At 70.5% G+C, this 57,671-nt stretch carries 49 protein-coding genes and 3 pseudogenes (2 of these 52 cut by a window edge); 30 read left to right on the top strand and 22 right to left on the bottom strand.

The features are described from left to right. Positions 1-739: the 3' portion of a hypothetical protein gene (locus ABZS58_RS25750; RefSeq protein WP_354785596.1), read on the top strand. It extends 140 nt beyond the left edge of the window; only the last 739 of its 879 coding nucleotides appear in the window; its start codon lies beyond the left edge, outside the window; it ends in the stop codon at positions 737-739. On the opposite strand, the gene ABZS58_RS25745 is transcribed toward ABZS58_RS25750, so the two are convergent. Continuing rightward, positions 736-1,584, bottom strand: a complete 849-nt coding sequence (locus ABZS58_RS25745; RefSeq protein ID WP_354785594.1) for a menaquinone biosynthesis protein — start codon at positions 1,582-1,584, stop codon at positions 736-738. The two genes, ABZS58_RS25750 and ABZS58_RS25745, sit on opposite strands and share 4 nt — an antisense overlap. A gap of 74 nt (positions 1,585-1,658) precedes the next feature. Here ABZS58_RS25745 and ABZS58_RS25740 point away from each other — a divergent pair, with 74 nt between their 5' ends. Continuing rightward, positions 1,659-2,519 (top strand): hypothetical protein, encoded by an 861-nt coding sequence (locus ABZS58_RS25740; protein WP_354785592.1) that lies wholly within the window; start codon positions 1,659-1,661, stop codon positions 2,517-2,519. Here ABZS58_RS25740 and ABZS58_RS25735 read toward each other — a convergent pair. Together ABZS58_RS25735 and ABZS58_RS25730 are read right to left on the bottom strand one after the other, a co-directional pair. Then, positions 2,425-3,672: an MFS transporter gene (locus ABZS58_RS25735; protein ID WP_354785590.1), complete on the bottom strand. Its 1,248-nt coding sequence runs from the start codon at positions 3,670-3,672 to the stop codon at positions 2,425-2,427. The genes ABZS58_RS25740 and ABZS58_RS25735 overlap by 95 nt on opposite strands. A gap of 45 nt (positions 3,673-3,717) precedes the next feature. Further along, on the bottom strand, positions 3,718-4,308 hold the full coding sequence (locus ABZS58_RS25730; RefSeq protein ID WP_354785588.1) for a metalloregulator ArsR/SmtB family transcription factor: 591 nt from the start codon (positions 4,306-4,308) through the stop codon (positions 3,718-3,720). A gap of 93 nt (positions 4,309-4,401) precedes the next feature. Between ABZS58_RS25730 and ABZS58_RS25725 the strand changes: the two genes are divergently transcribed. After that, the gene (locus ABZS58_RS25725; protein WP_354785586.1) at positions 4,402-5,172 is read left to right on the top strand and encodes a VOC family protein; all 771 of its coding nucleotides are present in this window, start codon (positions 4,402-4,404) and stop codon (positions 5,170-5,172) included. On the opposite strand, the gene ABZS58_RS25720 is transcribed toward ABZS58_RS25725, so the two are convergent. Further along, the gene (locus ABZS58_RS25720; RefSeq protein WP_354785585.1) at positions 5,104-5,616 is read right to left on the bottom strand and encodes a MarR family transcriptional regulator; all 513 of its coding nucleotides are present in this window, start codon (positions 5,614-5,616) and stop codon (positions 5,104-5,106) included. The genes ABZS58_RS25725 and ABZS58_RS25720 overlap by 69 nt on opposite strands. A gap of 74 nt (positions 5,617-5,690) precedes the next feature. Here ABZS58_RS25720 and ABZS58_RS25715 point away from each other — a divergent pair, with 74 nt between their 5' ends. From ABZS58_RS25715 to ABZS58_RS25675, 9 genes are all read left to right on the top strand, one after another. Further along, entirely contained in the window at positions 5,691-6,719 is a 1,029-nt protein-coding gene (locus ABZS58_RS25715) for an LLM class flavin-dependent oxidoreductase (protein ID WP_354785583.1), read from the top strand. Continuing rightward, positions 6,716-7,339, top strand: coding sequence for an NAD(P)-binding domain-containing protein (locus ABZS58_RS25710; protein ID WP_354785581.1), 624 nt, complete (start codon positions 6,716-6,718; stop codon positions 7,337-7,339). The genes ABZS58_RS25715 and ABZS58_RS25710 overlap by 4 nt, the downstream gene beginning before the upstream one ends. A gap of 125 nt (positions 7,340-7,464) precedes the next feature. After that, positions 7,465-9,603, top strand: a complete 2,139-nt coding sequence (locus tag ABZS58_RS25705; protein ID WP_354785579.1) for a carboxypeptidase regulatory-like domain-containing protein — start codon at positions 7,465-7,467, stop codon at positions 9,601-9,603. 105 nt (positions 9,604-9,708) lie between these two features. Continuing rightward, positions 9,709-11,106 (top strand): DUF234 domain-containing protein, encoded by a 1,398-nt coding sequence (locus ABZS58_RS25700; RefSeq protein ID WP_354785577.1) that lies wholly within the window; start codon positions 9,709-9,711, stop codon positions 11,104-11,106. A gap of 98 nt (positions 11,107-11,204) precedes the next feature. After that, positions 11,205-12,788: a TIGR02677 family protein gene (locus ABZS58_RS25695; protein ID WP_354785575.1), complete on the top strand. Its 1,584-nt coding sequence runs from the start codon at positions 11,205-11,207 to the stop codon at positions 12,786-12,788. Next, positions 12,785-14,119, top strand: coding sequence for a DUF2398 family protein (locus tag ABZS58_RS25690; protein ID WP_354785573.1), 1,335 nt, complete (start codon positions 12,785-12,787; stop codon positions 14,117-14,119). The genes ABZS58_RS25695 and ABZS58_RS25690 overlap by 4 nt, the downstream gene beginning before the upstream one ends. Positions 14,120-14,128: 9 nt before the next feature. Further along, entirely contained in the window at positions 14,129-18,175 is a 4,047-nt protein-coding gene (locus tag ABZS58_RS25685; protein ID WP_354785571.1) for a TIGR02680 family protein, read from the top strand. Next, positions 18,168-19,337 (top strand): TIGR02679 domain-containing protein, encoded by a 1,170-nt coding sequence (locus tag ABZS58_RS25680; protein WP_354785569.1) that lies wholly within the window; start codon positions 18,168-18,170, stop codon positions 19,335-19,337. Before ABZS58_RS25685 ends, ABZS58_RS25680 begins: the two co-directional genes overlap by 8 nt. Positions 19,338-19,404: 67 nt before the next feature. After that, positions 19,405-19,566: a hypothetical protein gene (locus tag ABZS58_RS25675; protein WP_354785667.1), complete on the top strand. Its 162-nt coding sequence runs from the start codon at positions 19,405-19,407 to the stop codon at positions 19,564-19,566. A 39-nt stretch (positions 19,567-19,605) separates the two neighbouring features. On the opposite strand, the pseudogene ABZS58_RS25670 reads toward ABZS58_RS25675, so the two are convergent. Further along, positions 19,606-19,936: pseudogene (locus tag ABZS58_RS25670) on the bottom strand (helix-turn-helix transcriptional regulator); the annotation flags it as partial. A 199-nt stretch (positions 19,937-20,135) separates the two neighbouring features. On the opposite strand from ABZS58_RS25670, the gene ABZS58_RS25665 reads away from it, so the two are divergent. The 4 genes and pseudogenes from ABZS58_RS25665 to ABZS58_RS25650 form a co-directional block, all read left to right on the top strand. Next, entirely contained in the window at positions 20,136-21,059 is a 924-nt protein-coding gene (locus tag ABZS58_RS25665; protein ID WP_354785567.1) for a hypothetical protein, read from the top strand. Positions 21,060-21,365: 306 nt separating this feature from the next. Further along, entirely contained in the window at positions 21,366-22,721 is a 1,356-nt protein-coding gene (locus tag ABZS58_RS25660) for a S8 family serine peptidase (RefSeq protein WP_354785565.1), read from the top strand. Positions 22,722-22,843: 122 nt separating this feature from the next. Then, entirely contained in the window at positions 22,844-24,163 is a 1,320-nt protein-coding gene (locus tag ABZS58_RS25655; protein ID WP_354785563.1) for a glycoside hydrolase family 18 protein, read from the top strand. A 291-nt stretch (positions 24,164-24,454) separates the two neighbouring features. Then, positions 24,455-25,045, top strand: a pseudogene (locus tag ABZS58_RS25650) (AAA family ATPase); the annotation flags it as partial. A 42-nt stretch (positions 25,046-25,087) separates the two neighbouring features. Here the strand turns inward: ABZS58_RS25650 and ABZS58_RS25645 are convergent. Together ABZS58_RS25645 and ABZS58_RS25640 are read right to left on the bottom strand one after the other, a co-directional pair. Beyond that, positions 25,088-25,408, bottom strand: coding sequence for a helix-turn-helix transcriptional regulator (locus ABZS58_RS25645; RefSeq protein WP_354785561.1), 321 nt, complete (start codon positions 25,406-25,408; stop codon positions 25,088-25,090). Further along, the gene (locus ABZS58_RS25640) at positions 25,395-25,760 is read right to left on the bottom strand and encodes a type II toxin-antitoxin system RelE/ParE family toxin (RefSeq protein WP_354785661.1); all 366 of its coding nucleotides are present in this window, start codon (positions 25,758-25,760) and stop codon (positions 25,395-25,397) included. The genes ABZS58_RS25645 and ABZS58_RS25640 overlap by 14 nt, the downstream gene beginning before the upstream one ends. A 224-nt stretch (positions 25,761-25,984) precedes the next feature. On the opposite strand from ABZS58_RS25640, the pseudogene ABZS58_RS25635 reads away from it, so the two are divergent. The 5 genes and pseudogenes from ABZS58_RS25635 to ABZS58_RS25615 all read left to right on the top strand — a co-directional run. After that, a pseudogene (locus tag ABZS58_RS25635) lies at positions 25,985-26,593 on the top strand (AAA family ATPase); the annotation flags it as partial. A 346-nt stretch (positions 26,594-26,939) separates the two neighbouring features. Then, a complete protein-coding gene (locus tag ABZS58_RS25630) occupies positions 26,940-27,212 on the top strand; it encodes a helix-turn-helix domain-containing protein (RefSeq protein WP_354785559.1) in 273 nt (90 codons plus the stop codon). After that, complete coding sequence (locus ABZS58_RS25625; RefSeq protein ID WP_354785557.1) at positions 27,205-28,515, top strand: type II toxin-antitoxin system HipA family toxin; 1,311 nt, start codon at positions 27,205-27,207, stop codon at positions 28,513-28,515. Before ABZS58_RS25630 ends, ABZS58_RS25625 begins: the two co-directional genes overlap by 8 nt. 190 nt (positions 28,516-28,705) lie before the next feature. Continuing rightward, positions 28,706-30,646 carry an AAA family ATPase gene (locus tag ABZS58_RS25620; protein ID WP_354785659.1) on the top strand — a complete coding sequence of 647 codons (1,941 nt, stop codon included), beginning with the start codon at positions 28,706-28,708 and terminating at the stop codon, positions 30,644-30,646. Between the two features lie 54 nt (positions 30,647-30,700). Beyond that, entirely contained in the window at positions 30,701-31,441 is a 741-nt protein-coding gene (locus tag ABZS58_RS25615) for a VOC family protein (RefSeq protein WP_354785555.1), read from the top strand. A 26-nt stretch (positions 31,442-31,467) separates the two neighbouring features. On the opposite strand, the gene ABZS58_RS25610 is transcribed toward ABZS58_RS25615, so the two are convergent. From ABZS58_RS25610 to mqnE, 3 genes are read right to left on the bottom strand one after another with little or no spacing between them, the layout of a single operon-like run. Continuing rightward, positions 31,468-33,255: a M14 family metallopeptidase gene (locus ABZS58_RS25610; protein ID WP_354785553.1), complete on the bottom strand. Its 1,788-nt coding sequence runs from the start codon at positions 33,253-33,255 to the stop codon at positions 31,468-31,470. Between the two features lie 46 nt (positions 33,256-33,301). Beyond that, positions 33,302-33,583 (bottom strand): DUF4229 domain-containing protein, encoded by a 282-nt coding sequence (locus tag ABZS58_RS25605; RefSeq protein WP_354785551.1) that lies wholly within the window; start codon positions 33,581-33,583, stop codon positions 33,302-33,304. 9 nt (positions 33,584-33,592) lie between these two features. Further along, a complete protein-coding gene (gene mqnE / locus ABZS58_RS25600) occupies positions 33,593-34,762 on the bottom strand; it encodes an aminofutalosine synthase MqnE (protein ID WP_354785549.1) in 1,170 nt (389 codons plus the stop codon). Positions 34,763-35,067: 305 nt separating this feature from the next. On the opposite strand from mqnE, the gene ABZS58_RS25595 reads away from it, so the two are divergent. Further along, on the top strand, positions 35,068-36,582 hold the full coding sequence (locus ABZS58_RS25595; protein ID WP_354785547.1) for a C40 family peptidase: 1,515 nt from the start codon (positions 35,068-35,070) through the stop codon (positions 36,580-36,582). Between the two features lie 675 nt (positions 36,583-37,257). Here ABZS58_RS25595 and ABZS58_RS25590 read toward each other — a convergent pair. Continuing rightward, complete coding sequence (locus ABZS58_RS25590) at positions 37,258-38,094, bottom strand: hypothetical protein (protein WP_354785545.1); 837 nt, start codon at positions 38,092-38,094, stop codon at positions 37,258-37,260. Positions 38,095-39,450: 1,356 nt separating this feature from the next. Here ABZS58_RS25590 and ABZS58_RS25585 point away from each other — a divergent pair. Then, positions 39,451-39,597 (top strand): hypothetical protein, encoded by a 147-nt coding sequence (locus ABZS58_RS25585; protein WP_354785543.1) that lies wholly within the window; start codon positions 39,451-39,453, stop codon positions 39,595-39,597. Between the two features lie 387 nt (positions 39,598-39,984). Here the strand turns inward: ABZS58_RS25585 and ABZS58_RS25580 are convergent, their stop codons facing one another. Next, complete coding sequence (locus tag ABZS58_RS25580) at positions 39,985-40,479, bottom strand: hypothetical protein (RefSeq protein WP_354785541.1); 495 nt, start codon at positions 40,477-40,479, stop codon at positions 39,985-39,987. A 607-nt stretch (positions 40,480-41,086) separates the two neighbouring features. Between ABZS58_RS25580 and ABZS58_RS25575 the strand changes: the two genes are divergently transcribed. From ABZS58_RS25575 to ABZS58_RS25565, 3 genes are all read left to right on the top strand, one after another. Continuing rightward, positions 41,087-41,335: a hypothetical protein gene (locus tag ABZS58_RS25575; RefSeq protein ID WP_354785539.1), complete on the top strand. Its 249-nt coding sequence runs from the start codon at positions 41,087-41,089 to the stop codon at positions 41,333-41,335. A 113-nt stretch (positions 41,336-41,448) separates the two neighbouring features. Then, positions 41,449-42,735, top strand: coding sequence for a DEAD/DEAH box helicase (locus tag ABZS58_RS25570; RefSeq protein WP_354785657.1), 1,287 nt, complete (start codon positions 41,449-41,451; stop codon positions 42,733-42,735). Between the two features lie 69 nt (positions 42,736-42,804). Further along, a complete protein-coding gene (locus tag ABZS58_RS25565; RefSeq protein ID WP_354785537.1) occupies positions 42,805-43,410 on the top strand; it encodes a putative glycolipid-binding domain-containing protein in 606 nt (201 codons plus the stop codon). On the opposite strand, the gene ABZS58_RS25560 is transcribed toward ABZS58_RS25565, so the two are convergent. After that, positions 43,407-43,853, bottom strand: coding sequence for an Lrp/AsnC family transcriptional regulator (locus ABZS58_RS25560; RefSeq protein WP_354785535.1), 447 nt, complete (start codon positions 43,851-43,853; stop codon positions 43,407-43,409). The genes ABZS58_RS25565 and ABZS58_RS25560 overlap by 4 nt on opposite strands. Positions 43,854-44,040: 187 nt before the next feature. On the opposite strand from ABZS58_RS25560, the gene ABZS58_RS25555 reads away from it, so the two are divergent. After that, entirely contained in the window at positions 44,041-44,268 is a 228-nt protein-coding gene (locus ABZS58_RS25555; RefSeq protein ID WP_033363294.1) for a BldC family transcriptional regulator, read from the top strand. Here the strand turns inward: ABZS58_RS25555 and ABZS58_RS25550 are convergent. Continuing rightward, complete coding sequence (locus tag ABZS58_RS25550; protein WP_354785655.1) at positions 44,231-44,863, bottom strand: UbiX family flavin prenyltransferase; 633 nt, start codon at positions 44,861-44,863, stop codon at positions 44,231-44,233. The genes ABZS58_RS25555 and ABZS58_RS25550 overlap by 38 nt on opposite strands. Before the next feature lie 91 nt (positions 44,864-44,954). On the opposite strand from ABZS58_RS25550, the gene ABZS58_RS25545 reads away from it, so the two are divergent. Beyond that, positions 44,955-46,415, top strand: a complete 1,461-nt coding sequence (locus tag ABZS58_RS25545; protein ID WP_354785533.1) for a menaquinone biosynthesis decarboxylase — start codon at positions 44,955-44,957, stop codon at positions 46,413-46,415. Next, complete coding sequence (gene mqnP / locus ABZS58_RS25540; protein ID WP_354785531.1) at positions 46,412-47,314, top strand: menaquinone biosynthesis prenyltransferase MqnP; 903 nt, start codon at positions 46,412-46,414, stop codon at positions 47,312-47,314. The genes ABZS58_RS25545 and mqnP overlap by 4 nt, the downstream gene beginning before the upstream one ends. A 920-nt stretch (positions 47,315-48,234) precedes the next feature. On the opposite strand, the gene ccsB is transcribed toward mqnP, so the two are convergent. From ccsB to hemL, 6 genes are read right to left on the bottom strand one after another with little or no spacing between them, the layout of a single operon-like run. After that, on the bottom strand, positions 48,235-49,164 hold the full coding sequence (gene ccsB, locus ABZS58_RS25535) for a c-type cytochrome biogenesis protein CcsB (RefSeq protein WP_354785529.1): 930 nt from the start codon (positions 49,162-49,164) through the stop codon (positions 48,235-48,237). Then, positions 49,164-50,714: a cytochrome c biogenesis protein ResB gene (locus tag ABZS58_RS25530; protein WP_354785527.1), complete on the bottom strand. Its 1,551-nt coding sequence runs from the start codon at positions 50,712-50,714 to the stop codon at positions 49,164-49,166. The genes ccsB and ABZS58_RS25530 overlap by 1 nt, the downstream gene beginning before the upstream one ends. Next, positions 50,714-51,466, bottom strand: a complete 753-nt coding sequence (locus ABZS58_RS25525; protein WP_354785525.1) for a cytochrome c biogenesis protein CcdA — start codon at positions 51,464-51,466, stop codon at positions 50,714-50,716. The genes ABZS58_RS25530 and ABZS58_RS25525 overlap by 1 nt, the downstream gene beginning before the upstream one ends. Before the next feature lie 3 nt (positions 51,467-51,469). After that, positions 51,470-52,006, bottom strand: coding sequence for a TlpA disulfide reductase family protein (locus tag ABZS58_RS25520; protein ID WP_354785523.1), 537 nt, complete (start codon positions 52,004-52,006; stop codon positions 51,470-51,472). Beyond that, entirely contained in the window at positions 52,006-52,656 is a 651-nt protein-coding gene (locus ABZS58_RS25515) for a histidine phosphatase family protein (RefSeq protein WP_354785521.1), read from the bottom strand. Before ABZS58_RS25515 ends, ABZS58_RS25520 begins: the two co-directional genes overlap by 1 nt. Before the next feature lie 60 nt (positions 52,657-52,716). After that, entirely contained in the window at positions 52,717-54,057 is a 1,341-nt protein-coding gene (gene hemL / locus ABZS58_RS25510) for a glutamate-1-semialdehyde 2,1-aminomutase (RefSeq protein ID WP_354785519.1), read from the bottom strand. A 101-nt stretch (positions 54,058-54,158) separates the two neighbouring features. Here hemL and ABZS58_RS25505 point away from each other — a divergent pair, with 101 nt between their 5' ends. After that, entirely contained in the window at positions 54,159-54,488 is a 330-nt protein-coding gene (locus tag ABZS58_RS25505) for an STAS domain-containing protein (RefSeq protein WP_354785517.1), read from the top strand. Here the strand turns inward: ABZS58_RS25505 and ABZS58_RS25500 are convergent. Together ABZS58_RS25500 and ABZS58_RS25495 are read right to left on the bottom strand one after the other, a co-directional pair. Further along, a complete protein-coding gene (locus ABZS58_RS25500; RefSeq protein WP_354785515.1) occupies positions 54,454-55,053 on the bottom strand; it encodes a response regulator in 600 nt (199 codons plus the stop codon). The two genes, ABZS58_RS25505 and ABZS58_RS25500, sit on opposite strands and share 35 nt — an antisense overlap. Positions 55,054-55,086: 33 nt before the next feature. Further along, on the bottom strand, positions 55,087-57,671 hold the 3' portion of the coding sequence (locus ABZS58_RS25495; RefSeq protein WP_354785513.1) for a HAMP domain-containing protein. The gene runs 1,795 nt beyond the window's last position; only the last 2,585 of its 4,380 coding nucleotides appear in the window; its start codon lies beyond the right edge, outside the window; the stop codon is at positions 55,087-55,089.

Raw genomic sequence — 57,671 nt, 5'->3', positions numbered from 1 at the left:
GTCGCCGCAGCCGGAGGCCACGCGCAAGGCCGCACCCGCGGCACCGGCCGCCCCCTCACTGCCGCCGGCGCTGCTGCACCCGGCCCCGGTCGCCGTCGACGCCACGGGCTTCTGGTCCTGGACGGTGCTGGACCGCCGCACCGGCGCGATGGCCGGATCCGGCAACGCCTCCACCACCCAGCGCACCGCGTCGATGATCAAGGCGTGGCTGGCCGCGGACTACCTGCGCCGCACGCCGAGCCCGAGCTCGTCGAACCTGCGCCAGCTCACGTCGATGATCCGGAACAGCGACAACACCGCGGCCTCGTACTTCTGGGGGCTCAACGGCCGCTCGGCCAGCATCACGCGCCTGGTGCAGATGTGCGGGCTGACGGACAGCAAGGCGTACATCGACTGGGCCAGCACCATGGTCTCGGCCCGGGACGCCGCGCGGATGGGCGCCTGCATCGGCGACGGGCGCGCGGCGGGTCCGAAGTGGACCGACTGGGTGCTCAACGAGATGCGCAACGTGGCCGGCAGCCAGGAGTTCGGCGTGGTGCCCGCGCTGCCGGCGGAGGAGAAGGCGGCGACCGCGGTCAAGAACGGGTGGATCGCCCGCAGCGACGGCAAGTGGCACGTCAACTGCATGGCGATCGGGACCGACTGGGTGCTCGGCGTCCTGACGGTGTACCCGACGTCGAAGGGCATGGACTACGGCGCCGAGATCTGCGCCTCGGTCACGCGGCAGCTGCAGGCCTAACCCTTGAAGAAGGCGGGACCGTCCGAGGGCAGCGGGGGGACGGCGCCGCGGGCGGCGGCGCGGCGGGCGAACTCGCGGATGCCCGCCACCTGACGATCGCCGAGCGAGAAGTCCAGCACGCGGAAGTAGTGCGCGAGGGTCTCCGCCGACAGCGTCTCCCAGCGGGCCGCGGCCTCGGCGATCTCGTCGAGCTCGGTGAGGCACAGGTCCTTGGACCGCAGGAACGCCTGGTGCACATCTTTGACCAGGCCGGGATGCGCCTCGGCGAACGCCCGGCGCACACCCCAGGCGGCGAAGACCATCGGCAGGCCGGTCCAGTCGCGCCAGGCCTGGCCGAGGTCGGTCACGGTCCAGCCGCGCTGCGGTGCCTCGTGCAGCGCACGCAGCGCCACGTCGCCGATGATCACCGCGGCGTCGGCCTCGTCGAGCATCCGGGCCAGGTCGGGCGGGCTCTGGAAATACGTGGGCGTGACGCCGACCTTCGACTCCAGGTACATCTGCGCGAGCATGACGCCGGTGCGGGACGTGGCGCCGAGGGCGACCCTCTGACCGGACAATGCCTCCAACGGCACCGTCGAGACGAGGTTGACCGACAGAACCGGCCCGTCGCTGCCGACCGCGATGTCCGGCAGGAGCAGCAGGTCGTCGGCGTTGCGCAGGTACTCGACAAGCGTGATCGGCCCCACGTCCAGGTCGCCGGCGACGAGCGCGGCGCTGAGCCGTTCGGGGGAATCCTTGTGCAGGTCGACGTCGATCAGCGCGCCCGAACGCATCAGGCCCCAGTAGAGCGGCAGGCAGTTCAGGAACTGGATGTGGCCGACGCGGGGCCGCTGCAATGCAGGCACACCGCTTATGGTGCCCCAGGAATCGCCGCTCAAGCGGGCGGGGCGGTCATTGTCACAGCGCGTACCCTCATGGGGTGCGACGCCCCCTCGCAGTGCTGGCCTGCGCCATCGTGTTGGCGGGATGCGGCACGCCCACTTCTCCGAAGCCGCAGAACACCCAGCAGCAGGCCGCCGCCGCCACCGCCAGCATCGCTTCCGGAAGCCCGGGCGCGGCGCCGAGCCCCAGCGCGAGCGGACCGCTGTTCACACCGACCCAGCCTGTGACGATGAACGTCAAGGGCTTCTGGTCGTGGGCGTTCTATGACCTGAAGGAAGACAAGATGTACGGGTCGACGCCGTACACGACGAGCGACACCGCGAGCATGGCCAAGGCGTGGGTCGCCGCGGACTGGCTGCGCCGGCAGGGCGAGCAGAACAAACAGCCCGCGGCCGCCGCGCTGCAGGAGCTGTCGCGCATGATCCGTGACTCCGAGACGGAGAACACGTTCAAGTATCACGTCCAGAACGGCAACCTGACCTCGATCAAGCGCATGACCACGACCTGCGGCCTGACGGAGACCAAGGGCACGCAGAACTCGTGGAGCCTCACGCAGATGTCGGCACGCGACGTGGCCCGCCTGGCGAAGTGCATCGGCGACGGCCGGGCGGCGGGACCGAAATGGACCGGCTGGCTGCTCAACGAGATGCGCAACGTGCGCGGGCCGGGGCGCTTCGGGCCGATCGAGGTGCTGCCCGCGGACGTCCAGAAGACGACCGCGGTCAAGAACGGCTGGCTGGCCAGGGAAGACGGTCAGTGGCACATCGCGTGCATGGCCGTCGGCGACGGGTGGACGATCGGGATCATGGCGCACTACCCGAGCACGCTGGGGAAGGACTACGGGACGAAGACGTGCCGGGAAGTGACGAAGCAGCTGCTGACCCAGCCGCCGCGCTGACCCGCCACATCCAGCCGCCGAAGATCGCGACCCCGACGATGCCCGCCGCGCCGCAGCCGATGACGATGTGCCTCGGCTCGAACGGGCCGACGAGGACGCCGCCGGCGGCGTAGCCGATCAGGTTCGCGGCGTTGATCACGGCGCCGAAGCGGGCGAAGAACGCCCCCCGCACCTCGGCCGGGACCCGCCTGGCGGCGATGACGCCGATGAAGTTGTTCTCCGCGCCGTTCACGGCACCGCCGAGCAGCCACAGCGGGTACATCACCAGCACCGCGGACGCGAAGCCTGAGACCAGCACGATCAGCGCGGTCGCGAGGTGCATCACGACCAGGATGCGCCCGAGCGTGCCGTCGTCGCGGGCGCGCGCCGCGGCGAGCCAGCCGCCGCCGAGCATGCCGGCCGTCCACGCCGCCTCGACCAGGCCGAACTCGACAGGACTGCCGCCCAGCGTCTCGCGGATGAAGAAGACGCCGACCACCATGTCGACGTTGATCGTGAGCACGATCGCCCCGACGAGGCAGATCAGCGCCAGGAGAAACCGGTCGTTCCGGATTTTCCATGGTGTACGACCAGCGCCGGCCGCTGCGATCGGCGCCTTCCGGCGGGTGTGCAGCAGCAGCCCGGCGGCCGCGACGGCCAGATAGGTGACGGCGTCGATCAGCAACGGGACGCGCAGCCCCAAGACCCCGACCAGCACCCCGGCGAGGGCCGGACCGGCCAGCGCGCCGACGGAGTTGGCGGTCTGCCCGATCGCCATCGCCCGGCCGACGCCGTCGGGCCCCGCCGCGTCCGGCAGCAGCGCGTTGAACGTCGGGGTCGTGACCGCCACCCCGGCGGCGAGCGCCGCGACCAGCGCGATCAACAGCCACGTGCTGGTGGTCAGGGCCATCGCGGCGCAGCAGGCGGCCTGGGCGAGGCCGACGGTGGTGAGCAGGATGCGGCTGTCGACCCGGTCGACGAGCCGGCCGACCAGCGGGGCGAGGGCGACGACCGGCACGACGGAGGCGATGAGGACGGCGGCGACGGCCGGTCCTCCCGCGCCACGGTCCTGCAGGGCGAGCAGGATCGCGGTCGCGGCCATGAAGTCCCCGAGGAACGAGACGCCTCGCGCGACCGCGAGCAGGTACACGTCACGAGGAGATGCGAAGGACATACTTCGAAAATAATCCTTCACATCTGGTGATCGCCAGAGGTTTTCCTAAGTACGCGGAAAGGTCCGGTACGTCACGTTCACCTGCCGGGCTCCCTCCGGCAGATCGGTGCGGCGGGACCGCGCGTAGCGCTGGAACAGTGCGAGGACCTCGTCGTTGAGCGCCTTGAGCTCGTCCGCGGTGACCTGGATCTGCACGTCGGCCGAGGTCGCGGCCGTGTACCACTCGTAGGGCTCCTCGTCGCGGCGGCTCAGCCAGGCCCGCGCCCGGGCGTCCTCGATCTCCAGGAACATCAGCGACAGCTCCTGGTCCGCCGCCCGCTCCGCGGCGCCGCCCTCCGGCCCGGCCTCGATGTTGAGCCCCTGCAACTGGCTGCGCCAGACGCGCTCCCGCCCGTCGCCGCGGCTCGGCGCCTGCTCGATCAGGTTGACCTTGGCCAGCTCGCGCAGGTGGTAGCTGGTCGCGCTGGGCGACAGCCCGCAGACCTCGGCGAGCTCGGTCGCCGTCGCCGGCTCGCCGCCGTCGAAGAGCCGGTCGAGGATGGCGATCCTCGCCGGGTGCGCCAGCGCCCGCATCGTCGAGGCGTCCCGGATCTGCGCGCGTCCCGGATCCAGCCGGACCGGAGTCTCATCAACCACGTACCCAGGGTATTCATGACCCTTCGGATGATCTGAGGTCAGACCTTTTTTTCTTATGGTGAGGCTCTTTGGATCTTCGACTTGGGAGACCTGGTGCGAGTACGTGGTTACGCCCCCGCGACGCCATGCTGGACGGTGCTCACCAGCGCCGACGCCGGCGTCTCGGCGAACTTCTACGGCGGGCTCTTCGGCTGGACCACGGCCGCGGCCGATGACGGCACGACCACGTTCCTGCTGCGCGACCTGGCCGTCGCCGGGCTGACCGCGGCACCGGGCCGCCCCTCGGCGTGGCTGAGCTACGTGTCCACCGAGGACATCTCGGCCACGGCGGGCCTCGTCACCGACGCGGGCGGCAGCGTGCTCGTTCCGCCGTTCGCCGCCGGTACGCGGGGGCACAGCGCCTTCTTCGCCGACGCGAGCGGTGCGGTCTTCGGCGCGTGGCAGCGCGGGACGTTCGCCGGCACCCAGGTCGTCAACGAGTCCGACACGATCTGCTGGAGCGAGGTCGTCACCCCCGACATCCCGGCCGCGGTCGGCTTCTACGGCAAGGTCTTCGGCTGGACCGAACGCGCCGGCTCCGCGGGCGCCCACCAGGAGTATCACGAGTGGGTCGCCACGAACCGGGTGGTCGGCGGCATGAGCCCGATGGGTGAGCTGTACCCGCCGGGAACGCCCGCCCACTGGCGCACGATCTTCCTGGTCGACGACTGCGCCGCCACCGCGGCCCGGGCCGTCGAACTCGGCGGCCGCCTGATGGCCGGCCCGGTCGACGCCGGCATCGGCCTGGGCGCGTTCCTAATGGACCCGACCGGTGCCGCGTTCCTCGCCTTCGAACTGCTCCCCGAGCTCCGCGACCACTTCTAGACGGTGCCGCAGCGCGGCGGCCAACTCCCCCGCGGCCGCGAGCTGCTCGGGCGTGAGCGCGGCGACGAACAGCTCCCGGACCGCGCGCAGGTGCGGCACCGTCGCGCCGTGGAACGCCGTCGCGCCGGCCTCGGCGAGGACGATCTCGGCGCCCCGGTTGTCGCTGGCGCACTCCTCACGGCGGATCAGCCCGCGCTTCTCCATCCTGCCGAGGTGGTGCGACAGCCGGCTGCGCTCCCAGCCGATCCCCGCGGCCAGCTCGGATGAGCGCATCCGCCGGTCGGGCGCCTCGCTGAGGGCGAGCAGGACCACGTAGTCCCCCGGCGACAGCGAGGTCTCGCTCTGCAAGCGCGACGCCAGCTCCGCCCGCAGCGCGTCCGCGGTCTCGATGAAGTCCCGCCAGATCCGCAGCTCGTCCGTGGTCGGCAGTGTGCGCTTCGTCATGGGCCCTCCAATTGACGTGTCAATCATACGGTGCACATAATTGACACGTCAATTACCACGGAAGGAGCCCGGCCGTGTCTGATCTGGAGTTCGGCCTCGACACGTTCGGCGACGTCCCCTCGGACGACGCCGGCGCACCTGTCTCCTACGCCGCCGCGATCCGGCAGGTCCTCGACGAGGCGGTGCTCGCCGACGAGCTCGGCGTGGACGTCATCGCCCTCGGCGAGCACCACCGGCCGGAGTATTCCGTGTCGACGCCCGAGACGGTGCTCGCCGGGATCGCCACGCGGACCTCGCGCATCCGGCTCGCGTCCGGCGTGACCGTGCTCAGCTCCGACGACCCGGTCCGGGTGTTCCAGCGCTTCGCCACCGTCGACGCGCTCTCGAACGGCCGGGCCGAGGTCATCCTCGGGCGCGGCTCGTTCACGGAGTCGTTCCCGTTGTTCGGCTACGACCTCGCCGACTACGACATCCTCTTCGAGGAGAAGATCGACCTCTTCGTGCAACTGCTCGACGAGCGGCCGGTCACCTGGAGCGGCACGACGCGCGCACCGCTGGTCGACGCGGACGTCTTCCCGAAGACCGAGTCCGGCCGCCTCGACACCTGGGTCGGCGTCGGCGGCTCGCCGCAGTCGGTCGTGCGCACCGCCCGCTACGGCCTGCCGCTCATGCTCGCGATCATCGGCGGGAAGCCGGCACGGTTCGGTCCGTATGTCGAGCTGTACCGTCGGGCCGCCGACCAGCTGGGCACCACCGCGCATCCGGTCGGCATGCACTCCCCCGGCTTCGTCGCCGACACCGACGAGGACGCCAAGGAGATCTTCTGGCCGCACTACCGGGTCATCCGCGACCGCATCGGGGCGCTGCGCGGCTGGCCGCCGATCCGCCGGGAGGAGTTCGACGCCGAGGTCGCGCACGGCTCCCTCTACGTCGGCTCACCCTCGACGGTCGCCCACAAGATCGCCGCCGCGGTCCGTGCCGTTGACGCCGGCCGCTTCGACCTGATCTACACCGCGGGCGCCCAGCCCGTCAGCGCAAGGCTTCGTGCCGTCGAGCTCTACGGCACGAAGGTGATCCCCATGGTCAAGGAACTGCTGGCATGATCCGTGCCGTCCTCGGCATCCTCGGCGCCGGCAAGGTGGGCACGGTGCTCGCCCGCCTTGCGGTGACCGCGGGCCACCGGGTGCTCATCGCGGGCTCCGGCGACCCGTCGGCGATCGCGCTCACCGTCGACGTGCTCGCGCCGGGCGCGGAGGCCACCACCGCCCGCGACGCCGCCGCCCGCGCGGACGTCGTCATCCTGGCGCTGCCGCTCGGCAAGCACCGCACCATCCCCGCGCTCGAGCTCCGCGGCAAGCTCGTCATCGACGCCATGAACTACTGGTGGGAGGTCGACGGCATCCGCGACGACCTCGCCTCCTCCAGCGAGGTCGTCCAGGCCTTCCTGCCCACGTCGCGGGTGGTGAAGGCCTTCAACCACATGGGCTACCACGACCTGGAGGACTCGTCCCGCCCCGCCGGCGCCCCGGACCGCAAGGCCATCGCGATCGCCGGCTCCTCGGACCTCGAGACGGTCGCCGCCCTGGTCGACGCCCTCGGTTTCGACCCGGTGATCGTCGGCCCGCTCGCCGAAGGCGCCCGGCTGGCACCGGGCACCGAACCCTTCGGCGCCAATGTCGACGCCCCCACCCTCCGAAGCATGCTGGGGCTTGAGGCGGGTTGACCGAGATGTAATACCAGCACCCATATCCGGATTGCCCACTGTGGAGGAAAAGGTCGCTCCGGTCCCACGGTCGCGGTCGCCCCGGCAAGGATCGATGCGTCATCCCTCAACCTCCGGGAGCGCAGTTGCACAACCATGCCCTGCGCCGTCCGCTGCTGTACGCGGCACTGACGGCCACCATCATCGCGACGTCGACGGCGATCACCGCCGCCCCCGCCATCGCGAGCGGCACCTCCTCCATCACCGGCCACCTCACCGACCCGGCCGGCGTGCCCACCGCCGGCGCCGGCGTGTGGGCCACTTCGCTCGATGCCCTCAACCAGCCCGTGTTCACGCAGACCGACGGCGCCGGGGCGTACAGCTTCGGCAGCCTCGATGCCGGCAGGTACATCCTGAGCTTCCGGGCCGCCGGCAGCTCATTCGAGCAGTACGCGCACCAGAAACTCAGGTTCAACGACGCAGACCCCGTCTCCGTGGCCGCGGGGGCCACGGCGGTCGTCGACGAGCAACTGCTGGCGACCGGCCGGGTCGCCGGTACGCTGCGCAACGCCGACGGCTCGGCGGCCCAGGCATACGTGCAGGCCTACACCGCCGAGGGGCAGAACTACGTCGGCAGCACGGGTGTCGCGCCCGACGGCACCTTCGGGCTGGACCTTCCGTCCGGCGCCTACAAGATCCAGTTCTACGTGCGAAGTTCGTTCTACCAGTGGAACGGCGGCAAGCTGACCTTCGACAGCGCCGCCCCGATCCAGGTCACCGCCGGGTCGACGATCCCGCTGACCGAAACGGTCGTGCAGACAGGGTCGATCGCCGGGCGGCTGACCAACGCCGACGGCACCCCGGCGAGCGGCGTCGGCGTCGCCGCCGAGCGGGCGGAGTACGACGGCATCCCCACGCGCAGCGCGACCACGGACATTGACGGGCGCTACCGCATGGACGACGCCGTGCCCGGCGACTGGCTCGTCAGCTTCAGCGGGCCGCGGTGGATTTCGCAGTACGCCCACGGCACGCTCGACCGTGACGCCGCCGCGCGCATCGCGGTGACCAGCGGCCAGGTGTCGACGGTGGACGAGCAGTTCCTGCCGCAGGGCACCGTGCGCATCGTCGCGCACGACGCCACCAGCGGCGCGCCGCTGTCGCACTTCTGTGCGTACGCCAACGCCAACACCAACCTCAGCGGCTGCACGGACGGCACGGAGATCATCCTGGCCGACGTCCCCGCCGTGGCGTGGAGCTTCGCCGTCAACATCAACGACCATCAGCACTTCGAAGAGCGCGACGCGACGGTCACCGTCACCGGCGGCCAGACCACGACGATCGACGTGGCCCTGCGCCGCGGCGCGACGCTCACCGTGCCGATGGTCAAGCGGGCCGACGGCACGACCGCCGAGGGCTGCGCGCAGGCGGCCAAGGTCGGCGTGCAGTATCCGTACTTCGGCGGGCACCCGGACTACATCACCTCCTACGCCTGCTCGGACTGGTTCGAGCCGCAGATCCCCGGCACGGTGGTCCTCGGCCCGCTCGACGCCGGCACCTACCAGCTCTTCGCCGACCCGCGCGACGACGCGCTCGGATCGCAGTGGGTCGGCGCGACCGGCGGCACCGGCGACCGTGGCGCCGCCGCGCAGGTCACGCTCGCGGAGGGGGACCAGGTCACGGTCCCGGTCGTGCGGCTCGACCGGGCCGGCACCATCAGGGGCAAGGTCACCGACCTCGCCACCGGCGCCCCCGTTGCGGGCGTCTGCGTGTCGGTGACCGCCAGGGCCCCGGGCTTCAGCGGCGACGGCTGCCCGGTCGCCACCGCCGGCGACGGGACCTACGTGATGCCCGGCGTCGGACCGTACGCGTGGCCGGTGCAGTTCTCGAGCCACGACTACCAGTGGCGCTGGTCCGGCAACGCGGTGAGCCGGCCCGAGGCCACCCCGGTGACCGTCCGCGCCGGCAAGAACGTCACCGCCAACGCCAAGATGCGCACCGGCGGCGGCACGATCACCGGCGCGTTCCGCGACCCCGCCGGGCACCTGCTCGACGGGGGTGTGTCCGCCTACAACGCCGTCACCGGCGAGGCGGTCTCGATCGGCGGTCAGTCGTACGCCGACACGCCCTACGTGCTGGCCAACCTCGCACCGCAGCAGCAGGTGAAGCTGCAGTGGTCGACCGTCGACGGCCACCGCGGCTGGGTCGGTGGCACGAGCTTCGCCTCCGCCACGCCGTTCCAGATCAAGAACAACAAAACGCTGACCGTGAACGTCACCGTCAGCTGACGACCGGCCGGGCGGTCAGGGCCCACAACCGGCCCTGACCGCCCATGCCGTCAGAAGGTAGTACGAACAGTTTGTAGTACAAAGAGTTTGTAGTACCGTTGGTTCGTGGACGTCATCGGGCGGGCGGTTGAGCTGGCGGAGCTGACTGCCGCGTGGGAGCGGGCGGCTGGTGGCGAGCCGGAGCTCGCGGTGGTCTGGGGGCGACGGCGGGTCGGCAAGACCTATCTGCTGACGCATTTCGCTGAGGGCAAGCGGTCCGTCTACTTCACCGCGGCACGCCAGGACACCGACGAGCGACAGCTTCAGCGGTTCGCCGGCGCGCTTCGCGAGCAGCTCGGCGATGAGATCGCGGACCTGGCGCCGGCGAGCTTCCCCACCTGGGAGGCCGCGCTGCGGTTCGTCGGGGGCATCGCCCGCGCCGAGCCCTTGCTGGTGGTGCTCGACGAGGCGCCCCGCCTGATGAGCGGGCACGCAGACTTCGCCGACACCGTTTCGGCCGTATGGGAAAACCACATCCGCGACCAGAAGCTGATGCTCGTCCTTTCCGGATCCGCCGTCGCGGTGATGGAGCAGATGCTGGGTCCGCAGGGCGGCCTGCACCGCCGCGCCGGCCTCGAGCGGAGGATGGATCCGTTCCCGCTGATCGATGCGCGTGCGTTCCAGCCCGATCTGCCGCCCGGCGACTTCATCCAGGCGTATGCGGCCTGCGGCGGCTATCCGTTGCACCTGCGTCGCTGGTCGGCGCAGCGGTCCACCGAGGAGAACCTCGACGAGCTGGCCTTCACTCCGGGCGGCCTGCTCCTGCGGGACGCGCCGGACATCCTCTCGGAGGATCTTGACTGGCGTGGCGGATACGAGCGGGTGCTCACGGCCATGGCCGGTGGCGCCCGACGACGTTCCAAGATCGCCGGGCGGGCGCAGCAGCGCATCGACTACACCCTCGACCGGCTCCGTCGCGCCGGCTACGTGCGGACGGTCCGTGCGCTGGGCACGGGCGGCTCCCCCGATCCGTATTACGAGATCGCCGACGACTACCTCGCGTACTGGTTCGCCGTGCTGCGCGACGACGCGGACCTGATCGACGGCGGCCAGGGACCGGCGGTCAGGCAACGCACCTCGGGACGGTGGCAGACCCACGTCGCCCGGGTCTTCGAGGGGGCGGCCCGCGAGCATGCACAGCGGCTGGTGGCGACCGGGGCACTTCCCGACGACACGATCATCGGCCGCTGGTGGAAGGACGAGACCGTCGAGATCGACGTGCTGGGGCTCACCGGCGACCGACCGATCCTCGTCGGCGAGTGCCGGTGGCAGGCCAGGCCGCTCACCCAACGTGACCTCGGTGACCTGCAGCGCCGAGCCGCCCACCTGCCGGAGCCGGGCCCGGCCGGGCTCACGTTCGTGTTCTGGTCCCGCGGCGGCGTCGACGAGACCCTGGCCGACCATCCCGATCTACGGACATTCACTCCTGCCGACATCATCGACGGTCGCGGCAAGTCGGTGTGAAGAGCGATACTGATGCAGTTCGGCCCACTCCTTCGGGTGGGAACTGGTCACCGTCGAATGTGTCGACTACGTTGGTCCGGTCGATTCGAGGGGGTCCGATGGCGCAGCCGAACCCACCGTCCTTTGGACTGGATGACTTCGGCCTCGACGACCGCATGCGACTGTTCAGTTACGTCACTGCTGACAACCGGGCGGCTTATCTGTGGGTCCTGCGGTCCCTCGATGCTGCCCGATCCAGCTATCAGGTGGTCCTGCACACGTCCGAGGTGGCAGCCGCGATGGCGGGGCTGGCAAAGATCCATCCCGACTGCCCCGAACCGGCCGGGTTGGAGCTGCCCCGGCTGCTCGACGCCCTGGTCGACTGGGGTGTGCTGGACCGCGGGCAGGACGGCGCCCGCGCGGCGACACTGGCGGAGTACCGGAACCGGCATTCGGTGTATCAGTTCACCGAGGCCGGGTATCGCGCGCACCGCGCGGTCGAGTCTGTGCTCGCGGCCGGCCTCGGCGACAGTTCGCTCTCCCGGCTGGTCTTCGCCGACCTGCTCGCCGACCTGAAGGCGCTCGCCGTGGCGAACGCGAGCGGCGACGCGGAAGAGGTCTACCGCAAGCTCAGCCGGCTCGACCGGGCGCTCGCGGACATCGCCGAGCGCGCGGCGCGGTTCTACCACATGCTGGGCGACCTCAGCCGCACGCCGGATGTGCGGCCCGAGGCGTTCCTGGCACACAAGGACGCGCTGCTGACGCACCTGCGTGATTTCCACGACGAGCTCCAGCGGTATACGCCCCGACTGCGCGAGGCGGTCCTCGAGGTCGAGACCACCGGCCTGGACCGCATGGTGGAGGCGGCCGCCGAGGCAGATGAACGGCTGTTCGCGACCCCCAGCGAGCGGCTGGAAGACTGGCGGAGCCGGTGGGCCGGTCTCCGCTCGTGGCTTGCGCCGCCAGGCGACGGCGTGCTCAGCGAGGCGGACCGCCTCTCCGGCGCGACGATGGCGGCGATCGGGAATGTGCTGGCCCTGCTGCGACGGGTCACGGAGGCACGCCGGGGCGGCGTGAGCCGCGAGTCGCAACTGCGGCATCTCGCCGCGTGGTTCACCGAGGCCGGCTCGGTCGAGGTCGCTCACGCCCTGTTCGACGTGGTCTTCGGTCTCGGCGCACCACGCCATGTCGGCGTCGCCCATGCCGATCCGGAGCTGGTCCCGACGCGCCTGTCCTGGTGGGAGGCGCCACCGGTCGAGCTGTCCCGCACGCTCGTGCAATTCGGCCGGGCCCCCGGGCAAGGCAACGGCCGGCCGGCCAGGCTGGAGCGGTCCCACGGACAGCGTGACCGGCTGCGGGAGCGGCAGCTCGCCACGGAACGCCGCAGCGCGGTGGCCGCGACGCGGCTGATCGAGCAGCACGGCGGCGGCGACCTCGACGCCGGTGTCGAGCTCGACGAGCCGCAGATGGTGGTGCTGCGGCGGCTGCTGGACGTGGCGCTCGCAGCTCGGGCGGCCGGACGTTCCGACGCACCCCTGGCGGCGGCGGCCTACGGGGTGCGGCTCACGCTCACGCCGACCCCGGACCGCTTCACCACCGTGGCGACGACCACAGGTCGCCTGCATCTGAACGGCTACGCGCTGAGCGTGACGCCGGCGGAGCACACGGCGGCCCACCGGACCGCGCTGGTGCCCGTGTCGTGAGGTTCGCCGCAGAGGTCTCCGATCTGGACCTGGCCGACTACCAACGGGCGGTGCGGCTCGTCCTGCGCCATCCGCTGATCACCGCGACCTACCCCGACGAGCGGGCGCTCATCCGCGTCCGACGGTTCGCCGCGGAGCTGCGCCGTGATCTTGCGGAGGCATTCGGGTACCGGCTGGAGCTGCACGGGTCGACGGCTCGGCTGGTGCGGACCGCTGACCGACTTGACCCTGACCGGCTGGCCACCACCCGCACCGGCCGCCCGTTCGACCGTCGGCGGTACGCGTATCTGGCGCTGTGCCTCGCGGCGCTGGGCCGGGCCGGCATCCAGACAACGGTCAGCGAGCTCGCCGACGTCGTGTCCGCCGACGCGAACCGGATCGGCGGACTCGGGCTCGACCCGGACTCCGGTGCCGACCGCCGCGCGTTCGTCGATGCGGTGACCTGGCTGGAGGAGCGCGGCGTGCTCCGGCTGGCGGACGGATCGAGCGCGTCCTGGGCCAGTGACCCCATGGCCGGCGAGGCCCTCTACGACATCGCCCGCGACGCGCTGGTCGCCATGTTCCACCCACCTCGGGTGCTGCAGCACGTCGACAGCGTGACCGCCCTCTTGGAACGCTCTGCGGCCACCAGCGACAATGCCGAGCGGCGCGCGGCGGCACAGGCCGCACGCCGGGCCGTCATCGAGGCGCCGGTCGTGTACTTCAGCGACGTTGAAGCCACCGTCGCGAACCATCTGCGCGGCACGGCGCTGCCCGCCGACCTGTACAGACTGACCGGCCTGCGAGTCGAGCGGCGGGCGGAGGGCGTGCTCCTCGCAGACACGCTCGGGTTCTCGGTGGAGCGGTTCCCGGGCACCGGCTCGGTGGCACAGGCCGCGGTGCTGCTCACGGTTGAGCTCGCCGAGCGGGCACTCGACCCGGACGGCCGACGGGTCAGACGGATGCCGGCACCGGATCCTCGCGCCCGGCAGGCCGCGCTCGTCGCGGCCACAGACACCGCGCTGCCGGCAGCGACCGGCGTCGTGCCGGACGACTTCAGCGACACCGCAGCGCCGGCACCGCGGACCGTCGAGTCAGACGCGGAGCCCGATCGGCTGCCGTTCGTGACGGACAGTTTCCTCCGCGAGTCGATCGCCGCGATCCTCCAGCGCTACGGAGCGGCCTTCGGCGCCGCGTGGCATGCCGACCCGGACCGCCTGCGGATCGAGGCGGTCGAGTTGCTGACCAGATTCGGTGCGGTGACGCCGGTGCCGGGTGGCGTGCTGGTGCGACCGCTGGTCGGCCGATACCGCGGAACGGTTGCCCAGGTGCGCCAACGGACCCTCTTCTAAGGAAGCCCTGTGACCCGCTTCACCCCGACCCGTGCCGGGATCATCAATCTGTGGGACTACCGCGACGAGGAGTTCATCTTCGTTGACGGCTGGCTCGTGCTGCGCGGGCCCAACGGGTCCGGCAAGACCAAGGCGCTGGAGGTGCTGTTTCCGTTCGTGCTCGACGGGCGGATCGAGCCGCGGCGGCTCAACCCGTTCGCCGGCGAGGACCGCACGATGAAATCCAACCTGTTGTACCGCGGGCAGGAGAACGCGCACGGATACGTCTGGATGGAGTTCGGCAACGGTGCCTCGTTCGTGACGATCGGCATCGGTCTGCGGGCGCACCGGCACAACGACCGGGTCACCCGGTGGCACTTCGTCGCCGACGGCCGTGTCGGCGTGAACTTCTCGCTGCTGGATGCCGAGGACCGTCCGTTGCCCCGTAAGGACCTCGTCGAGCAGCTCGGCGCCGACACGGTGCGGGACTCGACGGAGGAGTACCGGCAGCTGGTCGACGCGAAGCTGTTCGGTCTCGGGTCGGCCCGGTACGAGCAGCTGCTCGACCTGGTGCTGACGCTGCGGAAGCCGCAGCTGGCGAAGGACCTCAATCCGGCGGAGCTGTCGCGCACCCTGCAGCGTGGCCTGCGGCCGGTCGATGACCATCTGCTCACCGAGGCCGCCCGGTCGTTCGACGACATGGAGGCGGTGGCCCGCACCCTTGAAGGCCTGGTCGCGGCGGACACCGCCACGTCGGCGTTCCTCGGTGTGTACGCCACCTACTTGCGCACCCACGCCCGCGCCGCCGCCGACACACTGACCGCGCGGCGCGCCGACGCGGACCGGCGCACCGAGGAACTGGCCCGGGCCGAGAGGGAGGCCGCGGCGGCCGAGGACGTGGCGCGGACCGCGCACCGGACACTGCAGGCGGCCGAGGCCGAGCCCGGAAGGTTGCGTGCACACCTCGACCGGTTGAAGAGCTCCGCCGCGTACCGGTCCCACGAGCAGCTCGCCGACCTCGAACGACACGTCCGTGACCTGGTCGGCGCGGCCCGCGATGCCGATGCGGCCGTTGGCGTCGAGGAAACCGCCGAGCGGCGCCGCCGCGCCGACCGGGAACGGGCGGCGGTCGCGGCCCGCGACGGCCTGGCGCAGGTGGGCCGGCTCGCCGACGATGTCGCCGCCGACGCGCAACTCGCCGGAATCGACTGGGGCGACGGCGCCGCCGATGCCGACGGGATGCCGGCCCGGCTCGCGGCCCGGTCGACGGCCCGCCGCGACGACCTGCGCGCCGTGCGTGAGCGCGTGGCCAGTACCGTCCGGGCCGACGACGACCATGCGCGCGCCACCGAGGCCGATCGTGCCGCCCGCGCGGCGATGGACGATGCCGCGCTCGCCGAGTCGCGGGCCGCAGCCGCCGTGGAGACCGCGCACACCGCGGTGGTCGAGGACCTGCACGCGTGGGCCGCGCAGTGGGCCGCGCCGCTCGCGCGGCTGGGCGTGCCCGACCTGACGGACACGCTCACCGAGGCCATCGAAGGCGTGCCGCTCAAGGACGTGTTCGCCGAGGCGGTGGCGGCACCGCTCGCCATCCGCCGGGACACCTTGGCCGCGCTGGCCGCGGAGCGCGCCGCGGTCGAGGCGGAGCACGTCGGCGTCACCGACGAGCGCGAGCGGATCGCGGCCGAGCACGACGACGCCCCGACCCCGTCCGCGACCCGTCCTGCGCGGCGCGACCATCGTCCGGGCGCGCCGCTGTGGCGCCTGGTCCGTTTCGCTGATCACGTGCCCGAGGTCGATGCGGCCGGCGTCGAGGCGGCGCTGCACGCTGCGGGCTTGCTCGACGCCTGGTTGTATCCGTCCACCGACGACACCGCCGACGCGCTCAGCGGCGGTGTCGAGGACGCCTACCTCAGCGCCGGCCCGCCGATCGGCGGGCCGAGCCTGGCCGACGTGCTCATCGCGGAGACCCAGGACCTCGTCTCCGCCGCAAGGATCGACGCGGTACTGGCGTCGATCGCGCTCGGCGACCTGTCCACCCGCTCGGGCGTCGACACGGCCGGTCGGTGGGCGCAGGCGCACGGCACCGGCCTTCTGCGCAAGGACCGGTGTGAGTACATCGGGGTCACCGCCCGCGCCGCGCGCCGCGCCGACCGGCTCGCCGACTGCGACCGCCGGCTCCACGCGCTCGAGTCGGACCTGACGCGGCTCGACGAGGCGCGCGCCGCGCTGCTCGCCGTCATCGACGAGGTCGACCGGGCCGGGAAGGCGCTCCCGGCCCTCGACAGGCTGCGGGCGGCCTGGCGTGACCACGACAGGACGGCCGCCGCGCTCGCGGTCCGCCGGGAAGCGGCCGTAGAGGCGGCCGGGCGCCTCGACGCGGCCGTCGCCGTGCGGGCCGCAGCCGGCGCGGCGTTGCAACGGGCCGTTGCCGAGCGTTCCCTACCCGTCGCGCAGCTCGACGCCGTCGCCGACGCGGTCTCCCGGTTCGAACGCGCGGGCCTGCGCCTGGAGGCCGCATACCAGGCAGCGACCATCGCCGCCGACCGGTCCGGCGAGGCTGACGACCGGCATCAGGAGGCGGTCGAACGGCTGGAGGGCGCACGAGCCGCGGCCACCACCGCCGTCCGTCGGCACGTGGAGAAGGACGAGGAGCTACGCACCCTGCGCGGCGGCATCGGCGCGGAGGCGCAGCAGATCCTGGCCGACGTAGCCGCGGCCGGCGAGGACATCGCCGCCGCCGAGGCGGCCATGGCCGCGGCCCGCGAGGCTTATACCGAGGGGCTCCAGCAGCGCTCCGCCGCACATGCCAGGGTCGACCTCGGCCGGCAGGCCGTCGCCACCGCGCTGCATGAGTCCAGGCAGGACGCGCTGCGGCTGCGACCGTTCGCCCGGCCCGACCTCCTGGGCCTGATCCGCTGCCCCACCGACCTGCTGTGGCCCGCCATCGACACCGCTGGAGACCAGCTCGACCCGGCCGTCGTCGCACTGCACGAGGCGATGCTCGCCGCCACCCGTGAGCTGACCCCGACCGAGACCTCGCTCAAGCAGAGCGCCACCCGGCTCAGCACGGCGCTCGCCGACCTCCAGGCACAGCTGCCGGCCGCCGGCCTCGACCACCGGCCGGAGTGGGACACCGACGAGGGTGTCATCGTCGTCCGGGTCGCCGACGAGCAGGGCCTCACTCCGGTCGCCCGCTTCGCCGGGCGCATCGCGGCAGACCGCCGGGATCAGGAGCAGTTGCTCACCGACGCCGAGCAGCGGGTTTTCGAGGACGCGCTGCTCGGGCAGCTCGCCGGGCAGATCCACCGGCGCACGATCGAGGCGCGCGATCTGGTCGCCGCGATGGACACCCAGATGCGGGCCCGGCGGATGTCCTCCGGTCTCACCGTCGGTGTCGGCTGGCGGCTTTCCGATGACCTCGACACCGAGCAGCGTGAGATATGCAAACTGCTGGAGCGGGATCCGGCCCGGCTCGGCCCGGCGCAACTCACATCGATGCGGCGGCATTTCGCCGGCCGGATCAAGACCGCTCGGTCCGGCGCGCCGGAGAAGCCTTACCGGGAGTTGCTGGCCGAGGTCCTCGACTACCGACAATGGCGGCAGTTCGCGTTCACCCTGCACCGGCCCGGCGGCACCGCGGAACCGCTCACCCGTGCCCGGCACAGCCAGCTGTCCGGCGGCGAGCAGTCCGTCTCGCTCCACCTGCCGCTGTTCGCCGCCGCGAACGCCCTCTTCGGCTCGGCCCGGCCGGACGCGCCACGGCTGCTAGGCCTCGACGAGGCGTTCGCCGGGGTCGACGACAACGGCCGCGGCGAGCTGATGTCGCTGGCGAAGCAGTTCGACCTGGACCTGTTCATGACCGGCTACGACCTGTGGGCGACCCATCCGGCGGTGGGCGGCGCCGCACACTACGACCTGTCGCACTCCGCGGTCGACCACACGGTGTCGGCCGTGCTGCTGGTGTGGGACGGGGCGATGAACATCGCCGACTTCGACGGCACGCTGGCGCGCGCGCTCGGCTCGCCGGAGACCCGGCATGCACCCGCCCTCGCCGCTGACCCACTCCGTGACTGATCCGAGGACCGCGACCGGCTGGCGGCGGCTGCTCGACGCGGCCCGCCGCAGCCTGGAACGCACCGGCGGAAGCCTCGACGGCAGCGTGTCGATCACCGCACCGACCGACGACGAACGGCTGGTCATCATCGGTGTCACGGGGATGTACCGCCCGACCGGCGTGGCCAGGCTCACCGTGCGCCTTGCCGACCTCGACACGCACCTCAGGGACGTCCACGGCGCCGGGCTCACCGCGGTCCTCGGCCCGTTGCGGGACCGTCCCGGAGAGCGCAGGCGTGCCGCCGACGAGCGTGCTGCCCTGCTGACGCTGGCGGCCAACAGCCTCCACGCCGCGTCACCGTGGTTCCAGGAGTGGCTGCAAGGGATGCTCCGCGACGGGACTCTCACCCGGATCGCTCGCAGCGGCACCGATCTGCGAGCGGTCATCACCGTCCTGGACGCGCTACCCGCCGGCGAGGAGCCGATGCCGGCGTTCGCCGAGCGGCTGCTCGGTGACACCAAGGCGCTCGCCGACGGTCCCCTGCGCAGCCTGACGCTGCGCGCCCTTGCGGTATGGCACCAGGTGCCGGTGCCCACCGGCGCCGAGGAGGAGCGGGCCTTGTGGGACATGGTCGGCGTCGTGCCCGACGATCTCGCCAGCCAGGTCCTGGTGCTCAATGTCCCGGCCGTCGGCGGGCTGCTCGGCTCGTGGCTCACCGAGGCGGCCGCCGCCCGGGTGCCAGTGCGGGTGACCTTGCACCAACTGCGGCTCACGCCCCTGACCCTGACCTGCCGGGAGATCTTCGTCTGTGAGAACCCGGCGGTGCTACGTGCGGCCGCCGCTGGGACCTCACGCCCGTTGATCTGCACCGAGGGCGTCCCGTCGACAGCTGTGCACACGCTGCTGCGTGCCGCCGGCCGGGACATGCCGATCCGATGGCGCAACGACTTCGACTGGGCGGGTGTGCGACTCACCGGAGCCGCGCTGGCCCGCTACCCGAATGCCGTGCCGTGGCGCATGGACGCCGCCACCTACAGCGCCAACGCGGCCGGCGGCCTTGCACTGATCGGCACGCCGACCGCGACGACGTGGGAGCCAGCGCTCGCCGCCGCCATGGTCCACACCGGACGCGCGGTCATGGAGGAGCGGGTCCTCCCGCTACTGCTGCAGGACCTGTCCTGACAGTGCGCTACGCCGTCGTCCATGTCAGGCCACCTTCAGTTGTTCATCCCCGAAGTCGGCGATCAACTTGATCCTGCTGGAGGAGATCGAGCGGCCCCGCGTGGGGCCGATGCGGGACATCGTCGCGACGATCCAGCCGGAGCAGGACGAGCTGGTCCGGGCCGAGCTGGACGAGTCCATCTGCGTCCAGGGGGCGCCCGGCACCGGGAACCCCAACCCCGCAATTTGACACACTTCGAGCACGACCATCAGGCGATAGCAGCGATGTCCCGTCGTCGAAGTAGATCGCTTGGTGCAGACGCCCGCCGAGCGCGGCCGCATAGCGGGCCACGACATCCTGGCCGGAAATCTTTCCTGCTCGATCTGCGAGACACGTCCTTTGGTGACGCCCATCCGCTCGGCGACCTGCTGCTGCGTGAAGCCACGAGTCCGACGAACTTCGGCAAGACGATGCCCGACCACCTCAGCCAGCGACTCCCACTTGCCCGCCTCGAACGCCTCTTCACCCCGGCCCGCTCGACATGCTCGGCCCGGATGTCCTTCCACCGCACGTAGCCGCTGGCCTTCCTCCGCTGCTTCGAGCGTTCCGTGACGGACAAATTGCTGATGATCACCCTCTGCCGCACCACGTGTAACGCGGCAGGCACGTAGAGCGCCACTTCGGAAGTGGCACACCTCCGAAGTGGCATCGGCATCGGCGCGTGCAGCGCCGAATGGCGCTCGCGGCGACGCTGGGCGGACCCGATGGCATCTCGGTCACCCCTCGCCGTCCTGGACCCCCGCCGATGAGGTGCACCGATGCCTACCGCATTAAGCCTGGCCTGCGAAACCAAGCCCGATCTCGCGGCCACCATGAAACTGCAGATCCCGGCCCTGGCCTGGCACACGACCGGGGCCGGCGTATGGCAACGCACCTTCCACCCGCACGGGCAGGGCATCCCGGTACGGGTCGAGGCCGACCGTGGCGGGCTGCAGTTCACCTTCCGGACCAGCACGGAAGAAGAGCTGTTGCGTGACCTGCTGACCGCCACGTTCCGTAACGGTGAACAGGTCGGTGCCATGGCCCTTGCGGGTCACCCGGCATTGAGAACGCTGCGCCGCCACCACCAGGACATGATCCTGCTGGCCGGCTCGCCGTTCGAGACGCTCATACTGGCCATCCTGGCCCAGGGCCGACCCGCTGCGACCGTACGGAAGGTGTTCCCCCGACTCACCGCCGCATGCGGTGGCCTCACCCCTCGACGACTTTCCGCCCTGCCATTGCCCAGACTGGCCCAGTTGGTCAGACCGCTCGGCGAGGTCAAGGCCGCCCGCCTGCACGCCACTGCGGCGATCCTCACCAGGCGAGGCGCGACGGCATTCGACCGGCTGATCGCCGGCTCCGGCTCGCACGCACTGAAATACCTGCTGTCGTTGCCCGGCGTCGGCACACATACCGCCGCCATCGTGATGACGATCATCAACGACGCGCCGGGCATGGTGCCGATCGACCAGAATCTGGTGCGGGTCGCCTACCGGCTCGGTCTCACCGACCACGACGGCGGCCTCACCAAACCGGGTAGCCGCCAGGTCGCCGCGGACCTACTCGCCTACGGCCCGGACTTGGCGCGCGTTCACCCACTGCTCCAGCAGGTCGCCTACGACACATGCACCGCGGGCACCCCGGACTGCCGACGCTGCTTCCTCGCCGAGTCCTGCCGCTATGCGGCCCATACCGCGTGATGCCGGGACCCGTCCGGCGCGCTTCGCCGCTCGAACCGCCGCCAGTACCACTCGGCTGGAGGAGCGAATCCTCCCGCTGCTGCTTAGCGATCTGGTGTAACGCTGGCGTGCCCAACCGCGCTTGTTCATCGACGTGGCGTTACAGCGCGACGTCGATTGGACAGTCCGACGGAAAGGTTCACCGTGAGACCATCTCGTCGCAAGGCACTGGCAGCCGCGTCCGCCGCTGCGGTCGGTGCCGGCGTCCTGACCGCCGCAGCGTTACCGACGCAGGCTTTGGCGGCAGGACCGGAAAGCACGTACATCGTGATCGCGCCAAAAGGTCAGTCAACAGCTCGAGCGGCAGACCGGGTCGTCACCGCCGGTGGCGCGGTCGTCGCGAACTACCACCAAATCGGCGTGCTCGTGGCCCGCTCGACCAACCCGGCGTTCGCGACCGCGGTATCGGGCTCAGGCGTGGACGCCGTCGCGTCCACAGCGGGCCTCGGCACCGCGCTCGAGGACAGCGCCACCGAGGAGGTCGCCGACCTCACCGCGCAGCAGGCCACCGGCGACCCGACCGGCGAGCCGATGTTCAGCCGGCAGTGGGACATGACCCAGATCAATGTTCCACAGGCGCACAAGGTGACCACCGGCAGTCCGAACGTGGTCGTCGGGGTCCTCGACAGTGGTATCTCCAGCTCCCACCCCGACCTCGCCACGCAGATCGCGAAGGACAAGAGCGCGTCCTGCATCGGCGGCGTGGTCAACACGGCCGAGGCCGCCTGGAACCCGACCACCTCCGACCACGGCACGCATGTCGCGGGCACGATCGCCGCGGCCATCAACGGTGTCGGCGTCGCCGGGGTGGCCCCCGGCGTGAAGGTCGCCTCCGTGAAGGTGGTCAACGACGACGGCTTCATCTATCCCGAAGCGGCCGTCTGTGGCTTCCTCTGGGCCGCCGACCACGGCATGCAGATCACCAACAACAGCTACTTCATCGACCCGTGGGAGTTCAACTGCCGCAACGACGAGCGGCAGCGCCCGGTCTGGACGGCCGTCCAGCGCGCGATCCGGTACTCGCAGAACAAGGGCGTGCTCAACATCGCCTCAGCGGGCAACTCCAACGTCGACCTGCAGCACAAGTTCATCGACAGCGGCAGCCCGAACGACGGCAGCTTCCCGGTCGAGGACCGCACGATCACTGGCGCCTGCATTGACCTGCCGGCCGAGGCGCCCGGCGTGGTGACCGTCTCAGCGGTCGGCCCGACCCGGTTGAAGAGCTACTACTCGTCGTACGGCCAAGGGGTCGTCGACGTCACGGCGCCCGGCGGCGACACCCGCTTCCGGAACCTCGGCTCCCCGTCGACGCTGGCCGACGCCGTCCTGTCGACCACCTTCAACACGACGACGAAGACCAACGGTTGGGGCTACAAGCAAGGCACCTCGATGGCCGGTCCGCACGCGGTCGGCGTCGCCGCACTGGCGCTCTCCGCCCACCCGGGTATGCAGCCGGGGGCTCTGGCGTCCTTCCTGGAGCGCACCGCCGACGCGCTGCCCTGCCCCAGCGGCGTGTACAACCCCGTCCCTCTCCTGCAGGGATTCGAGGCGACGTGCTCGGGCGGAAACCGCAACGGCTTCTACGGTGCCGGTGAGGTCAACGCGTACAACGCCGTGCGATAGCACCGGCTGCACCACGGTGGGGTCGCTTGCCCACGAGGTCGGCGACCCCACCTGCATCCGCCCCAGCTCGGATGTCTGCGCACCACGCTCGATCGGTGCGCCCCACAACACAGGGAGGCCCAATGAACCCACGCGTCATGCGTGCTGCTGTCGCCGTCGCAATGCTGGCGGCCTGTATCGCCGTCGTCACGTCACCGGCAGCAGCCGCACCGGCAGCGGTCACCGCTGCGGCCAGCGGTCACATCAAGGTCGGCTACTTCACGCAGTGGGGCGTCTACCGACGCAACTTCCAGGTCAGGAACGTGCACACCTCCGGCATGGCGGGCAAGCTCACCCACATCAACTACGCATTCGGCAACGTCGGGGCGGACGGCAAGTGCTTCGAGGCCAATGCGGCCGGTGTCGGTGACGCCTGGGCCGACTACCAGAAGGGCTTCAAGGCCGGCGAGTCGGTCGATGGCGTGGGCGACGTCTACAACCAGCCGCTGGCAGGCAACTTCAACCAGCTCAAGAAGCTCAAGGCGATGTACCCCGGCCTCAAGGTGCAGATCTCCCTGGGCGGCTGGACCTGGTCGAAGTACTTCTCCGACGCGGCGCTGACCGCAGCCTCCCGGCAAGCCATGGTGGCTAGCTGCATCGACCTCTATCTCAAGGGCAACCTGCCGTTCATCGGCAACTCCACCCGAGGTGGCGTCGGGAGCGGCTACGGCGTCTTCGATGGCATCGACCTCGACTGGGAGTGGCCCGGCTCCGAAGGCAACGCTGGCAACGTGGTCCGCCCCGAGGACAAGCAGAACTTCACTCTGCTGGCGGCCGAATTCCGCCGTCAGCTCGACGCGTACGGAGTGCAGACCGGCAAGCACTACTCGCTGACCGCGTTCCTGCCCGCCGACCCGGCGAAGATCACCGCGGGCGTCGAGATCGCCCCGTTGCTGGCCAGCATGGACTTCGTCACCGTGCAGGGTTACGACTTTGTCGGGCCGTGGAACGCCACGACCGGGCACCAGTCCAACCTGTACTCCACCCCGCAGCATACTTTCAGCGTCGATCTGGCCGTGCAGACCTACCTGAGCGGCGGGGCGCCCGCGGCGAAGCTCGTCGTGGGCATCCCCTACTACGCCAAGGGCTGGGCTGGCGTGCCGACGACCAACAACGGTCTGCTCCAGACGTCGACGGGCCCGGCTCGGGGCACCTACGAGGACGGCACCGAGGACTACAAGAAGGTGATCACGAAGCAGGGCGCGGTCCTCTACGACTCGGTCGCGGTCGCGTCCTGGAAGTACGGCAGCAACACCTTCTGGTCCTACGACACCCCGCAGGTGATCGCTCAGAAGACGTCCTACATCAAGGCCAACGGCCTCGGCGGGACGATGGCCTGGTCGCTGGACGGGGACACCGCTGCCGGCGAACTCACCACGGCCATCCACAACGGGCTGATGTAATTCGAGGGTGACCACGAGATTCTCGGCGCACAGCTGAAGATCAACCAAGGTCGCAGGAGTCGGCCCGGGGCGCAATGCGTTCCGGGCCGGAACCTCTGGACGAAGAATCCTGCATCAGGCACCTCCGGTCCCTCGGCAACTGCGATATTCGGTGGAGTGGTGGACGCACCGCGCGTAATGTGAATGACCGCTTGACGGCCGCGGTGAGGTAGGCACCGCAGCGGACGTCCCTACGCGCCGGGGTGATCCCGGATACGTGAGCGAGCAGCAGCTGAGATTCCCCTGAAGGAAATCACCGTGCCCGCACTCGATCAGGAGCTCGCCGCAGAGCGAGCGCATCTCACGGCGTCGCGACAGGCGCTCAAACGCATGCGGGAGCATGCTGAGGACCTCTTCTCCACCGGGGATCAGGTGGCCGGGGATCCCTTCGCGGCGGAGACACTGGGGCGGCATCTGGCGCGGCGGATCGCCGAGTTGGCCGACAGTCCCGACACGCCGTTGTTCTTCGGCAAGCTGGAAATCGAAGAGGAGAAGTTTCACGTCGGGCGGCGGCACGTCACCGACGTGGCCGGGGAGCCGATGGTGCTGGACTGGCGGGCGCCGATCTCGCGGAAGTTCTATCAGGCCAGCGTCAAGGACCCGCAGAGCGTCACGACCCGGCGGCGGTTCGGGTTCGTCAAGGGGGCGCTGACCAGCTTCGAGGACGAGCACCTGCGCGCCGGCGAGGAGCTCGGCACCAGCCGGATCCTGCTGGAGGAGATCGAGCGACCCCGCGTCGGGCCGATGCGGGACATCGTCGCGACGATCCAGCCGGAGCAGGACGAGCTGGTCCGGGCCGAGCTCGACGAGTCCATCTGCGTCCAAGGGGCGCCCGGCACCGGGAACCCCAACCCCGGAATCTGACACACTGCCGGTCCGCAGGAGTCAGGCCACCTTGAGCTGTTCGTCGCCGAAGTCGGCGATCAGTTTGAGAGTGCCGCCGAGCGCTGCGATGTAACGGCCCAGCACATCCTGGGTGGAGACACTGCCCGCCTCGATCTGCGACACCCGCGCCACCGACACACCCATCCGGACCGCGACCTGCTCCTGGGTCATCTCACGCCGCTTCCGCAGCTCGGCCAGCCGCCAACCGCGTGCCTCGTCCAGCATGGCACCCACCGCCGCGTCGAATGCCACCTGACCACCGGCGGTGTCGACCGCACGCTCCAGGTGATCCGTGTCCCGCCAACGCTTAACGCTGCCCATCGCCGATCTCCCCTTCTCGCTCCTTCAAGTATGAGGCGTAGAACTGCTCCGCCTCAGGTATTGCCTCGCGATACCAACGACTCCACTGTCCGGACTTGTCTCCGGCGATCAGCAAGATTGCCGACCGCCACGGGTCGAAGACGAAGAGGATCCTGACCTCACTTCGACCGCCGGACGGTGGACGGAGTTCCTTCATGTTGGTGATCTTCGAGGCCGTTATCGTGTCGACGAGCGGCCTACCTTCCGCAGGACCGCTTTGCTCCAAGACGAGGATCGCCTGGTTCACCAGACGGTGCGTCTCGCGGTCGACCGCGTGGAGTTTGTCGAGGAACTCCTCCACCTGCGTGGTCATCAGGATCTCCCACTCCACCGGCCCACCTCCCGTAGTTAACAATATTCTTAACACGGGACGCCTACTCTGCAAGGGCCGTAATTCGGTGGAGTGGGTGCGGCATGGCGCGTAGGCTGGAGCACCGCTTGACGGCCGCGGTGAGGTAGGCACCGCAGCGGACGTCCCGACGCGCCGGGTTGCCCTGGATACGCGAGCGAGCAGCAGCTGAGATTCCCCTGAAGGAAATCAACGTGCCCGCACTGGAAGACGAGCTCGCCGCAGAGCGAGCGCACCTGGAAGCCTCACGCAAGGCCCTGCGCAGGATGCGGGAGCATGCCGAGGACCCCTTCTCCACCGGCGATCAGGTCGCCGGGGACCCGTTCGCCGCCGAGACGCTCGGCCGGCACCTGGCCCGGCGGATCGCCGAGCTCGCCGACAGTCCCGATACCCCACTGTTCTTCGGCAAGCTGGACATCGAGGCCGTAGAAGCTGACGAGGGCGGCAGGTTCCACGTCGGGCGGCGGCACGTCACCGACGTGGCCGGGGAGCCGATGGTGCTCGACTGGCGGGCGCCGATGAGCCGGAAGTTCTACCAGGCGAGCGTCAAGGACCCCCAGGACGTCAGCACCCGGCGCCGGTTCGGCTTCGTCAGGGGCGAGCTGACCAGCTTCGAGGACGAGCACCTGCAGGCCGGGGAGGAGCTCGGCACCAGCCGGATCCTGCTCGAGGAGATCGAACGGCCGCGCGTCGGGCCGATGCGGGACATCGTCGCCACCATCCAGCCCGAGCAGGACGAACTGGTCCGCGCCGAGCTGGACGAGTCGATCTGCGTCCAGGGGGCGCCCGGCACCGGGAACCCCAACCCCCGAAACTGACACACTTTTTCAGTCCGGAAGCCGGCAGCGGTGCCGGTTGCGGAAGTCTGCCGGGTAGGCGGCGAACCGCTTGTCCTGTCCGGCTACCGGGCACGCCGCCGCAAGGGCGAAGAGCGACTCGGGATCGATCCGTGTGACCATCCCGGCGGAGCCGGTCCATCAGTTTGGTCAGCTCATCTACAACCTGTTCATACAACGTCAACGGCAAGGAGCCGACTGCGCTGGATTGGCGGCGTGTGCGCGTTCATGCACAGCCGCGTCACGGTGCACGTACGCGCACATTAGAGTAGGGTGGGCACGTACGTGCACATGTGATGAGGTAGGGATGAGGATCGCCAGCGCACGAGACCTTGGCTTTTTCGTTCGGCAAAGCAGGCAGGATAGTGGCCGAACGCAGGCTGAGCTCGCCGCGGAGGCCGGCGTCAGTCGTCGTTGGCTTTCGGACCTTGAGGCGGGCAAGGCAACCGCCGAATTCGGATTGGTGCTGCGAACGCTTCATGCGCTGAGCATCGGGTTGGACGCATCGCCCATCGGACCGGACGCGGGCGACATCGATCTCGACACACTGCTCGACGACCTCGGGGGCGATCATGCCTGAGACCGTCGGCAAAAGCCTGATTGTCCTCATGGCGGGCAGACGAGTCGGCGTGCTGACCCAAGCCGACAACGGGCGTCTCGCGCTGGAGTACGACGAAGACTGGCGCTTTGCACGGAACGCTACTCCGTTATCACTGTCGATGCCGCTCGCTCGCCGAATACATGAGGATCCGGTTGTCCGTCCCGTGCTTTGGGGGTTGTTGCCCGACAACGAGCGAGTGCTCGAACGCTGGGCACGTGACTACCAGATATCGGCGGGTAACCCGTTCGCGCTCTTACAGCACGTCGGCGAGGACTGCGCGAGCGGTGCCCAATTTGTCGAGCCCGGCCGGGTTGAGTCGATCGTCAATGGCGAGGGTGGGGTGCAATGGCTGGACGAGGCGCACCTAGCCGAGCGGCTACGCGTCCTGCGTGCCGACCCAACTTCCTGGCATGTTCACAACAGCGGTCAGTTCAGCCTTGCCGGGGCACAGGCCAAGACTGCCTTGTATTTCGATCCGGTCGCCCGACGCTGGGGCGAGCCCTGGGGCTCGACGCCCACGACGCACATCCTGAAGCCGGCAGTGGCGGGGCTGGACGAGCACGATCTCAATGAGCACCTTTGCTTGTCGGCGGCGGGCCTGGCCGGCCTCCTCGTTGCACGTTCTTCGGTGGTGACGTTCGAAGATGAGCGAGCGATCGAGGTAGAACGGTATGACCGCCGGTATCAGTCCGAGACAGGACTGGTCCAGCGCCTGCATCAGGAAGACCTGTGTCAGGCGCTGGGAGTATCGCCGGCCAACAAGTACCAGAGCGATGGCGGGCCGTCGCCCGAACACATCATCGACCTGCTCCGACGCGAGGTTCATCCGAAGCGCGTCGCGGACGCACACATCGCCCGATTCGTTGACGCACTGGCTTTCAACTGGATCATCGCCGGTACTGATGCCCACGCGAAGAACTACTCGCTTCTACTCTCGGGAGGGCAGGTCCGTCTGGCTCCGCTGTATGACGTTGCGAGCGCTCTCGCATATAACGACATGTACCTGCCAAAACTGCAGATGGCCATGCGTATCGGTGGCGAGTACCGGATCGAGGGCATCAGCGACCGGCATTGGCGTCGATTCGCGGAAACGAATCGGCTCGATCCCGAAGAGACCATCACAAGGATCGACACGCTTGCCGCACGTACACCGGGCTGCTTTGAACAGGCCGCGCAAGACGGAACGGTCCTAGCGCTCGAGAGCAAGCTGTCGGCCCGTTTGGTGGAGCGCGTCAGGGCTCGCGCACTTTGGTGCCGTAGGGCGCTCAAGCAAGACCGGTGACAAGCCGGTGCGAATCACGGCCGACCCTCCGGGAGGCACGGCCGTAATTCGGTGGGACGGCACCCGAATCACGCGTACGCTAGAGCACCGCTTGACGGCCGCGGTGAGGTAGGCACCGCAGCGGACGTCCCGACGCGCCGGGTTGCCCTGGATACGCGAGCGAGCAGCAGCTGAGATTCCCCTGAAGGAAATCAACGTGCCCGCACTGGAAGACGAGCTCGCCGCAGAGCGAGCGCACCTGGAAGCCTCACGCAAGGCGCTGCGCCGGATGAGGGAGCACGCCGAGGATCTGTTCGCCACCGGGGATCAGGTGGCCGGGGACCCGTTCGCGGCGGAGACGCTCGGCCGGCACCTGGCCCGGCGGATCGCCGAACTGGCGGACAGCCCCGACACTCCTCTGTTCTTCGGCAAGCTGGACATCGACGAGGAGAAGTTCCACGTCGGGCGGCGGCACGTCACCGACGTGGCCGGGGAGCCGATGGTGCTCGACTGGCGGGCACCGATCTCCCGGAAGTTCTACCAGGCCAGCGTCAAAGACCCACAGGACGTCAGAGCCAGACGTCGGTTCGGGTTCGTCAAAGGCGAACTGACCAGCTTCGAGGACGAGCACCTGCGCGCCGGCGAGGAGCTCGGCACCAGCCGGATCCTGCTGGAGGAGATCGAGCGACCCCGCGTCGGGCCGATGCGGGACATCGTCGCCACCATCCAGCCCGAGCAGGACGAACTGGTCCGCGCCGAGCTGGACGAGTCGATCTGCGTCCAGGGGGCGCCCGGCACCGGGAAGACGGCCGTGGGGCTGCACCGGGCGGCGTACCTGCTGTATCTGCACCGCGAGCAGCTCAAGCGGTCCGGGGTGCTGATCGTGGGGCCGAACAGCGCGTTCCTGAGCTACATCGCCAGCGTGCTGCCCGCCCTCGGCGAGATCGAGGTGCGACAGTCGACGATCGACGGGCTGCTCGGTACACCCGTGAAAGCCGTCGACGAGGAAGCCGCCGCCGAGGTCAAGCACGACCCCCGGATGGCCGCGGTGCTCGCGAAGCGGCTCAACGGCAAGATCCGGAAGCCCGAGGAGCCGCTGACCGTTTCCGACGGGTCATACCGGTGGCGGGTGTCCACCGACGCCCTGCGGCGGGTGGTCGACGACGTGCGGCGGGAGGCGCCGCCGTACGGGATCGGCCGCGAGCGTGTGCGGGCGAGGATCGTGTCGCTGCTGATGCGGCAGTCGGAGGCGCGGCGCGGCGACTCGCCGAGCGAGGGCTGGCAGCGCCGGATGGGCAGGGCGCAGCCGGTGCTCGAGGTGCTGGATCACGCGTGGCCCGCGGTCACGCCTGAGCAGCTGGTGTTCGAGGTGCTCAGCGACCCGGCCGACGAGTTGCTCACCGAGGCCGAGCGGGCGGCGATCACCTGGTCCAAGCCGCCGAAGACGGCGAAGTCGGCCCGTTGGACCGCCGCGGATGCGGTACTGGTGGACGAGGCCGCGGGACTGATCGACCGGGTCCCGTCGTTCGGCCACGTGGTGCTGGACGAGGCGCAGGACCTGTCGCCGATGCAGGCGCGGGTGATCGCCCGGCGGTCGGAGCACGGGTCGATCACGCTGCTCGGCGACCTGGCGCAGGGCACGGCGCCGTGGGCGGCGCTGGAGTGGCGGACGCTGCTGGGGCACCTCGGCAAGCCCGGCGCGCGGGTGGTGCCGCTGACGACGGGGTTCCGCGTGCCGGCCGCCGTGGTCGCGCTGGCCAACCGGCTGCTGCCGGCACTGGGGGTCGACGTGCCGGAGGCGCGGTCGCTGCGGACCGACGGGGCGCTGACGATCGGCGCCACGCCGCTGCGGGAGGCGGTGCGCCGGGCGCTGGCGTTCGAGGGGTCGATCGGCGTGATCGCGGCGGACGCGACGATCCCGGCGATCACCGCCCAGCTCAGGGAGATCGAGCCCGAGCGGGTCACCGTGCTGCCCGCGAGCCTGGCCAAGGGTCTCGAGTACGACCATGTGATCGTCGTCGAGCCGGCCGACATCGTCGAGGCCGAGCCGCGCGGGCTCAACCGCTTGTTCGTGGTCCTGACGCGGGCCGTCTCGCGGTTGGACGTTCTGCACGAACGTCCGCTTCCTGCACCGTTGGATGGGGTGTCGTGATCACGTCCCGGATGTCACTATCTCGAAACAGTCTGACAACCGGGAGGACGCGGAATGCGAGTACGGGGTTACGCACCGGGCACGCCGTGCTGGGCCGAGGTCGGCAGTCCCGATCCGGTTGCCGCGCGGGCGTTCTACGGCGGCCTCTTCGGCTGGCAGTTCAATGACGACGGGCATTTCACGCACAACGGCCGCGCGGTGGCCGGCCTGCGCACCGCCGGCCGGCCCGCATGGCTGATCTCGATCTCCACCGACGACCCGGCCGGCGCTGCGGAGGCGGTCCAGCGGGCCGGCGGGTCGGTGAAGGTGCCCCCGACCACCGTGCGCGACCTGGGCACCATGGCCGTGTTCGCCGACGCCGGTGGGGCGGTGTTCGGGACCTGGCAGCGCAGCAGGTTCGGCGGGGCGCAGGTGTCCTTCGAGCCGGGTGCGATCTGCTGGTACGAGCTGGCGTCCCACGACCTGGCGCGGACCAACGCCTTCTACAGCGAGGTCTTCGGCTGGCACGCCGTCGAGACGGAGAACGCCGAGCCGTATTTCGAGCTGCACCACCACAACGACGCCGTCGGTGGGCTGCTGCCGATCGACGACAGGTTCCCGCCGGGGCTGCCGGAGCACTGGACGGTGTGCTTCATGGTCGACGACGCCGTCACGGCGTGTGAGCGGGTGGCGGAGCTGGGTGGCACGGTGGCCCGCAAGCCGATGGTGTCGTCGGCGGGTTGGTACGCCCGGGTCGCCGATCCCATGGGCGCTCATTTCGCACTGATCGAGATTTCCGACGAATACCGCTTTTAGCTCCGTCGGCTTCGCGAGCGGTTTCGTCAACCTCTCTTGATCACAACGTCGTCGACGGCGGCCTCGATGAGACTGGCGCCGGCGGCGTCCGTGGCCTCGATCAGCAGCTGGATCGTCTTGCCCGCATAGGGAGTCAGGTCGGCGCCCGCGGTGTCCCAGACGGCGTCGCGGTCGCTCGCGGCGCCGGCCTTGGTGAAGATCGCGGTTTTCGAGCCGTTCTGCAGCACGCTGACCTTGAAACTGTCGGCGGCGGACGCGTTCGCGGCGTGGGCGAAGTACCAGGACCAGCTCAGCTTCAGCGGGCCCTTGGCCGGCAGCGCGACGGACGGCGACCGTATCCCGGTGGTGCCGCCGTCGACGTCGTAGCTGCCCGCCGAGGTGCCCGCCCTGCGCCCGGTCACCAGGTCGTTGTCGCCGCTGACGGCGTCGCCGAGCTGTTTCGGGCCGTTCTGCGTGGTCGCCTCCGGGTCGCCGCGCTCCCACAGGCCGCTGGTCGCGGTGCCGCCGGCGGCGGTCCAGCCGCTCGCGCTCTCGAAGTCGTCGGACCAGACGGTGTCGGCGCCGCAGTACTGGGCCTGCTTGCCGATGATCCGGTAGACGCAGTCGGCGTACTCCGCGAGCTGCAGGCTGGCCTCCTTGTTGCGGGCCGTCTGCGCGGAGATCACGCTGGCCGGCGGGTAGAAGCCGGCGCTGGAGTTGGGCCCGGGGTACATCTCGAACGTGTAGGCGAAGATGCCCTGCGTCGCCCACAGCCAGTCGATGATCGAGCCGTCGGTGATGTACAGGTCGCTGGACTGCTCCGGCGTGTAGCCGTTGGACTTCGCCATCCCCGTGCCGAGGGCCCGGAACGCGGACTCCTGGTCGGCGTTGAGCCCGGCCGCCGTGTCGGTGCCGGTGTACCCGTACGGCCAGAGGATCAGCTCCGAGAACGTGTGGAAGTCGATGCTCGCCTTGATCTGCTGGACCCCGCCGACGCGCCGGCTGAGCACGAAGTCGCGCAGGTGCTGGGTCTCCGGCGCGGAGAAGGCCGCGTCGCCGTGGTAGGTCTCCGACGACGGGTTGCCCGACGAGCCGCCGCAGCAGGCGAACTTGAAGCTCCAGTTGCGGTTGAGGTCGGTGCCGATGCTGCTGGACCCGGCGTTGGGCTGGCGGTTCTTGCGCCAGCTGCGGTAGCTGCCGGTGGCGATGTCGTATTCGCCGCCGTCCGGGTTGAGGTCGGGCACGATCCACAGCTCGCGGCTGTCGACGAGTTTCGTGATGCGGGGATCCTTGCCGTATCCGTCGGTGTACAGCTTCACCAGGTACAACGCCATCTCGACGGTCAAATGCTCGCGGGCGTGCTGGTGGGCGCCATAGAGCACCTCCGGCTCGTCCTCGTCGACCGCGACGTTGTCGGAGATCTTGATCAATGGCATGTCGCGGCCCTGGTACGACTTGCCGATGCTGCTCTTGCTGGCGATCTTCGGATTGGCGGCGACGATCTTGTCCAGCTCGGCGACCATTTCCGTGTAGTTGTGGTAGCCGGCGTCGGCGGCCGGGAAGTCCTCGGTCAGCACCTCGGCGACCTTGTATCCCTGGCCGCGCAGCTTGCGGACCTCGGAGGGCAGGGCGGTGATCTCGGCCCGGCCGTGATCGATCGTGTCGATGGCGGCGCCGCTGCGGGCGACCCGGTTGCGGTCCTCCTGGGTCCGCACGCCGTCGACGACGTAGCTGCCGGACCGCTCGGCGGGCGCCGCGCCGGCGGGGTTGACCCCCACGAGCAGCAGCAGCCCCACACCGGCGAGCGTGAGCGAAACGGACAGCCTGCGGCCCATCGTGCGCCTCCCTGGGTGGTCTGCACCAACCAAGGTTTAAGCGCTATTAGTTCGCTTTGGTGGTGCTTTCACCCCTATCATCATCCCCGTTGAGCGCGGCGCGCAGTCGTTCGCGCTTTTCGGTGCGGCGCTGGGCGGCGCCGACCGCCTGCACGGAGGCCTCCTCGCGGAGCCCCTTCAGCAGGAAGAAGGCGAGCGCGGCGGAGACCGTCACGGCGATCATCAGCTTGAGGAGCACGCTGATGTCGAGCGGCACGGCGAACATCGCGCCGGCCACCAGGACGAAGAGCCCGAGCCGGGCGAGCGTGTACTTCAGCAGTGCGGACATGATGTCGTTCTACGCCCAAACCTGCTGCGGCTCCGCCCGGCGCGCGGCGAGGGGCGTCGGCTTCTCGTACTCCCGGACGACCTCATACCGGGTGTTGCGCTCGACGGGCTGGAAGCCGGCGTCCCAGATCAGGTGCAACAGGTCCTCACGGTGCATCGTGTTGGGCGTGCCGTAGCTGTCGGCGTCGTGGGTGATCTTGTACTCGACGACCGAGCCGTCGAGGTCGTCGGCACCGAAGTTGAGCGAGAGCTGGGCGACGGACAGGCCGTGCATGACCCAGAAGCACTTGACGTGCGGCACGTTGTCGAACATCAGCCGCGACACGGCGAAGGTCTTGAGCGACTCCGCGGGCGAGGCCATCTTCGTGCGGGCCTGCAGCTTGTTGCGGATCTTGCCGTCGGCCGAGTCGACGAAGTCGTGCTGGTAGCGCAGCGGGATGAAGACGGTGAAGCCGCCCGTCTCGTCCTGCAGCTCGCGCAGCCGCATGACGTGGTCGACGCGGTGCTTCGGCTCCTCGATGTGGCCGTACAGCATCGTGGAGGGCGTCCGCAGGCCCTTGCTGTGGGCGAGCCGGTGGATCCGCGACCAGTCCTCCCAGTGGCAGGCGTGGTCGACGATGTGCTGGCGGACCTCCCAGTCGAAGATCTCCGCGCCACCGCCGGTGAGCGACTCGAGGCCGGCGTCGATGAGCTCGTCGAAGATCTCGTCGGCGGGCAGGCCGCTGATCTTCTCGAACCACTGGATCTCGGTGGCGGTGAACGCCTTGAGCTTGACGTTGGGCAGTGCGCCCTTCAGCTCGCGCAGGACCTTCGGGTAGTACTTCCACGGCAGGGTCGGGTGCAGGCCGTTGACGATGTGCAGCTCGGTGAGCTGCTCGTCCTCCATCTCCTTGGCCTTGGCGACCGCCTCGTGGATGCGCATCGTGTACGCGTCCTTTTCGCCCGGCTTGCGCTGGAATGAGCAGTATGCGCAGCTTGCGGAACAGACATTGGTGAGATTCAGGTGCCGGTTGACGTTGAACATGACCCGGTCGCCGTTGAGCTCGGTGCGCTTGTGGTGGGCCAGCCGGCCCAGCCAGACAAGATCGTCGCTCTCGTACAGCGCGACGCCGTCTTCCCTGCTCAACCGCTCGCCGGCGATGACCTTGGCCTCGAGTTCACGCTTCACACCTGCATCCACGGGGCCAGCGTACGTCGGGCCGCCCCCCGCCGAAGAGGGCCCCGCGTTAGTGCGGGATTCATCTCGTCGGGATGAAGCTGACATTGATCAGGTCTCGACGCTGATTGCTTCGGTGAGGTAAACAAAAGTGGGCAGAAACACGGTCGGGCGGCAGACCGACTGATCGATCGATCCTGATCGACCATTGGCGGGGCGGACCGACTGGGGACGGTGGCATGGACGGACTGGTATTGAGGGCGGCGAGTTATCCCGGCGAAAGTTGGGTCCCGCCCGCCGAGGCTGAAGCATCCGCGCAGGTCGCGGCGATGATCCCCCGGCAGCGAGGGCGGCACCGGCGCGGGCGGATGTTCGTCGCCACGATCGTGTGCACCCTGCTGTGCTCCCTCGTCCCGCGCCCGGCGTATGCGGATCCGGGCGGCGCGATCCCGGACACCGGCTCCCGGCCGATCGCCTCCGGCACGCTCCTCATGCCCGGCGCAGGCGGCACGTCCGCGCCCACGACCGTCGGCGGGGCCAACACCTCGCTGCGCGGCCCGCTCGCCACCCAGCTCGCCAAACTCGAGATCGACGTCAGCACCCTGGGGCAGAAACGCCTGCAGGCGCAGCTCGACCTGGAGATGTCGCAGACCGCGGCCGCCGACGCCCAGGACAAGCTGCGCGTCGCCACCGCCCTGGTCGCGGAGCTGCGCAGCCGGGCCGACTCGGCCGCCGCCGAGGCGTACAAGCGCGCGACGGGTCTCGGCCCGCTCGACGGCTACGCGCACGACCTGCACCAGTTCGGCCTGCTCGCCCCCGGTATCGGTCAGCAGCCGGGCAGCCAGCAGGACGCCCGTGACCTGCTGCGCGCCGAGCAGGACGAGACGGCCGCCAAGCAGCAGTACGAGCTGGCGCAGTCCACCTACCTCAAAGCGCAGGGCGTGTTCTCGCCGCTCGACGCCGAGTTCCAGGTCAAGGACACCGAGTACCAGAAGGTCAAGAAGGACAACGAGGCCGCCGTCCTCGCCATCGCCGCCGCCGACGCCGCCGCCGAGCAGAGCCTCGGCACCGTCTCCAACGTCCCGGTCGAGGGGATGGTGGCAAACCCGAAGGCGCTCCAGGCGCTGAACTACGCCATGGGCAAGATCGGCAGCTGGTACGTGTGGGGCGACGAAGGCCCGAACACGTTCGACTGCTCGGGCCTGGCGTACTGGGCATACGGGCAGGTCGGGGTCCGCGTGCCGCGGGTGGCCAACGACATGTACCACGGCACGCCCGCGATCCAGGCCACCAAGGTCCGCCTCGGCGACCAACTGCTCCCCGGCGACCTGATCTTCTTCGCCAGCGACTCCGGCGACTGGCGCTCGATCTACCACATGGCCATCTACATCGGCGGTGGTCAGATGGTGCACGCGCCGACCACGGGCGAGAAGGTCAAGACCGCGCAGGTCAAGTGGTCGCGGTTCTTCGGCGCCACCCGGATCTTCCCCGCGGTGAAGGCCCCGAACTCGACCAGCACGGCGACGCCCAGCTCGCCGTCCTCCTCGACCACCACGTCGCCGTCCTCGTCGACCACGGCCTCACCTTCGTCCTCGGGCTCGGCGTCGCCGACACCGACCGAGACGACGCCGCCGCCTTCGACGCCGCCGGCCTCAACCCCGCCGGCCTCCACACCTCCGGTCTCGACGCCTCCGGCCAACCCGGAGCCTTCGGAGGAGCAGACGTCGAAGGCGCCGAGCGCACCGGCGACCACGGCCGCGGCGCCGTCGAAGTCGGCCGTCAAGCCGTCGACCGCCGGCGCCAGCACGACCGCGCAGAGCACAGCGTCAGCATCGGGTAACTGAATTCGCCGCTTCGGACCGGCTCACGGGTCACCCGTGGGCCGGTCCGTTCTTTTCCGGCGGATGGTTCTGCTGGTGATCGAAAACCCGACGCAGTCCGGTCCAGCGTTCCGTGACTCGATGTGGCACCGTGGAACTCGTGACTGGCGGAGGGGGCACGCCGGGAGCGCAATGACGCCCGGGCAGGGCACGGTCATGGAGGGCAGCAATGGACGAGCGGGAGACACGGGACGGCGCGCGCGACGAGGGGGTGCGGACCAACTCCCCATACGGGTTCCCGCCCGGCGCGCAGCCGCAGACGACCGGTGCGGCCTCCGAGCCGGACGTACTCGACAGCGACCTGCCGCCGCTGCCGCCACCGCCACCGGTCGGTGCCGAGCTGCCTCCGGACATTCAGGAGGAGGTCGTCCCCGACGCGGCGTACGAGCTCCCGCCCACCCCGGTCGACGGTGCCCTCTGGCCCGGCGGCGACCCCTTCGCGGACGCCGACGACGAGGAGGAGGACCCGGAGGTCGCGGCGATGGTCGCGGCGTTCAACTCCACCGACGCGGCCGGGTCCTCAGGGCTTTCCGAGGCACCCGACGAGCCTTCCGGGGTTGAGGCCGGGGTGACTCCCGCCTCGACCGGCACCGTCGGTCCTGGCTCCGGCGGCACGAGCGGGTTGAGCGAGGCGCCCGATCAGCCGGCCCCGGGTCCTGACGGGCCGCGGCGCCGGGCCGAGCCGGAGGCGGACGTGATCGCCGCCGCGCTCTCCGGTGGGCCGCCCGCGTTCCAGCTGCCGAGCGTCGACTCCGCCTCCGTCTCCGAGACGTATGGCCCTCCGCCTGGCGGGTCCACGCCGTACTCGGGAATCCACCCCTCGGAGCCGGTGTCCTCCGACGTGGCGGCGCCGCCGTTCGCTCCGGTGCCGGTCTCGGGGTTCGGCGCTCCTGCCGCGGCCATCGAGGACCCTGCCGAGGGTTCTTCCGCGGCTTCTCCTGGGGAGCTTTTTGCGGAGCCGGCGCCTGCTGCCGAGGAGCCGCTGCCGCCGCTGCCGAGCCGGTCGCGGGCGCCCAGGCAACTGCCGGAGTCCTCGTGGGACGCGTTCGCCCGGCCTTGGAGCGCACCTGCCGATCCGGCGGTCTCGTCGGATCCCGTGGAGCCGCAGGTGGTGCACCCGTTCTCGGTGCAGCGCCGGCCCGGCGAGGTCGCTTCTCCGGCTGTACCCGTCGCTGAGGCCGCGCCTGCCGCTGACCCCTTGCTGGCGCCGATCGACCGCCCGGTCGTCGACGTGCCGGCTGAGCCGCTGATGGCGCCCGCGTCCTCGGATCCGGCCTCCTCCGTGCCCGTCTCGTCGTCGCCGGTCTCTTCTTCGCCGGTCTCGTCTGGGCCGGCCTCGGAGCCGGTCGTGCTGCCGGTGGCCGGGACGTTCGCCGCCGCCGTGGTGGCCGCCCGGGCGAGCGCCTCGGTGCCCGGCATCCACTCGGTGAGCGCCGAGGAGGCCGAACAGGCCGCCCGCGCCACCGCGACACCCACCGTCTACCGCACCTCCATGGCCCTCCCGCACACCATGGCCGCCCCCGGCACGTCCGCCCCGGGCGGCGCCGAGGCAGGCCGCTCCGGCGCCGGCCTCTACGGCTCCGGTGCCGGTGTCCCCGGTGCCGGGGGCTCGGGCTTTGCCGGTGCGGATGCGTCGGGTGATGGCGAGCAGGAGCCCGCGCCGCCGGTCGAGCCGTTCCCGAGTCCGGAGCCGTCGCCGTTCCCGAGCCCGGAGCCGGTGCCCACGCCCGAGCCGACCCCGTTCCCGCCGGCGCCTGGGCCTGAGCCGATCCCGACGCCGTACCCACCGGCCCCAACACCGCCAGCGCCCGTGCCCGTGCCTGACCCGGAGCCGGCACCGCAGCCGGGTCCGGGGCCGGGTCCGCAGCCCGAGCCGGGCCCGTTCCCAGGTCCGCAGCCGTTCCCGGGTCCGGGTCCGGTTCCGCAGCCGTTCCCGGGTCCGGGTCCGGTTCCGCAGCCGTTCCCGGGTCCGGGGCCGCAGCCCGAGCCGGGTCCGTTCCCGGGGCCGCAGCCGGGTTCCCCGTTCCAGCCGCCGACGCCGTACACGACGCCGTCCTCCCAGCATCCGTGGGGCACCGCCGACCCCGGCCAGGCCGCCGCCGCCGGACCGTCGTGGGCGCCGCCGCCCACCGCGCCGCAGCAGCCTCACGCGGCGCCGCCGCAGTGGCAGGCTCCCCCGGCCCAGCAGAACCCGACGCCCGGCCTGTACGGCACCCCCGCCCAACAACCGCCCGCCCACCAGCCGCCTGCCTACCAGCCACCGGCCCAGTACGGCACCCCCCAGCCCGGCCAGTACGGCGCCCCGCCGCAGCACGGCCCGGCGGGTCAGCAGCACCCTGCTCCGGGCCATTACGGCGCCCCCGGCCAGCCGGGTCAATACGGCGCTCCGGGTCAGCCGGGCCAGTACGGTGCGCCGGGCCAGTACGGTGCGCCGGGCCAGCCCGCTGCCGGTCAGCCGGGCCCCGGCCAGTACGGCACGCCGCCGCAGCCCGGTGTGTACGGAGCGCCGAGCCAGCCAGGCCAGCACCCCGCGCCCGGTCAGCAGGGCTGGGCCGCACCGCCCGCACCGCCCGCGCAAGGTGCACCTGGTCAGCAGAACTGGGCCGCACCGCCCGCGCAGGGCGCACCTGGTCAGCCGGGCGCACCTGGTCAGCAGAGCTGGGCCGCACCGCCTGCGCAAGGTGCGCCGGGTCGGCAGGGCTGGGCCGCGCCGCCGACCTCCGCGCCGCCCGCGTCCGCGCCGCCCGCGTCCGCGCCGCCCGCGTCCGCGCCGCCCGCGTCCGCGCCGCCCGCGCAGGGCTGGACGGCTCCACCGGTGTCGACGCCACCCGGTTGGAACGCACCTCCGGCCTCGACGCCGCCCGCTCAGGGCTGGAACGCACCACCCACGTCGACGCCGCCGGCGCAGCAGGGCCGGGCCGCACCTCCGGCGCCGGCGCAGCCCAGCTGGCAGCAGCCGCCCGCCGCCCCTCAGGGTGAGCAGGGTTGGGCAGCCGCGCCCGGCCAGGGCTGGGCGCCCCCGCCCGCAGCTCCGCAATCACCCGCCGCCCCACAGGCGTGGCAGCAGGCGGGCCACACGGGTGACCAGTCCTCGACGCCGCCCGCACCGTCCTGGCCATCGGCGCCGGGCCAGCCGGCTTCGCCCCCACCCGCGTACGCCCCACCAGCCTCAACCGCACCCGCCTCCGGCCCCCCGGCACCCGCCTCCGCCCCTCCGGCATTCGCACCGCCACCCGCAGGTGGCTCAGCGTTCGCGCCGCCGGCCTCGGCACCACCCGCGTTCGCGCCGCCGACCTCCGGAGCGCCCACGTCCGGCGGCCCCGCGTTCGAACCGCCGATGTCGGCTCCCCCGGCCTCGGCGCCGCCTTACGCACCGCCGCCGTTCGCGCCGCCATCCGCGGGCGGCCCCGCGTTCGCGCCGCCGGCGTCGGCACCCCCGACGTCAGCGCCGCCTTTCGCACCGCCGCCGTTCGCACCGCCGTCAGCGGGTGGTCCTGCGTTCGCGCCGCCGGCATCTGCGCCGCCTGCGTTCGGGCCGCCGACGTCTGGAGCACCTGTGTCCGGTGCGTCCGCGTTCGCGGCGCCCCCGGCGTACACCATGCCGTCCGCGTCGCCGTCGGAGTCGACGCCACCGGTTTCGGGGCCGCCGGCTTCCGCGCCGCCTGCGTTCACCATGCCGTCCGCGTCGCCGTCGGACTCGATGCCACCCGTTTCAGGGGGGCCGGCTTTTGCGCCGCCGCCAGCTTCGGCGCCGCCTGCGTTCACCATGCCGTCCGCGTCGCCGTCGGACTCGATGCCACCCGTTTCAGGGGGGCCGGCTTTTGCGCCGCCGCCGGGGGGTGGGCACGGGTCGTACACCATGCCATCCTCGACACCGTCGGACGCATTGCCGCCCGTGTCGACGCCGCCCGCCTTCTCGATCCCGTCGGCGAGCCCTTCGGAGTCGACGCCGCCGGTCTCCTCGCCCCCGAGCTGGGCGCCGGGTGGGCAGGCCGCGCCGAGTTGGGCACCGCCCCCGCCGGCGGGTGATTCGGTCTCGGCTCCGTTCGCGCCGGGCTGGGCCGCACCTTCGGCGCCCGCCGAGGAGGCGTCTGCCGCCCCCGGCTGGACACCTCCACCCGGTGAGGGGCAGCAGCAGGCCTACTCCCTGCCGACCGACCGGCCCGAGCTGCCCCCGCTGCACCAGACCGGCTGGGGAGCCCAGGAGCCGTCGGGCGCGGGCCCGGAGCGCGATGACCGGCCGCAGAGCGACAGGACGCCCGGCACGGTCTACCCGTCGAGCGGAGCACCGGCCAACCCGGCGCCCCCGGCGCACCAGCAGCCGCCCGCGATCCCCCCGCCTGCGGCCGACGAGACCCAGGTGGTGAGTGACGCGGGCCCTTCGCCCGCGGCCGACAGCTACGGAACATGGGCACGGAACCATCGCGGCTCTGCGGGCACAGTCTATGGCGGGCAAGGTGTCACCCCGGTGACAACAGCCCCGGCCGACGGCGGCAGCAGCCCTCTGGAGAACTCCGGCTCACTGACCGGGCACATCTTGAGCCAAGGTACGCAGGAAGAGGACGAGGACGACGATGAGCCGGCCAAGTCCAGCAATCTGAAAGTCATGGTCATCATCGCGGTCATCGTGGTGGTGCTCGTGCTCGGCGGCTACCTGGCCGTCACGCTCTCCAAGTCGTTCATGGAGGACATGTTCAGCGGCGTACCACAGAAATAGTGAACCGCGACACCTCGACGCGGGGTTGGCGGGCGGGATCGGATAAGCTGAAGGGTCTCCAATCGGAAGGTCCCAGCTCCTTGCTGCTCGCTGACCCCAGTTCGTTTCCCTCCATTTTCGAAGCCACCGACGAGCCCGAAGCCGGGCCCGGTTTCGCTGGCCTAGGACTGCCCAACAAGTTGGTGCGTGTGCTTGCCAACCAGGGCATCATCGATCCATTCCCGATCCAGACCGCGACCGTCCCTGACGTGCTCGCGGGCCGTGACGTGCTGGGCAGGGGGCGCACCGGCTCGGGCAAGACGCTCGCCTTCGGCCTGCCGCTGCTCGCCCGGCTGGCGGTCAGCGGGCGGTCCCGTCCGCATTCGCCGAAGGCGCTGATCCTGGTGCCGACGCGCGAGCTCGCGATGCAGGTCAATGACGCGTTGACGCCGCTGGCGAAGACGCTCGGCCTGTTCTGCAAGACCGCCGTCGGCGGTGTGCCCTATGACCGGCAGATCTGGTCGCTCGAGCGGGGGGTCGACGTGCTCGTCGCGACGCCCGGCCGCCTCGGTGACCTGATCAAGCGCGGCGTCTGCCGGCTCGACTCGGTGGAGATCACCGTGCTCGACGAGGCCGACCAGATGGCCGACATGGGCTTCCTCCCAGAGGTCACGGAGATCCTGCAGCAGACCCCGGCCACCGGCCAGCGCCTGCTCTTCTCCGCGACCCTCGACAAGGACGTCGACTCGCTGGTCCGCCGCTTCCTGATCGACCCGGTCACGCACTCGATCGAGCCTGCGACGGCCTCGGTCGGCTCCATGGACCATCACGTGCTGCTGGTCCCGCCGAATGACAAGTTCGCCATCGCCGCGTCGATCGCCGCCCGCAAGGGGCGCACGATCCTGTTCGTGAAGACGCAGATGGCCGTCGACGAACTGGTCGACCAGTTCGCGGCCGTCGGCGTGCGGGCAGGCGCCCTGCACGGCGGCAAGACGCAGCGGGTGCGCACGCGCACGCTGGCCGAGTTCAAAGAGGGCACGTGTGACGTGCTCGTGGCGACCGACGTCGCCGCCCGTGGGATTCACATCGACGATGTGTCGCTGGTCGTACACGTCGATCTCCCGCGGGACCAGAAGGACTACCTGCACCGCGCCGGTCGCACCGCGCGGGCCGGGGCGGCGGGCACGGTCGTGACGCTGGTGCTGCCGCGGCAGCGTCGGCGGGCTGCGGCACTGCTCGCGAAGGCCGGGGTCACCCCGACCGAGCTGCGGGTGCGGGCCGGCGATCCGGCGTTGGCCGAGGTCACGGGCGCCCAGCAGCCGAGTGGTGTGCCGGTGCGGATCCAACGCAGCGCTCCTTCGCACGGTGGCCGTCCGGCGCGGCGGCCGAGTCACGAACATGATCGTCGTCCACGGCGTTAGGTGACGACAGGGCGGTCCGCGAACGGTGCGGACCGCCTTTTTGTCGTACCCGTCGGATAACTTCGATGCATGACGGTGCTTCCTCGGGCGTTTGCTTGGCAGCGGACCGACACGACCGGCGGTGAGTTCGTCACCCTCGACGACCGCCGGGGCCTCTATGCGAAGGGTGTGGCCTTCGCCGCCGACAACGCGTTGTATTCCTGCCGCTATGACCTGCACACCGACGAGAGCTGGGCCAGCACGCGGCTGGAGGTGACGGCCGAGGGAGCGGGCTGGCGTCGGACGCTGCGGATGGAGCGCGCCGCCGGGCGCTGGCGGGTCACCACCGGCGAGCAGGGCGACCTGGAGCGGGTGCTGCCGACGGCGCCGTTCTCCGGCATCGAGGATCCTGACCGGTTGCATCACGTCCTCGACGTCGACCTCTACAACTCCCCGCTGACCAACACGTTGCCGGTGCGCCGGCTGGGCCTGCACCGCGCCGAGCCCGGCACCACGTCGACGATCGAGGCGGCCTGGGTCCTCCTGCCCAGCTTGGCGGTGCTGCCCCTCCAGCAGGTGTATGAGGTGCTGCCCGGCCGACGGGTGCGCTATTCGTCGGAGGGTTTCACGGCGGAGCTGGAGCTGAACGCCGATGGCTACGTCGTGGAGTATGAGGGGCTGGCGACGCTGGCTTAGCTCGCGGCTTGAGGCCGGCCTTCCCATTTCGTGGAGAGGGCGATCGCGGTGCGGGTGCGGGCGACGCCTTTGACGCGGTTGAGGTCGATGATGAGCCGTTCCAGGTCGCCGATCGTCTTCACGCGCGCCTTGCACAGAAACGATTCCTCGCCCGCCATGAAGTAGCAGGACTCGATCTCCTGATGCTCGCGCAGCGCCTCGAGGATGTCGTCGGTGTCGCCGCTGCTGTCGTGCACGATGCCGATGACGGCGGTCAGCGGCAGCCCCACGGCCTCCGGGTGGACCTCGGCCCGGTAGCCCTGGATGACGCCCGAGGACTCGAGCTTGCCGACGCGTTCATGCACGGCCGGCGCCGACAGGCCGACCTTCCGGGCCAGCTCCGCATATGGAAGACGGGCGTTGTCTCGAAGCAGGTCGATGAGTTGTCGATCGATCGCATCCATCCCGTCCAGCCTAATGGTCAGCGTTTTAGCACAGCTAATTACCCAACACGTGCGATTTCCTCGTTTCCCGGACACGGCACGCTAGCGGTGCTGTAATGGGCGTACATCCCAGGATGACTCGTGCTTTCAGCTTGCCGCATGGGGGTGCGCGGGCCCGATCGAGCCACCCATGGGTTAAGGAGGGGCCGTGGAGACGGGAGATCGTCTGCTGACGCCCGGCGAGGTCGCTGCCTTGTTTCGTGTGGATCCTAAAACGGTGACACGCTGGGCGGCGGCCGGCCGGATCAGCAGCATCCGAACCCCGGGAGGACACCGGCGGTTCCGGGAATCCGAGGTGCGGGCGCTGCTCGAAGGAGACGACGCGCTCGACGACACCTCTAACGGGAATGGCCGAGTTCACCCGACCAACGAGTGAACAAGGTGTGAGACACGCCGGCAGCGTCGAGGACTTTGCCGGCGATGAAGTCGACGAGTTGGGCGGCCGTGGCCGCCGCCCCGGCCGAGTAGAAGCCGGGGCTGGCGGGGAGGACCACGGCGCCGGCGTCGAGCAGGGCGATGAGGTGCTCCAGGTGGCTGCGGGTCACCGGGGTCTCCCGCGGGACGACGACCACCGGCCGGCGCTCCTTGAGGTTGACTTCGGCCGCCCGCTGCAGCAGGTCCTTGGAGAGCCCGATCGCGATGCCCGCGCACGCCGCGGTGCTCGCCGGCACGATGAGCATGCCCTTGACCTGATACGAGCCGCTGCTCGGACCGGCGGCAAGGTCACCGGCGGGCCAGTAGGTCACGTCCGCTCCGCCGATTGGCGCTTCCAGCCACTCGGCAAGATCGTCTTTCCAGTGGGCATCCCGGAAGGCGACGCCGGTCTCGTCGAGGATCGTCAGCCGGGCGGCGCGTGACACGACCAGGTCGACGGCTTCGCCCGCATCGAACAGTGCTCGGATCACCGCGGCCGCATATGGCGTGCCCGACGCCCCGGAAACTCCGACGACCCAGGGCCTGCGCTGATCCACCACGCGGTCAACTCTGCCACGTTCTTTGAGCTGCGCCTCATCTGACCGGCCCGCGCGGGAAAGTGTCATACCGGGTTGGCAGGATGGGTACATGGCACGCGGCTTTCCATATGCAGACCTCAACGAGTTCCTCGCCGCCCTCCAGCGGGCGGGTGAGCTGCATCGCGTGACCGCGCCGGTCGACCCGCACCTGGAGATCAGCGAGGTCGTCACGCGGACCGTCCGGGCGGGCGGCCCCGCGCTGGTGTTCGACAAGCCGACGCGCGGCGACATGCCGGTCGCGATCAACCTGTTCGGCACCGAGCGGCGCATGGCGATGGCGCTCGGCGTCTCCCACCTCGACGAGGTCGGCGAGCGCATCGGGGCGTTGGTCAAGCCGGAGCTCCCGGTCGGCTGGGCGGGCATCCGCGACGGCATCGGCAAGCTGCTCCAGCTCAAGGCCGTGCCCCCGAAGCACGTGAAGACCGCCCCGTGTCAGGAGGTTGTCTACAAGGGCGACCAGGTCGACCTCAACCGGCTCCCGGGCCTGCAGATCTGGCCCGACGACGGCGGGATCTACCACAACTTCGGCCTCACCCACACCAAGCACCCTGAGACCGGCAAGCGCAATCTCGGGCTCTATCGCCTGCAGCAGCACAGCCACAACACGCTCGGCATGCACTGGCAGATCCACAAGGACTCGACCGCACACCACGCGGTGGCCGAGCGGCTCGGTCAGCGCCTGCCGGTGGCGATCGCCATCGGCGCCGACCCGGTCGTCTCCTATTCGGCGAGCGCCCCGCTGCCGTCCGACATCGACGAATACCTGTTCGCCGGGTTCCTGCGCGGCGAGCGGGTCGAGATGGTCGACTGCCTGACCGTGCCGCTGCAGGTGCCGGCCAATGCGCAGATCGTGCTCGAGGGCTATCTGGAGCCCGGCGAGCGCCTGCCCGAGGGCCCGTTCGGCGACCACACCGGGTTCTACACGCCCGTCGAGGACTTCCCGGTGCTGCACATCGAGTGCATGACGACCCGCAAGCAGCCGATCTACCACTCGATCATCACGTCGAAGCCGCCGCAGGAGGACCTCGGCCTCGGCAAGGCGACCGAGCGCATCTTCCTGCCCCTGCTGAAAATCATGATCCCCGACATCGTGGACTACGACCTGCCCGCCGCCGGCGTCTTCCACAACTGCGTGATCGTGTCGATCCGCAAGCGCTATCCGAAGCACGCGCAGAAGGTGATGAGCGCCATCTGGGGCGCCCACCTGCTGTCGCTGTCGAAGCTCATCGTGGTCGTCGACGAGGACTGCGACGTGCACGACTATGCGGAGGTCGCCTTCCGCGCCTTCGGCAACGTCGACTACAAGCACGACCTGCTGATCACCGAAGGCCCGGTCGACCATCTCGACCACTCGTCCTATCAGCAGTTCTGGGGCGGCAAGGCCGGCCTCGACGCGACCCGCAAGGGCCCGAGCGAGGGCTACCATCGCGGCTGGCCGGAAGAGATGATCATGTCCCCCGAGGTTGTGGCGCGGGTCGACAAGCGCTGGAGAGAGTATGGATTCAAGTGACGCTCGCTGAGGCACCCCCGAGCCGGGTCAAGGCATTCCTGCGGCTCGTCGCGATCGAGCACTCGGTGTTCGCGCTGCCGTTCGCCTACCTGTCGGCGCTGACCGCCATGACCATCCACGGTGGCCACGTCAACTGGACCGACCTGCTCCTGGTGACGATCGCCATGGTCGGCGCCCGCACGTTCGCCATGGCCGCCAACCGGATCATCGACCGCCACATCGACGCCCGCAACCCACGCACCTCCCAGCGCGAGCTCGTCACCGGCGCCGTCAGCGTCCGCACCGCCTGGACCGGCGCCGCCGTGGCCCTGGTCGTGTTCCTCGGCGCCGCCGCCCTGCTCAACTGGCTCTGCCTGGCCCTCGCCCCGCTCGCCGTCGTGCCGCTGGTCCTCTATCCGTATGGCAAGCGCTTCACCAACTGGCCCCACGCCCTGCTCGGCCTCGCCCAGATGGTCGGCCCGGTCGGCGCCTGGCTCGCCGTCACGGGCGACCTGCACGGCTCCGGCCCCGCCTGGGTCCTCGGCGCCGCGGTCGGCCTGTGGATCGGCGGCTTCGACCTCATCTACGCCTGCCAGGACGCCACCGTCGACCGCGAGATCGGCGTCCACTCCGTCCCCTCCCGCTACGGCATCCCCTTCGCCCTCCACCTCTCCACCGCCGCCCACGTCGTGACGTTCGCCCTGTTCGTCTGGTTCGGCCAGCTCGTCGGCCTCGGCTGGCTCTGGTGGATCGGCCTCGCCGCCACCGCCGCCGCCTTCATCTACGAACACGCCATCGTCCGCCCCACCGACCTGTCCCGCGTCAACCGAGCCTTCTTCACCGCAAACGGCTTCGTGGGCATCGCCCTGTTCGTTTTCGCCCTCCTCGACCTGACCATCCTGGGCGGCCTCCGCCCCTGACAAGCCCACCCACCTCAGACGGCCGGCCGGGCCAGGCTGGTCGGCCGTCGCCCTGACCATGCCTGCGCAGCCTCCGCCCCGACTGCCTGCCCGGGTGCTCAATGACGATGACGAGCCGCTCAACCCAACGGGCTGCCAGGCCGACAAGGCTCGCCGGGCCGACAGGCTGAAGGGACCGACAGGCTGAAGGGACCGACAGGCTGAAGGGACCAACAGGCTGAAAGGACCGACAGGCTGACGGGCCACCACGCCACGGCCGGATGCGGCGCGGCGCACCTCAGCACCGCCGTCAACCCCCTGGCGAACTCGGCGCGCACCTCGACGCTGCCAAGGCCGAATTCGCCGACGTCGCGCACCGGACCGTGTCGCGTCGACGCGCTTCTGACGACCGTGCCGCCCTGGCTGGCTCGGTCCCGCCCGGTGGGCCACTCTGCGCAACCTTCGCCACGACGGGCTTCGGGGCTTCCGACTCAACGCCTGCTGAGTCAACGAGCTGCGCATTCAGGCCGCCACGCCATGGCCGGATCTGGTGCTGCCCGGTCGTGTCCACGTTGGTGGCGTGCGAGTGGCGCCGGCCATTTTCCCATGATCCGGAAGACTCTGTGTCGCCAGAGCAGCACAAACTCTTCCGGATCATCGAGAACCCATCACCGGCCAGACCCGAGCCCCGCGCACCTGATCACTCGCTCACCACCGAGGCGGACGTGACCTGCGGCCCGCCTCAGCACCGCCGTCAACCCCCTGGCGAACTCGGCGCGCACCTCAGCGGCGGCGCGACCCACCTCGGCACCGCCGTAAAACGGGCGCCCGCTGCGACGATGTGGTTGTCGTCGAAGTCCGGCTCAGCGTTCCAAGGCGTCGGGGTGGATTTGGGGAACCCCGGCGGCCACGGGGAGTGGGCGCCGGGGTTCGAAGCGCGGTCAGACGCCGGCGTACGAGTGGAGGCCGCTGGCGACGAGGTTGACGCCGAAGAGGTTGACCAGCATGGTGACCCAGCCGAGGACGGCGATCCATGAGGTGATGCGGCGGCTGACGCTCGGGGTCGAGCGGGCGTGGAGGTAGCAGGCGTAGACGACCCAGGCGATGAACGACCAGACCTCTTTGGGGTCCCAGTTCCAGTATCGGCCCCAGGCGGCTTCGGCCCAGATGGCGCCGGCGATGACGCCGAAGGTCCAGATGGGGAAGGCGAAGGCATGGACGCGGAAGGTGACGCGTTCGAGGACGTCGGCCTGGGGGATGCGTTCGCCGAGGCTGTACGGGAAGTTGCGCTTGCCCTGGTCGTGGCCGAGGCGGATCAGATGCATGGCGGCGGCGACGAAGCCGACGAGGAAGATGCCCGAGGCGATCGAGGCGGCGCCGACGTGGATGACCAGCCAGTAGGACTGCAGGGCCGGGACGAGGGGGCCGACCGGCACGTACAGCGTCATGCCGGCGATCGCGAGCAGGATCGATGCGACGAGGGTGACGAAGAGGCCCAGGTGGCGCAGGTTGCGCCACTTCGCCAGCACGACCAGCCAGGCCGAGACGCCGACCAGGGTGGCGGTCATGACGAACTCGTACATGTTGCCCCAGGGCGCCCGCTCGGCGGCGATGCCGCGGGTGACGAGGGCGCCGAGGTGGGCCAGGTAACCGAGGACGGTCAGGCCGACAGCGGCGAGGCCCGCCCGTCGAGCGACAGGGAAGGCCGTGTCCGAAATCTCCGAGACCACGTCAGGGCCGCCGGCGCCGACCAGGACCCGCTGGCCGACCACGCTTCGCGCGCCGAAGGCGTATTCGACGGCGTACGCCAGCATGGCCAGGACGTAGCTGAAGATCGTGACGACCAGCAGCTGATTCGACAATCCACCCATCAAACGACCTCCTTGACGTCAGTCTGCGCCACCTGGTCGGGCACGGTCACGGCAGGGGCCACCGCGGCGGCGATCGCGGCGAACTCCTCCGCGAAGCCCGGGTAGTCGCCGCGGGGCAGGCCGCCCGCGGACATGCCGGTCGGGGTGATGCGGAAGAAGACGCGGCGGCGCTTGCCGGTGAGCGAGCCGAGCAGGCCGATCAGCAGCGCGGCGGAGCCGGCCAGGACGATCGGCGAGCCGGGGTCGTGCCGGATCGAGATGCTGATCCACTGCTCGGTGCCGACGAACTCGACGGTCGTGCCGTCGGGGAGGGTGCCCTTGTCGCCGGGCTTGAGCATGACCGGGTCGCCGAACTTGGTGAGGCGCTTGGCGTCGATCTGGCGCTGGTCGAGCGTGTACACCGACAGGGGCGCGCCGGCGTCGAAGCCGAGGACACCCTGGTACGCCTGCAGCATGAGGCGCGGGTCGTTCTCCGCCGGGAAGGCCGACGAGGCAACGGACGGGTCCGACGGCAGTGTGGGCAGATAGACGCCGGAGAAGCCGATCTGGGCTTTCTCGTCGCGTGTACCGGTGGCAGGGTTGAGGTTCACGTCCGGGAACGTCGCGACGCCGTCGCTGGTGAGCATGCCGTCCTTGGGCAGGAACGCGGCCACCTGCTCGTGCGTTTTGCCGTACTTGTCGGTGTAGCGCAACCGCGGCGCGTAGCCGTGGCCGAGCAGGGAGACGTTGGCACCGTCGAGCCGCACCGGGTCGTTGACCTGCAGGACGTGCTTCGAGGAGCGGCCGTTCTGCGTGACGGTCACGTCGGCCTTGTAGGTGACGGGCTGGCCGTTGTCGAGGTAGGCCGCGGCGAACTTGTCCATCCGGACGCAGAAGCGCGGCAGGTCCCCCTCGCCGACCTGGGCGCCGAGGGCGTGCTCGTCGTAGTTGAGCAGCGTGTTGCAGAAGGCGAAGTCCTGCCCCTGGATCAGCAGCCGGTTGCCGTGCCAGCCGAACCACGACCCGTAGGCGACCCCGAGCAGCAGCGACAGCAGCGCGACGTGGAAGACGAGGTTGCCGGTCTCCTTCAGGTAGCCCTTCTCCGCGCTGATCTCGGTGACATCGCCCGTGACCCGGACAACGGTCCGGAACCGGCGGCGCCGCAGAACGGAAACAACCGATGCGGCAGACGCGACGGGCAGGTCGCCGGACGACGCCGGAAGCCGGGAGAATCGCGCGGGAGCGGGCGGCGGTTTGCGCAGCATCGCCACGAAGTGCGCCCGGAAGCGGGGCACCAGGCAGCCCACGAGCGAGATGAACAGCAGGATGTAGATCGCGGAGAACCACGGCGACGCGTACACGTCGAAGAAGAAGAACCGGTCGAGCGTCGGACCCCATTCGATGTTGTCCCGCAGATACTGGCGGACCTGCTCCGGCGACACGTTGCGCTGCGGCAGCACCGAGCCCGGGATCGCGGCCACGGCCAGCAGGAACAGCAACACCAGCGCGGTGCGCATCGAGGTGAGCTGGCGCCACGCGCGCCGGCACACGGAGATGATCCAGCGCATCATCAGAGCGGCACCAATCCGGGCCCGAGGTTGGCCGTGAGGGCGATCATGAGGTCGTGCCAGACGCCGGTGATGAGCGCGACGCCGACGAGGACGAGCAGCGCGCCGCCGATGCGGGTCACCCAGCGGCTGTTGCGCCGGATGAACTTGATGACGCCGATGAGCCGCTGGAAGCCCAGCCCCACGGCGATGAACGGCAGGCCGATGCCCAGGCTGTACGCGACGGCGAGGGTCACCGCCCGGGCCTGGGAGCCGCTGGTGGAGCCGAGCGCGATCATCGCGGCGAGCGTCGGGCCGGTGCACGGCGCCCACGACAGCGCGAAGACCACCCCGAAGACGGGCGCCCCGACCAGCCCCGCGGCAGGTAACCGCTGGATCCGCCATTGCCGCTCCAGCCCTGGCACGAGACCGATGAAGGCCAGACCGAGGACGATGACGATCACACCCGCGACGATCTCGATCGTGCGGCGGTGGACCATGAGCTGCATCGCGGCGCTGGTGGCCAGGACGATGAGGGTGACGAAGACGGCCGTGAACCCGGCGATGAAGAGCGAGATCCCGGCGATGACCCGGCCGCGGCGCTGCCCGGAGTCGAGGTCGGCGCCCGCCAGGCCGGTGACGTAGGAGAGGTAGCCGGGCACCAGCGGCAGGATGCACGGCGACAGGAAGCTGGCCAGCCCGGCGAGGACGGCGACCGCGACCGCACCCACCAGCGGTCCGCTGGTGGCGAAGTCGAAGACGCCGGCGAGCAGCATCGGTCAGGCCTGCTCGGCGAGCAGGTCGCGCACGATCGGCTCAAGGAGCTTCTGGTCGACCTGCATACGGATCACGGCGGCGATCCGGCCGGCGCGGTCGATGACGAGGGTCGCCGGGATCGAGTTGGGCGGCACCGCGAACTCCTGCGCGATCGACGCGGAGGGGTCGAAGATGCTGCCGTACGTCGGCTTGATGTCGGCGAGGAACGCCTTGGCCGGGTCGCGCTGGTCGTGCACGTTGACGCCGACGAAGAAGACCCCGTCGGCGCGAGTCGCGGCGTACACCTTCTCCAGCTCCGGAGCCTCGGTGCGGCACGGCGCGCAGTACGACGCCCAGAAGTTGACCACGACGACCTTGCCTTTTTGCGCGGCGAGGTCGAACGAGCCGGCGATGTCCATGTAGTCGCCGCGCACCGCGGGCGCGGCGACCCGGTCCGAGACGGAGATCTTGCGGCTGCCGAGGGCGTTCTGCGGGGTGGCGCTGTCGCAGGCGGCCAGCAGGGCAAGGGCGACGAAAGCCCCTAAGAACCGGTACAACATCAGGCGCCCTTCGCGTCACGTGCCGTCGGCGACATGGCGACCAGGTGCGCGGCCGGTTCGCTGTACGCCACCCCGACGATCTTCGTGTCCTCGAAGTGGAAGCTGGTGTAACTGGCGAGGTTGCACTCGCGCTTGCGGGGGTCGTGCCAGAGCCGCTTGCGCTCGACGTGCCGGCGCAGCGTCCAGATCGGCAGCTGGTGCGACACGCACACGGCCTGATGGCCCTCGGCGGCCTCCCTGGCGGCCATCAGCGCGGCGAACATGCGCGAGGCGATCGCCGTGTAGGGCTCGCCCCACGACGGGGTCACCGGGTCGCGCAGCACCCACCAGTTGCGCGGGTCGCGCAGCGCCCCGTCGCCGGCGCCGACCCGCTTGCCCTCGAAGAAGTTGCCGCTCTCGATGAGCCGCTCGTCGACGGCGGTCGACAGCCCGAACTGCTCGGCGATCGGCGACGCGGTCTGCTGGGCGCGCTCCAGCGGGCTGGCCACCACGTAGGTGATGTCCTTCACCGCGACGGCCTGGGCGGCGGCCTTGGCCATCTGCACGCCGAGCTCGGAGAGCCGGTAGCCGGGGAGGCGGCCGTAGAGGACCTTCTCCGGGTTGTGCACCTCGCCGTGGCGCAGCACATGCACGATCGTCTTCGTCGTCATGCCACCACCTCCGCGACGCTCCGGCGCCGACCTGCAGCGGTCATGAGAGCCCCCCAACCGTCATGACAGGCCGGCCGATGCGGCGGCCGCGGCGCGCGCGGCGGACGGCAGTGCGGCCGAGATGACGTCCAGTGCCTCGGCGCCGATCGCGGTGGAGACGAACCACGACTCGTAGGCGCTCGGCGGCAGGTAGACGCCGCGGGACAGCATCGTGTGGAAGAAGGCCTTGAAGGCGGCGACGTCCTGGGTGCGGGCGTCATCGTAGTCGTGCACCGGCTGTGCGGTGAAGAAGATCGAGAACATGCTGCCCGCTGTGGCGAGCGTGTGCGGTACACCCGCCGCCGCCAACGCATCGGAGGACAGCTTGCCGATCGTGGCGGCCGTCGCGTCGAGCTGCGCGTAGACCTCGGGGGTCGCGAGGCGCAGGGTCGCAAGGCCGGCGGCGCAGGCCAGCGGATTGCCCGACAGGGTGCCTGCCTGGTAGACGGGGCCGGCGGGGGCGAGCTGCGCCATGATCGTGGCGCGGCCGCCGAACGCGGCGGCGGGCAGGCCGCCGCCCATGACCTTGCCGAAGGTCCACAGGTCGGCGTCGACGGGCTCGAGGCCGGCCCAGCCCGCGGAGCTGACCCGGAAGCCGGTCATGACCTCGTCGAGGATGAGCAGCGCGCCGTGCCGGTGGGCGATCTCGGCGAGCTTCGCGTTGAACCCGTCGCGGGGCGCGACGACGCCCATGTTGCCGCAGGCGGCCTCGGTGATGACGGCGGCGATCGACTGGCCCTCCGCCGCGAAGGCCGCTTCGACCGCGGCGATGTCGTTGTACGGCAGCACGATGGTGTCCCCTGCCGCCGCGCCGGTGACACCGGGCGAGTCGGGCAGCGCGAGCGTCGCCACGCCGGAGCCGGCGGCGGCGAGCAGCGCGTCGACGTGGCCGTGGTAGCAGCCGGCGAACTTGACCACCTTGGACCGGCCGGTGAAGCCGCGGGCGAGCCGCAGCGCGCTCATCGTGGCCTCAGTGCCCGAGTTGACCAGGCGGACCTGCTCGACCGGGGTGCGCGCGACGATCTCCTCGCCGAGTGCCACCTCGCCAGGGGTCGGGGTGCCGAAGCTGGTGCCGTGCGCGGCCGCGGCGGTGATCGCACCGATCACCTCGGGGTGCGCGTGGCCGAGGATCAGCGGTCCCCACGAGCAGACGAGGTCGACATAGCGTCGCCCGTCGGCGTCCGTGAGCCAGCAGCCCTCGCCACCGACCATGAACCTGGGGGTGCCACCGACCGCGCGGAACGCCCGGACAGGTGAATTCACCCCGCCCGGCACGATGGCTTGAGCGCGGTCGAACAGTGCCTGCGAAGCCGGAGCGTCACCCGCATAGGGGCCGAGGCCGACGGAGTCAATACCTGTCACAGCCTGCCCATTCTGACAGCCTGCCCAGGACGGCGCCGACCGCCCCCGGGCGCCCTGTGCCCGACGCCACTGCGGGCGCTTGTCCACGTTAGGCTGTCAGCGTGGATCGACCGGATCTTTCCGTGACCGTGCGGCGCGCGCCGACCGAGACCGTAGTGGTGCTCGCCGGCGAGATCGACATGTCCACGGTCCAGCGGCTGGCGACGGCCGTCGATGAGATCCTCGGCGGCGACACCCCGACGCGGGTGGTCCTGGACATGGCCGGCGTGACGTTCTGCGACTCACAGGGGCTCGGCACGCTGGTCGTGCTCAGTCGCAAGGCGACCATGGCACAGAGCTATCTGGTGCTGGTCAATGTCGGCGCGTTCCTGATCCGGGTCCTGGACATCACGGGCCTCAGGGGCGCGCTGATGATCCAGGAGCATGCCTGACCGCCCTGGTCAGGGTCTCCATCGCCTTCTCCACCTGGGAGCGGCCGACCTCACCGCCGGCGGCGAGTCCCGCCTTGAGCAGCGCGGTCGCCTCGTCGACGGCGACGCCCGCGGCCCGCAGTTCGCCGTCGCGGACGCGGACCAGATCGGACTGCGCCGCGAGCTGCTGAGTCTTCGTCCACAGCTCGACGAACACGGACACCTTCGCCCGCAGGACCCACGGGTCGAACGGCTTCGTGAGGTAGTCGACGGCACCGGCGGCATAGCCCCGCAGCGCCAGGTGCGAGTCACGGTCGGCCGCGGTGAGGAAGATGATCGGCACGTGCCGGGTCCGCTCGCGGCGCTTGATGTGCCGGGCGGTCTCGAAGCCGTCCATCGTCGGCATCTGCGCGTCGAGCAGGATCAGGGCGAAGTCGTCCACCAGCAGGTGCTTGAGGGCGTCCTCGCCGCTGTCGGCGCCGACGGTCTGGACCGGCAACCCCTGCAGGATGGCCTCCAGGGCGAGGAGATTGTCGCGTCGGTCGTCGACGAGCAGCACCTTCGCCGGCCGGTCCGGTCCAGTCAAGGATGCGGCCCCTTTCTGACGTCATCGATCAACCTACACCGCGCGACCCTCCCCGTTTACCCACGCGGCCATCACGTCAAGCAGTTCGTCGAGATCGACCGGCTTGGTGATGTAGTCGCTGGCGCCGGCGGCCAGTGACGACTCGCGATCGCCGGGCATCGCCTTGGCGGTCAGGAACACCACCGGCAGCTTCGCGAAGCGCCGGTTGCGCCGGATCGCGCGGGTCGTCTCGTTGCCGTCCTGGTCCGGCATCATCGCGTCCATCAGCACGATGTCGACGCCGGGGTGCTCGGACAGCACACGCACCCCGTCGGCGCCGGTGTCGGCGTACAGCACCGTCATGCCGTGCAGCTCCAGGGCACTGGTCAGGGCGAAGACGTTGCGGACGTCGTCGTCGACGATGAGCACGGTCGCGCCGTCGAGCTGGTGCGCGGCCGCGGTCGGGCGGCGCTCCGGGGCGGGCAGCGCGCGCAGCATCGCCGGGCCGGGCGGCAGGCTGCGCACCGGCGGCAGCTGCTGCATCGGCACCGCGTGGATGGTCTGGGTGACCTCGGTCGCGATGACGTCCGGCAGGTACAGCGTGAAGGTGGCACCCCGCCCGACGTCCGAGGTGACCCCGATCGCGCCGCCGAGCAGCCGGGCGAGCTCGCGGCTGATCGACAGGCCGAGGCCGGTGCCACCGTATTTGCGGCTGGTGGTGCCGTCGGCCTGCTGGAACGCCTCGAAGATCAGGGCGACCTTGTCGTTGGAGATGCCGATGCCCGTGTCGCGGACCGCGAACGCGATCACCCGCCGGGCGCCGGCCAGGGTCGGCGACGTGAACTGCAGGTCGGGCGTCGCGACGCTGATGGCCAGCGTGACCGCGCCCTTCTCGGTGAACTTCACCGCGTTGGAGATCAGGTTGCGCAGGATCTGCTGGAGCCGCTGCGGGTCGGTGACGATCGCGGGCGGCAGCTCCTCGGCGGTGCTGACCGTGAAGTCCAGCCCCTTGTCCTCGGCCTGCGGCGCGAACGCCTGCTCCACGTAGGAGCGGATCTCGTCGAAGGAGACCTCGCCGGGCTCCACGTCCATGCGACCGGCCTCGATCTTCGACAGGTCGAGGATGTCGTCGATGAGCGCGAGCAGGTCGGAGCCCGCGTTGTGGATCGTCGCGGCGAACTCGATCTGCTTCGCGGTGAGGTTCGTGTCCGGGTTGTCGGCGAGCAGCCGGGACAGCAGCAGCATCGAGTTGAGCGGGGTGCGCAGCTCGTGGCTCATGTTGGCGAGGAACTCCGACTTGTACTGCGACGCCTGCGCCAGCTGCTGCGCCTTCTCCTCGAGGCCGAGGCGGGCCATCTCGATCTCGCGGTTCTGCTTCTCGATGTTGCCCTTCTGCTCCGACAGCAGCGTCGCCTTCTCCTCCAGCTCGGCGTTGGTGCGCTGCAGCTCGGCCGACTGGTCCTGCAGCTCCAGGGCGAGGCGCTGCGACTGCGACAGCAGCTCCTCGGTCCGCCGGTTGGCGAGGATCGTCTTGAGCGCCACACCGATGGTGACCACGAGCCGGTCGAGGAACGCCAGGTGCAGCTCGGAGAACGAGGCGACACCGGCGAACTCGATGACGCCGAGCGGCTCGCCCTCGAACAGCACCGGCAGGACGACGAGGTCGGCGGGCGGGGTCGCGGCGACCCCGGAGCGGACCTGGAGCCGGCCGTCCCGCGGGGCGCTGACCCGGATCGCGCGCCGCGACAGCGACGCCTGCCCGATCAGCCCCTCGCCGGGCGCGAAGCTGACCTCGGCGCCGGGCGCCATGTAGCCGTAGGACGCCTCCAGGCGCAGCCGCAGGCCGGACCCAGAGCCAGCCCCAGGGTCGGCGCCGGCCAGGAAGAACGCGCCGATCTGCGCGTCGACCAGCGGCGTCACCTCGGCCATGATCATGCGGCAGACCTCGCCGAGGTCGCGCTGGCCCTGCAGGAGGCCGCCGACGCGGGCCAGGTTGGAGTCGAGCCAGCCCTGCTCGGCGTTCTTCTTCGTCGTCTCGCGCAGCGTGACGATCATCTGGTTGATGTTGTCCTTGAGCTCGGCGACCTCACCGAGCGCCTCGACCGCGATCCGCTGGGTCAGGTCGCCGCGGGTCACGGCGGTGGACACCTGCGAGATGGCGCGCAGCTGGGTGGTCAGCGTGGAGGCGAGCTGGTTGACATTCTCCGTCAGGTCGCGCCAGGTGCCGGAGACGCCGCGGACCTGCGCCTGACCGCCGAGCTTGCCCTCGGAGCCGACCTCACGGGCCACGCGCGTGACCTCGTCGGCGAAGGAGGACAGCTGGTCGACCATCGTGTTGACCGTCGACTTCAGCTCCAGGATCTCGCCGTGCGCGTCGACGGTGATCTTCTGCGAGAGGTCGCCGCGGGCCACGGCCGTGGTGACCTGCGCGATGTTGCGGACCTGGGAGGTGAGGTTGGACGCCATCGAGTTGACGTTGTCCGTCAGGTCGCGCCAGGTGCCGGAGACGCCCTTGACCTGGGCCTGGCCGCCGAGCTTGCCTTCGGTGCCGACCTCCCGCGCGACACGGGTCACCTCGTCGGCGAACGACGACAGCTGGTCCACCATCGTGTTGACCGTCGACTTGAGGGCCAGGATCT

The sequence above is a fragment of the Dactylosporangium sp. NPDC005555 genome (assembly GCF_040605635.1).
In the GTDB taxonomy this organism is placed as follows: Bacteria; Actinomycetota; Actinomycetes; order Mycobacteriales; family Micromonosporaceae; genus Dactylosporangium.
Note: the sequence above shows the minus strand (reverse complement) of the source record. Positions and strands in the feature narration are given on the sequence as shown.

What these genes read in the sequence shown, in the direction of transcription:
- ABZS58_RS25735 (WP_354785590.1), bottom strand. Translation starts at nt 3,672, where the DNA reads ATGTCCTTCGCATCTCCTCGTGACGTGTACCTGCTCGCGGTCGCGCGA.
- ABZS58_RS25720 (WP_354785585.1), bottom strand. Translation starts at nt 5,616, where the DNA reads ATGACGAAGCGCACACTGCCGACCACGGACGAGCTGCGGATCTGGCGG.
- ABZS58_RS25710 (WP_354785581.1), top strand. Translation starts at nt 6,716, where the DNA reads ATGATCCGTGCCGTCCTCGGCATCCTCGGCGCCGGCAAGGTGGGCACG.
- ABZS58_RS25695 (WP_354785575.1), top strand. Translation starts at nt 11,205, where the DNA reads ATGGCGCAGCCGAACCCACCGTCCTTTGGACTGGATGACTTCGGCCTC.
- ABZS58_RS25665 (WP_354785567.1), top strand. Translation starts at nt 20,136, where the DNA reads ATGCCTACCGCATTAAGCCTGGCCTGCGAAACCAAGCCCGATCTCGCG.
- ABZS58_RS25655 (WP_354785563.1), top strand. Translation starts at nt 22,844, where the DNA reads ATGAACCCACGCGTCATGCGTGCTGCTGTCGCCGTCGCAATGCTGGCG.
- ABZS58_RS25645 (WP_354785561.1), bottom strand. Translation starts at nt 25,408, where the DNA reads ATGGGCAGCGTTAAGCGTTGGCGGGACACGGATCACCTGGAGCGTGCG.
- ABZS58_RS25640 (WP_354785661.1), bottom strand. Translation starts at nt 25,760, where the DNA reads ATGACCACGCAGGTGGAGGAGTTCCTCGACAAACTCCACGCGGTCGAC.
- ABZS58_RS25630 (WP_354785559.1), top strand. Translation starts at nt 26,940, where the DNA reads ATGAGGATCGCCAGCGCACGAGACCTTGGCTTTTTCGTTCGGCAAAGC.
- ABZS58_RS25625 (WP_354785557.1), top strand. Translation starts at nt 27,205, where the DNA reads ATGCCTGAGACCGTCGGCAAAAGCCTGATTGTCCTCATGGCGGGCAGA.
- ABZS58_RS25615 (WP_354785555.1), top strand. Translation starts at nt 30,701, where the DNA reads ATGCGAGTACGGGGTTACGCACCGGGCACGCCGTGCTGGGCCGAGGTC.
- ABZS58_RS25610 (WP_354785553.1), bottom strand. Translation starts at nt 33,255, where the DNA reads ATGGGCCGCAGGCTGTCCGTTTCGCTCACGCTCGCCGGTGTGGGGCTG.
- ABZS58_RS25605 (WP_354785551.1), bottom strand. Translation starts at nt 33,583, where the DNA reads ATGTCCGCACTGCTGAAGTACACGCTCGCCCGGCTCGGGCTCTTCGTC.
- ABZS58_RS25595 (WP_354785547.1), top strand. Translation starts at nt 35,068, where the DNA reads ATGATCCCCCGGCAGCGAGGGCGGCACCGGCGCGGGCGGATGTTCGTC.
- ABZS58_RS25580 (WP_354785541.1), bottom strand. Translation starts at nt 40,479, where the DNA reads ATGGTGTACGACCCGTGCCCACCCCCCGGCGGCGGCGCAAAAGCCGGC.
- ABZS58_RS25565 (WP_354785537.1), top strand. Translation starts at nt 42,805, where the DNA reads ATGACGGTGCTTCCTCGGGCGTTTGCTTGGCAGCGGACCGACACGACC.
- ABZS58_RS25560 (WP_354785535.1), bottom strand. Translation starts at nt 43,853, where the DNA reads ATGGATGCGATCGATCGACAACTCATCGACCTGCTTCGAGACAACGCC.
- ABZS58_RS25545 (WP_354785533.1), top strand. Translation starts at nt 44,955, where the DNA reads ATGGCACGCGGCTTTCCATATGCAGACCTCAACGAGTTCCTCGCCGCC.
- ccsB (WP_354785529.1), bottom strand. Translation starts at nt 49,164, where the DNA reads ATGGGTGGATTGTCGAATCAGCTGCTGGTCGTCACGATCTTCAGCTAC.
- ABZS58_RS25530 (WP_354785527.1), bottom strand. Translation starts at nt 50,714, where the DNA reads ATGATGCGCTGGATCATCTCCGTGTGCCGGCGCGCGTGGCGCCAGCTC.
- ABZS58_RS25525 (WP_354785525.1), bottom strand. Translation starts at nt 51,466, where the DNA reads ATGCTGCTCGCCGGCGTCTTCGACTTCGCCACCAGCGGACCGCTGGTG.
- ABZS58_RS25520 (WP_354785523.1), bottom strand. Translation starts at nt 52,006, where the DNA reads ATGTTGTACCGGTTCTTAGGGGCTTTCGTCGCCCTTGCCCTGCTGGCC.
- ABZS58_RS25515 (WP_354785521.1), bottom strand. Translation starts at nt 52,656, where the DNA reads ATGACGACGAAGACGATCGTGCATGTGCTGCGCCACGGCGAGGTGCAC.